Genomic DNA, 57,671 nt, shown 5'->3' with positions numbered 1-57,671 from the left:
TAAAACGGGAATTCAAGCTATTTATCGGCAATTCTACCCTGAGGACCGTATTTTTTCTGGCCCCGGTATTCTATGCCACACTGCTGGGTTTCGTCTATAAAAGCGGAAAAGTTGAAAATACACCGGTACTGGTGATCGACAGGGATAATACGCCTTTGTCCAGCCAGCTGACCGATATGCTGGATGATAACAAAAGTATCAGTATCATTAAATATGTTCAGGAACCTCTCAGCATAAAAGATGAAGTGATCCGGCATGAAGCCGCAGCTGTAGTTATCATTCCGCCCAGGTTTGAGGCGGAAATGCTTCAGAAAAAGTATCCCGAACTCAATGTATACGTCAATACCGGAAATGTCCTTACTGCCAATTTTGCTTCCAAAGCACTTCAGCTTACCATAGGAACCTTCTCTGCCGGAGCATCAATCAAAGCTTTGCAGAAAGCCGGAATGCCCGCTACAAAAGCTGCTACACAATATGAGCCATTCAAGGCGAACTATATCACACTTTTCAATACTACCGGAAATTACCTGATCTTCATGTGGCCGGCTATGCTGGCTGTGGTTTTGCAGCAGGTCATTCTTTTGGCAATGGCGGTAAGTTTTGCCGCTGAGTTTGAAAGAGGCTCATTTGTAAAAGAATACCTGAAGATGAAAAAATGGGCCTTCCCCACGATGCTGATCAAGGTGATTCCGATCTGGGTTTTCTCCATTCTTATTGTCGGGGTCTATTACTTTATGCATATGATTTTCAGGGTTCCGATGCCGGAAGGAATACTCAATTTTATTCTTCTTACGGCGGTATTTGTAGGCTCTGCTTCATTTTTAGGCGTATTCATCAGTATATTGATTCCTGATGCATTGAAGGCAACTCAAATCCTGATGGTCATCGCGTCCCCTGCCTTCATCATCAGTGGGTTTACATGGCCTTTGAGTGCGATGCCGGCTTTTGTTCAGTTCATTGCCAACATTATTCCCCTGACTCCTTTTCTCCAGGCTTTTAAAATTTTACTGATTCAGAAAGGTTCCGTGGAGCTCACATTTCCATACTTAAAACATTTAAGTATTTTACTTTTAGTATATGCTGTCCTGGGCTGGATTGCCTTAAAAATTAAGCTTTGGTTTATATTTAAAAATGCCGCACCGAAAGAAGTTGAAAACGCCTGAGAATATTAATGTAAGAATTGAAGCAAACCTTTATCTTGTACTGACAATTCGCAACCGGAATACTATATAAAAGCTTAAATATTAAATCAGTCTACACTCATATTTATCTCGAAACCAGCATCCCTGAACCCATACCACGAAACCCATACCCCGTATTCAGAAAACACGTCACCGTTTTTTTAATCACCCTGTAAAAATCAAAAGAAAAAACTGATATATTTGCTTTCAGATAATTAGACATATTATGGAAAATGTATTTGATGCAAAAGATGCTCAAAACTATATTGACAGGATAAATAAGCTGGTAGAAGATACCCATGGTTTATGGGGTAAAATGACGGTTGATCAGATGCTTGCCCACTGCAGCGTATCCTACGAAATGGTGTATGAACCCGAAAAGCATAAAAAACCGGGCTCTATTGCGAAATTTATCTTAAAGACTTTTGTAAAACCTAAAGTGGTCGGGGAAAAGGCTTATCCGAGAGATTCCCCTACAGCTCCACAGTTTTTAATTACCGGGAGGAAAAACTTTGAAGAAGAAAAGAGAAGGCTGATTGGCTTTATACAAAAAACACAGCAGTTGGGCCCGGAGGCTTTTGATGGAAAAGAATCATTTTCTTTTGGTAAACTGACTTCACAGGAATGGAATAACATGTTTGCCAAGCATCTGAACCATCACCTTTCCCAATTTGGCGTTTAAACATTACACATTATGAAAAAACTTTTATGGATCCTCATTCTTGCCTGCAATTTTGCATGGGGGCAAATGCCGGATATTTCAACGGTCTGGCTCAACAACAGTAAACCTTATACCGGAACAATAGGAGACCGCGGACAGGAGCTGAAACTCAAGGTCAATATTTCCGAGCAGAATAAGAAAAATGACCAGGAATACTTTATTTCCGGCTATTCTCTTGTGGATAACAACTATGCTAAATATGAAGGTAAAATTACCATCACGAAGTATAGGGATGCCAAAAGAAAAGGAGTAGTATTTGGAGATTATGAACTGGCAGAAGAACCCAAAGGAAAGCATTCCGGTATTTTTAAAGGTAAATTTATTTATACCTTCAAATGGAATAAAAAAACTGAAAAAGTAGAAGGGCAGTATATAGAATTTATTGGAGATTGGAAAAGTTATGACGGGAAACTGGACTTCAAAACCCGTTTAAAAAATCAATAGCCATGTTAAGAAGAATACTGGCTGTTCCGGCCGGACTCATTGCAGGCATTATCTGCATTACTGTCATTGAAAAAATAGGCCATCAGCTGTATCCGCCTCCTGCCGGAGCTGCAGGCGGTGATATGACAGCCATGAAAGACTATGTTGCCCATGCTCCCTTTATGGCGCTTTTCTTTGTGATCATTGGATATGCGCTGGCTGCTTTCGTTTCGGGATTTGCAGCTTCAAAAACTGCTGACAATGGAAAGCATACCTCTGCAGCAGTTTGTGGAGTTATTTTCCTGCTTATAACCATCTATATGATGTTTTCTCTGCCTACTCCGGTTTGGTTTTGGATCTTGGGAATTCTTGTATGGGGATTAGTGTTTGCAGGAAGTGCATTAGCTTTAAAAAAAATAAAACACATATGAAATTAGGAGCATTCTCTATCAGCTTAAGCGTAAAAGATCTTCAGAAGTCTAAGGATTTTTACGAAAAACTAGGTTTTACCGCTATGGGCGGAAGTATGGAACAGAATTATCTGATCATGAAAAGCGGAAGTACTTTGGTTGGTCTGTTCCAGGCAATGTTTGACGGAAATATGCTTACCTTCAATCCGGGGTGGGATGAAAATGCCCAAAATCTGGAATCTTTTGATGACGTACGTGATATTCAGAAACATTTAAAAGAAAATGGGGTAGAGCTTGAAAAAGCAGCAGATGAAACCACTTCAGGACCGGAACATATTTTCCTGAAAGATCCTGACGGCAATATGATATTAATCGACCAGCACCGATAATCAAAGTCTATGAAAATATTAAAAAGAATTATCCTTGTCTTAGCTTCTATCCTTATTTTATGGATGGTTATAGCTGTTTTTATCTCAGGAGACTGTGTTTATGAAAAATCAGTAACGATCAATGCGCCTGTTGAAAAAGTATGGCAGCAGACTAACACGCTGAAAGCAATGGACCAGTGGAGTCCCTGGAATGATCTGGATCCTGGAATGAAAAAAGACTGGACCGGAACTACCGGACAGCCCGGTGAAAAAGTATGCTGGGACAGTGAAAAAGATGCAGCTGGAAAAGGATGTCAGGAAGTAAAAAAAATTGATGCAGCCGGTAAAAGAATTGATACAAATATTAAGTTCTTAACACCCTATGAAAGTGAAGCCAATGCCTACGTGAAAGTTGTTCCGGAAGGCAGTGGAAGTAAGGCGACCTGGGGGTTGACCTCAAAAATACCTTATCCCTTCACGGTAATGAAATTGTTTATGAATATGGAAGATGCTATTGGAAAAGATTACCAGAAAGGACTTTCGAGGTTAAAAGAATTATCTGAGAGACCTTAAAACAGAAACTCATTAAAACTTAACTCATAAAAAAAACAATCAATGGCATCAGTAAACGTTTATTTAACATTTAATGGAAACTGCAAAGAAGCATTCGACTTTTACAAATCAGTTTTCGGAGGAGAATATCCTTACATCGGAACTTTCGGGGAAATGCCTCCAATGGAAGGCAAAGAAACTCCTGAAGAAGATAAAAACAAAATCATGCACGTTTCTCTTCCAATTTCAAAAGAAACCATTTTAATGGGAAGTGATACGGGTGGAGAATGGGCTTCTCACTACAAGCCTGGAAACAATTTTTCTATTTCCATCAATGCAGAATCTAAAGAAGAGGCAGATAAATTATTTGGCGGACTTTCTGCCGGAGGACAGATAACAATGCCTATGGCAGATACTTTCTGGGGAGCTTATTTTGGAATGTTTACCGATAAATTCGGAATCAACTGGATGGTAAATTATGACGATCCTGCGAAAATGCAGCAGCATCCTTAAGATTATTTTATACGAAATATAGTTAATGACCGGTGGAAATATCTGCCGGTTTTACTTTATATTTTTATTCCAAAAAACATAATTTAGAGTGCCGGAAAAGACCGGAATGTAAACAATTAAAACAAATAAAAAACAGTGATGAAATTTACAATTGAACAGATTAAAGCAGAACACCAGAAAGTAAAAAGCGGAGCAGATTTCCCTGCATATATCCAGGCTTTAAAGAATTTAGGCGTTTCGAACTATACAGCGTATGTTACGGATGGCAATACTCAGTATTTTGATACGGATAACGAAACAGCACAGACCGGAAGGAAGTATAACGACCTTACCGTTTCAGAACATCTGGATATTGACCGGTTTAAAACAAGATTAAAGCTTCACCAGCAGGGAGGAACAGATTATCTTACTTTCTGTAATGACTGTGCGGAAAACGGAGTGGAAGGCTGGAAAATGGATCTTAATGCAATGACCTGTACTTATTTTGATACAGAAGGCAATGATATTCTTGTAGAGCAGATTCCGGGTTAATTAAGAACTATACCTACATTAATTTGAAATATGTTTAATTCAATTCTCCATTCATTATTGTTTGTTATTATTGATTTAAATTATTAATTTTGTTATGTACGATAGATAATAGTAATTGAATAACATGGTAAAGATCTTTACGAAGCTGGTATTTACAGTATTGAGTCTGGGGTCAATAGCGACATTTGCACAGAAAAGTGATTTGGGAGCATGGTACACGTATGTTGGAAATAATAAGATCAGCAAGAAGCTGAACTGGCACAACGAAATCCAGTACCGGAACTTTGATGCAGCAGGAGACCTCGAACAGCTGTTGATCCGTACAGGAATTGGATATGATCTGACGGAAAATAACAATAACGTTTTGCTGGGTTACGGTTTTATTTTAAGCCAGCCGTATGTGAACGGTGAAAAAAAAGAAAATATTGAGCATAGAATTTTCCAGCAGTTTATTACAAAACAGAAATTCGGACGTTTTAATTTGCAGCACAGATACCGTTTGGAAGAACGTTTTCTGCAGGATGATTTCAGGATGAGATTCCGTTATATGATTGGTCTGAATATACCGATCACTCAAAAAGAAATGCTCCCGAAATCCCTGTATGCTTCCGTATATAATGAGATTTTCCTGAATTTTGACAGTCCGGTTTTCGACAGGAACAGGGTATATGGAGCTTTAGGCTATGTTATCAATAAAAATATGCGGATAGAAGCAGGCTATATGAACCAGATCCAGGAAAACAGAAACCGCGGGCAGATCCAGATCGGTTTTTATAATAATATTCCTTTTAATAAAAATTAACAGTAACAGTTCATGCCGAATGCCTTGATGAAGAAAAAAACGGTTAGTTTAGAAGAATATAATCAACAGACTAAAAAATAAACACATATGCATTCAGGGAAAAGATTTGGGGCGCTGGAGTTCGCCACCTGGACAAGACGCAGTATCTATGTTCTGACGATATTGTCGGCGATACCGACAGTACTATACTTTCTGGGCTGGAAATTTGTTTCCGTTCCCTGGCAGCCGATCGCCATTCTGGGGACCGCAGTAGCTTTTATTGTAGGTTTTAAAAACAATGCCAGCTACAGCAGACTTTGGGAAGCCAGGCAGATTTATGGTGCTATCATCAATGACAGCCGCAGTTTCGGATATATTCTGAGAGATTCTCTTTCTGCGAAAGATCCTCAAAAAGTAAAAGAAATGTTTCTCCGTCATTATGCATGGCTTACGGCACTCCGTTTTCAGCTGAGAGAGCCCAGAGCCTGGGAAAATATGGGAACCGCGCAGTATGATGAATATTCCAAAAAATATGATATCCCGGAAAGACTCAGTCAGCTGGATGATGAGCTGAAAAAGTATCTTTCTGAAAGCGAGCTTCAATATATTTTAAGTAAAAAAAACAGGGCCACCCAGTTAATGGCTACCCAAAGCAAAGAATTATCCGAAGCTTATACCAGAGGAGATATCAATGATTTCCAATGGACACAGATCAACCAGCAGCTGGTGAAATTTACCGATGATCAGGGAAAAGCAGAAAGGATCAAGAACTTTCCCTACCCAAGAAACTTCTCATCCATTACAACATATCTTTTGCTTCTGTTTATTCTTTTTGTCCCTTTTGGATTACTGAAAGAACTGGATAAACTAGGGGAAGGAACCACTTTGGAGGGTTGGACGATATGGTTCAATATTCCATTTTCACTGATGGTAACATGGTGTTTCCATACGCTGGACAGCGTTGGGGAAGCTTCCGTAAACCCTTTTGAAGGAAGCCCGAATGATGTGCCGATCACACAAATCAGCCGTACCATAGAGATTGATATGAGAGATATGCTGGATGAAGCTGATATTCCGCCGGCTATTACTCCAAAAAATAATATTGTTCTTTAAAATAGAATCAGGCTCAAAGGTGATTAATTTGTTTACATAAAATAATCAAACTAAAAAAAGCCTTCTTTTTTGACCAACTTCAAATCGAAAACAATTAAAAAAACAAATCAAAATGATTCACAGTTATGTTATCATATCCATTGCGGTTCTTTTATCTGTAATGATATTGGTGATGATAGGGCAAAAGCTGAAAGTAGCTTATCCCATTTTCCTGGTTATTGCTGGTCTTCTGATCAGCCTGGTCCCGGGAATGCCGCATATTGAAATAGAGCCGGATCTTGTATTCCTGATCTTCCTTCCCCCGATTCTTTTTGAAGCGGCCTGGTTTACCTCATGGCAGGATTTTCACAAATGGAGAAAGCAGATCTTTTCAATGGCCTTCGGACTTGTATTTTTAACTTCAGTTGTCGTGGCTTATCTTTCGTCTTCCATTATCCCGGGACTTACCGTCGCCATGGGCTTCCTGCTCGGAGGGGTGAATTCCCCGCCTGATGCAGTAGCAGCCACTTCTGTCCTTAAACATATGAAAATCCCTAAAAAGATCACCAGTATTCTGGAAGGCGAAAGTCTCATCAATGATGCTTCCAGTTTAATTGTATTTAAATTTGCTCTAGCAGCTGTGATTTCAGGGCAGTTTATATGGAGAGATGCTGTTCAGGATTTCTTTCTGATGGCGGTAGGCGGAGTGGCAGTGGGAATAGCCGCAGGACTTCTGTTTGGAGCACTATTAAGGATCATCCCTTCCAACTCCAATATTGATACGGTGATTACGCTGATTGTTCCGTACATCATGTATGTAGGAGCAGAGCACTTCCATTTTTCAGGAGTATTGGCGGTGGTTGCAGGAGGTCTTTTGATGTCGTATAATTCACATTGCTATTTAAGTCATACCTCAAGAATACAATCAGGAAATGTCTGGAGTGTACTCATATTCCTGATGAATACCATTATTTTTATCCTTATCGGTCTCGAGCTTCCGGTGGTGGTTGCTGCTATGAAAGATTATACAATTTCAGAGGGAATTTTTTACAGCCTTGTGATTGGTGGAGCTATTATTTTTACGAGAATACTGTACAGCTATGCCGTCATGTATTTCCCGAGGCTCTGTTCAAAAGAATTAAGATTGAAAGTTCCAAAACCGGACTGGCGGGAACCTTTTATCATCAGTTTTGCTGCCATGAGAGGAGTGGTTTCGCTGGCTGCAGCACTTTCAATTCCTGCTTTTTTACCAAACGGAGAAGCTTTTCCGCACCGTAATATTATTTTATTCGTAACTTTCGTCATTATATTGATCACGCTGGTAGGACAGGGACTTCTTCTGACTCCGATTCTGAAATGGTTAAAGATAGATGATGCAGGCAGTGAGCTGCCCGAAGAAAAACAGGAGGTGATCCTTATGCGTAAACTTAAAGAAACAGCATTGCATAAAATGGAAAATGATTTTTCCGACCTGGCAGAAAAAAATACTTTGGTTCGTCACCAGAAACATAAGCTGGAAACTGAAATGATGCTGATGGCGGATAAAGCCCAATGTATGGCATCTACAGGTGATTACGTCAATGCGATTAATGAAAATAAAGATGTGCTCCGCCAGATCATTCAGGCTCAGAGAAACGAGCTGCACAGAATGAAAAAGGAGAAAATTTTTGATGACCATGTCATGAGAACCATTGAAATGCAGCTGGATTTTGATGAAGCAAAGATCACCGGATTCTCCCACAGTTAAACAAATTAAACCTTAATGCGATGAATACACCAATCACTGTTCAGTACAAAATAAATGTTCCGGCAGAAAAAGTCTGGAAAGCATTGACTGATAAAAAAGAAATGAAATTCTGGTATTTTGATATCCAGGATTTTACTTTGGAAGCAGGCAAAGAGTTTAATTTCTATGAGCCCGGTGAAGAAAAAAAATACCATCATCAATGTCGTATTCTGGAAATTATTCCCAATAAAAAATTGAAACATACCTGGTCATATCCTGAATTGTCAGATGTTGTAACTACCGTAACCTGGGAGCTTCAGAAAGAAGATATCGGAACGTTGGTAACATTGACCCATGATCATATTGAGGGCTTCGATAGCTTGAGCGAAAACTTTTCAAGGAAAAGTTTTACCGAAGGCTGGAACGGAATTATTGGAAAGAGTATGAAAGACTATCTGGAAAAATAAAGATATGGTTGAACTTCAGATTTTTAAAGCAAAAGATGCTCCTGAACTCATCTCTAAAATAAAAGACAAAAGAGCACTTCTTCAATTTGCCGGTCCTGCCTATCATTTTCCGCTGACAAAAGAACAGCTGGAAAATGATCTTGAAAATGAAAGCAGATTCATGTTCAGGGTTTTTGATCAATCAGAACAAAATGTGATCGGCCATGCCCAGATCTTCCTGAAAGAAAAGACCTTTCTGCTTGGAAGAATCCTGATCTGGGATGAAAACAATAGGGGAAAAGGCTATGGGAAAAAAATAGTACAGGAACTGTTGAAATATGGCTTTAAACACTTTGACAGAGAAAAAGCTGAACTGAATGTGTATGACTGGAATATCGGAGCGATTGAATGCTACAAAAGAGTAGGATTTGAGATTGATCCGGACGTTATGAGTGAAGTAAGTATTGATAACGAGCTATGGCTTTCCATTAATATGAAAATTAATAAGGATACTTTTGAATCCCTGAAATAATGACAACATTTACAGCGCTGCGCCCCGTACTCTGGACTGAAAATTTAGACGACACAGTAAGCTTTTACATCCATATCCTTGGCTTTACTTTAATGGGGAGAAATGACGACTGGCAGTGGGCCTCACTCCGTAGAGATAATGTGCAGATCATGCTTTCCCGGCCCAATATTCATGAAAAAACAATTGGAATAGGTTTTACAGGTTCATTTTATTTCAATGTCGATAACGTTGATGATCTCTGGGAAGATCTTAAAACAAAAGCAAAAATCTGCTACGAGATTGAAACTTTTGAATGGGATATGAGGGAGTTTGCGGTATATGACAACAACGGTTATATATTACAATTTGGACAACCTGTGGATTATATTGGCAATACGGAATAAAATTTGCTATTTTTGGGGAAATATTTAGAAATTCAATGAAAAAGAATATAATAGTAGGTTTAGCAGTGGTTCTGATGTTGGCATCTTGTAATAAAGATGAGAAAATCCTGAACACTCTGAATGAATATAATAATTCAATGGTAGAAAAAGGATATCATTTCGGTGATAAACTTGAGCTTCCAAAAGAGGTGACGGAGAATGCAGAAAGCATCAGTATCAGTTTTGGAGACAAAGAAACTTCAAGCCTGACTGTTGATCCTAAATTCTTTACATTAGGTGATAATGCCGTTACTTTTAACATTAAAACAAAAGGAGGAAAAACCCTTAATCAGGATGCCACCATCAATGTATTTGCAAAAAATCCTGAAAAAAACATTGCCTATCAGATTATAGCTGAATATCCGCATGATCCGAAGAATTTTGTACAGGGTTTTCAGATCGAAGGAAATACAATCTATGAAAGTGACGGGCAGAACGGTTCTTCACAGATTCTTAAATATACATTAGGAACTACAACGCCACTTGCTTCTACAAAACAAGCTCAGGAAGACTTCTCCGAAGGAAGCACGATTGTAGGTGATAAAGTATATCAGCTGACTTGGCAGAGTAAAAAAGGCTATATCTATGATAAAAGTTCTTTAAAACTCCTTTCGGAATTTGCTTACCCGAATGTGTTGGGTGAAGGCTGGGGGCTTACCTATGACGGTAAAAACCTGATTGCATCAGATGGAAGCAAGCTTTTATATTTCCTGGATGCAAACAATCCTTCAAAACTGATCAAATATGTTGCGGTGGCAGGAAGTTCCCAGATCTATGATCAGCTGAACGAGCTGGAATACCACAATGGATTTATCTATGCCAATGTATGGCAGAAACCTGTTGTGTTAAAGATCAATCCTGCAACAGGAGAAGTAGTCGGGACATTTGATTTTACAGATATTGCAAAACAGAATACCAAAGGAAGTGATGACGTATTGAACGGGATTACTTTCAAAGGAGATAATATGCTTGTAACCGGTAAAAACTGGCCGAAGATCTATGAAGTTCAGATCAAATAATCTGACTGAAAATTTTTTATAAAAAAATATAGCGTTCCTAAGGAGCGCTATTTTTATGTTTGGACTAAAAAATTACTATTTTTGACGGATGATTAAGAACTCACTGAAAAGAAATATCATCGCCGGTTTAGCAGTCATTTTCCTGCTGTCTTCGTGCAATAACAATGAGAAAATGCTGGATGCTCTGGCTGATTACAACAACTCAAAAGAAGCGAAAGGTTATCATTTCGGAGATAAGCTTAATTTTCCGAAAGAAATAATGGACAATGCGGAAACTATTACCATCAGTTTTGGTGACAATGAGACTTCCAGTCTGACGGTAGATCCTAAATTTTTTACATTAGGAGATAATGAAGTGACCTTGATCATTAAAACCAAAGGTGGAGAAATCTTAAACCAGGATGCAACCATCAATGTTTTCGCGGAAAATCCGGAACAGAATATTTCCTATAGCATCATCGCAGACTATCCTCACGATCCGAATAATTTTGTCGAAGGATTTCTTATGGAAGGCAACACCGTCTACGAAAGCGACGGACTGGACGGTTCTTCCCAGCTTATAAAATATACTTTAGGTTCAGCGACTCCCATGATTACTGAAAAACAGCCGGCAGATGTTTTTTCCGAAGGCTGTGCGGTTGTAGGGGATAAAATTTATCAGCTGACCTATAAAAATAAAATTGGGTTTATTTACGATAAAAATTCATTGAAAAAAATCTCACAGTTCCCATTACCGAATGTTATCGGAGAAGGATGGGGACTGACTTATGACGGTAAAAATCTTGTGGCTACAGATGGTTCAAAAAATCTTTATTTTCTGGATGTCAACGATCCTTCAAAAGTAGTCAGAACAGTAGCCGTTGCCGGACACACCGAAACCTACGACAAACTGAATGAACTGGAATACCACAACGGTTTTATATATTCCAATGTGTGGTATAAACCCATTATTTTAAAGATTAATCCTGCGACGGGAGAAGCGGTTGGCAAGTTTGATTTCACAAAACTGACCGGTGAAAATGATGAGGGGAACAGTGAACATGTTTTGAACGGAATCGCTTTTAAAGGTGATAATATGCTTGTAACAGGGAAAAATTGGGCAAAAATTTTTGAAATTTCAGTTAAATAATTCATTGTTTAAAATTCAAATAAAAGGATGTAAATTGCTGATGTTCCGCATAGGAAAGTTATCTTTACCAAAATAGATTTTGAGACTACTTTATATCATATTCATATTCCTTTTCTGTACAGTAAATGCACAGAAAGCCCTTCCTTTAGACACTCTGAAACTGAAGGAAGCTAAAGACATGCTTGCAGACGATTACGGGAACCTTTACATTTATAAAAATAAAGATTTCAGTTTTACCAAATATGATTCCTTAGGAAAACAGCTTGGTAAAATGATGCTTACGGTTCCGTATAAGGTGCAGTCCGTGCAGAATCCGCTGAGTCTGGCATTATTCTCAGAAAATGCTCAGGAAATGAAATTTGTGGATCAGAATATGAACGAGATCCAGAAGATAGATTTCAGGCAAAAATTCGGGTTTATCAAAATGGCCTATGCCGAAGATCTTCAGCAGCTGTGGCTTCTTGATGACAGTACGAAACGACTGATCCAGTATAACTTCAGGAACGACACAACAATCAATTCTTATCCTTTTGATATCAGTTTTGATGATCTGATGGATCTGCTGGTATTTGAAAATAAAGTCTATATCTTAACCCGGAAACATATCAGGGTATACTCGCTGAAATTTGAAAAAATCTTTGAAGCTCCGCTTGAAAACGGGAAAAGATTCAGACGGGAGAATGATGTTATTTTGGTGGTCGCAGACAATTCTATCCTGAAGTATGATCCCGAAAAAGGGATGATTAAAATTTTTGAAGATAAAGACGCACAAATTGTGGATAAAAACATCCTTTCTTATTTTGAAATCAAAGCGAACAAACTCTATCTTTACAGCCTCGAAAAAACAAAGGAAACTAAACAGCAGACAGAGCCCGAAATCAAGCCGGTTACTCCAGCAGCTCAAGAGCCACCATCTGAACAGCCAGTTGGAACAGACGTGGAAAAAACTGATGCAGAAAAGAAGGAATCTGATGAAAAGGCTCCGGATAATACTCTACAAAAGCTGATAGAAGATACATCCGAGGTTCACGCTGCAGGTGTTTAGTCAGGATTAAAATAAAAAATACTAAGGAGAATGCATATTGCAGTTACAGGAAATATTGGTGCCGGTAAAACGACTTTGACCACAATGCTTGCCAAGCATTACGGATGGGATGCACAGTTTGAAGATGTAGACCACAACCCTTACCTTGAAGATTTTTATGCGGATATGAGTAAGTGGAGTTTTGCACTTCAGATCTATTTTTTGGGAAGCAGATTTCGCCAGGTAAAGGAAATCAGGGAAAGTGGCAAGAATATTATCCAGGATCGTACGATCTATGAAGATGCACACATTTTTGCTGAAAACCTGAATGATATGAAACTTCTTTCAGACAGGGATTTCAATAACTATGTATCTGTTTTCGGTCTGATGAAATCTTTCGTCTCTGCTCCGGATCTGTTAATTTACCTTAAGTCTGATGTTCCGAATCTTGTTAAAAAGATCTACAAAAGAGGAAGGGAATATGAAGCATCGATCAGTATAGAATACCTGTCAAAACTTAATCAGAAATACGAAAAATGGATCTCCGATTATACTGAAGGAAAACTTCTGGTGATCGAAGTAGATGATTTGGATTTTGTAGAAAAGCCCGAAGATTTCGGATTTATTCTTGAAAAGATAGAAGCAGAACTGAACGGCTTATTTTAACAAATTTTTATCAGAATTTAAGAGAAGCTCTCCATTTATTCTTCCTAACTTTAAGGAGAAAGTTCAATTATTAAATATTAACATTATGACGGTTAAGGTTTTACACAACGGAAACTGCTCTAAATCAAATGCTGTACTTGAGTATCTTGATGAAAACGGTGTGTCTTTTGAGATCATCAACATCATGGAAGATCCGTTGAGCATCTTGGAAATCAAAACAGTACTGAAAAAGCTGAATCAGAGCGTGTTTCATATGATCCGTAAAGCAGACAAGCTGTACATGGAAAAATATGCTGATAAAAATTATTCTGAAGAAGAATGGATCAAGATCCTGTCCGAAAATCCTTCCCTGATACAAAGGCCTATCCTGATCAAAGGATCCGTTGCTATGCTGGGAAGACCTATTGAGAATGTAAAATTCTTTATTGAAAAATAATAAAAAAAAGTCAGCTTTTCGCTGACTTTTTCTTTTCTACAATAAAATGACACCTTCTATTTTGGCAACATCTTTATAAATATTCACCACCTGATCTGCATCCAGAACGAATGCATTGATATTACAGGCAGTGTATTTTCCGTTTTTGCTTTCGCGGTTTCCCAATGTAAACTTGATGCCGTCAAAAACTTTATAAATTTCAGTAAGTTTTGCCTGATCTGTGGGAATGATAAATTTAAATAAATAATCTTCAGGAAAGTCATGGTGACCTTCCAGTTTTTCCTTCAGAGAATTATAAAAATCCTCCGGGTTAGCGTGTTGGTTTCCTTGTAATATGTCCATCTGCAATTGTTAAGTTATATATAAATATAGCAAAATTTTTTCTATTTTCCAAGCGGTCCAAGCAGGGCTTTGGAGTTCTGATGCTCGTAATCTTCGATAATATTGAACAGTCCGTTTACCAGCTGTTCAGAAGCCAGTCTGCTCAAGCCGCCGGTGTTTATATTGTTGCTGCTTCCACCAAGAAGACTTCCGAGAAGATTATTTCCTGAAAGAGCGGTATTGATTGTTTTTGCAATTCCATATTCATTCAGTTTCTCATCCACTTTGGGCGTAATGGCTGCCACTAGCTGCTGAGAGGTCTTCTCTTTTAAAATCTGCGTTGCTGTAGTACCCTGGATAATTCTCGTAACATCTTGCGCATTTAAACTGTTTACAGCCCCTTGTAGAATAGGCTTTGATGTATTAACAGTATAGGCTGCTGCCTGTGCAATAAAATCTCTTTCCTTAGCTACCAGGGAAGGAGCAATTTTTTCAAGGGTAGAGTTGATGTCTCTAAGTTCCTTTGGAAGAGCTTTGTCTACCATATTATTTTGAAGGAAAGCTTCCTTGTTGCTGTAAATCCCCATTCCTTTATCTATACCGTTCAGTAAAACTCTTTTAATAATAGATAACCCAAGGTCGGAAGTAGCCACTGTTGTGCAGGATTGAACACTGGTAAAAATTAATGTTCCGGTTCCAATTAATAACGCTGCTGCTACAATATATTTTTTCATTGATCTTTTTTATTATTTTTCCAAATATTGCGCCAAAGGTAAACACTATAGCCGTATTAACAAAATATTAAATTCTTGTTACCTATTTGGGGGATTTCTTGTTAAAAGTAAAAGATTTTTAATTAGGCATTTTCTTGTAAATCGATATTTATAATGTAATTTAGTTATCTTAATATAAATTATTTAGCTTTCTTTATAAGATTTATTGGAGTTTTTTAAATTTTTACAATATGTTAACATTGTTCGATTTTTTTTCTATTTTTGAGTAATGTCTTTTTTTGAGAATTTAAATAACTCCACTAAGAAGGACATGTTTTTAAAATTAGATTGTACGAATAAAATTGAACTATATGAAACAACGTGATTTAAAGTATTCATGTCTCATTGCGGTTTTGTACTTCGGTATGAACGTCAATGCGCAGACTGCTCCAAAAGATACTGCTGTGAAAGAGCAGAAGATCGAGGAGGTAGTCTTGATCGGATATGGATCTCAGAAAAAAGAGAATGTGACCGGAAGCATTGCTACAATTAGTGCTAAGGACATATCAGACAGGCCAAACTCAAACCCCATCAGTTCTATCCAAGGTAAAGTATCTGGTGTTCAGATTCTTAACTCCGGTGCGCCTGGAGCATCACCAAGAGTAGATATTCGAGGTATTGGATCCATAACCGGGAAAACAGTATTTATTGTAGATGGGATGATTACAGATGATATTTCATTCCTAAATCCACAGGATATAGAATCCATGAGCATCCTGAAAGATCCATCCAGTTTAGCTATCTTCGGGGCTAAGGCATCTAATGGAGCGGTTATTATTAAAACGAAAACCGGTAAAGGAAAAAAAACAACCTTTAATTTCAACTCATATCTTGGAGTTAAAAAGGTAACGAACGTTCCGAAAATGGTTAATGGTGACCAATACGTTGAGTTATATAATGAAAAGTATATGAATGATATACGTGTAGGTGGACAGGCATTCGATCCTACAAAAATTATATCAAGATCTCAATTTCCGGCAGATACAAACTGGTTTGATGAAGTGTTATCACAAGGAATTATCAGTTCATCTGATATTTCTGCTTCAGGTAATCTAGGCAAATTGAATTATTTCTTAAGTTTAGGCTACTTAAAAGATGAGGGAACTTTAGAAGCAGGACGTGGTATAAACTCAGGAAATGATTTTGGAAGATTAAATACAAGAATTAACCTAACTTATAAGATTAATGATAATTTAACGATCGGGGATAATTTTACCTGGGCAGATATTCATAATAATAATGCAAACAACCCTTTGTTGACAGCGTATAACGCTCCACCAGTATTCTATCCAATTGATCCTACCACCAATAATTATGATTACATTACTTTAGTTAGTGTAACCAATCCAAGAGCTATGCTCGATTTATTTCGTTCAAAAACTAAACAGCAGCGTATGCTGAATAATATTTGGGCTGAATATAAATTTCTTCAAGATTTTACATTAAGAGTAAGTTATACTTCTGATAATACGAATACCAGTAAGTATGAGTTTACTCCTACTGCGACTTATATTCCTCTACCAAACAGGTCTCTTTTAGTAACAAGAGATTCTAGAAATAGGGATTATGTGTGGGATAATACATTGTCTTGGAAGAAAAAGCTAGGACAGCATAATATTGAATTGTTGGCAGGTTTTTCACGTACTCAAAATTATTATCGTGAAAATTATCTGGAAGCAAGGGATATTGTATTTAATGGTAACGATAGTAGTCTTGATATTTCCTCAGGAAATGAAATTGTTGGAATGACCATAAGTGCACAAGACGATCCTCGTGCTGTTACTCCTTATAAAAAAAGAATTGAATCGACATTTGGAAGACTTAACTATGATTACGCCGGTAAATATCTTTTAAATGCTTCAGTTCGTAGAGATGGGGCAACAGGGTTCTCTTCTGATGATAGATATAAAGTATTTCCAGCAGTAAGTATAGGCTGGGTGATCTCGAAAGAAGGATTTATGAGTAATCAGAATGTATTTAATTTATTGAAGTTAAGAGCAAGCTGGGGTAAACTTGGTAATCCGGAAGTTTCGAGAGATTATGATAATCTTACTAGTATTCTTACAGGTGGAGCTTATTTTGGTGGTGTTGGTAATCCTGCACAAACAGTTACTAAAATTGTAGATCCAACAATTACATGGGAAACAACTACGGGAAGGGACTTAGGTCTTGAAATGGCTTTGCTTAATAACAAGTTAAAAATTGAGGCCACTTATTTTGATAAAGATTCTAAAGATGTAGTTTATGGTATTAACCAGCCATCGACATCTGGGGCTAGTAATGCTAATAATTTTGTAACAAATGCCTATTCTTTTAATAATAGAGGGTTTGAAGGATCTGTAAGTTATGATGCCAGAGTAAATGACCATATTAAATTCAGTGTTTTTGGTAACATCACTACTTTGGATAACAAAATTACAAGTGTATATGCAGATTCATACAATCAGCCTGGAGTAAGCTTATTTGGAAATCCTATTATAAGACTTGAAAAAGGGCAGGCTGTAGGCTCATACTATGGATATAATGTAATCGGAGTATTCCAAAACGATGCGCAGGTAGCTGCAGCTCCTACTTATTCGTCTGTGAAAAAAACTGTTGGAGGGTTTATGTTTGAAGACAGAGATGGGAACGGTGTGATAGATGCTAATGATAAAACATTTTTAGGAAGTCCGATTCCGAAATTCACTTATGGGTTTGGATTTAATGTGAATATCTATGATTTTGATCTGGCAATGGATTTCCAGGGAGTATCCGGAAACAAAATTTATAACTATAACAGAGAACAGAGATTTGGTAATGAAAGCTGGGATCTAGATTTCTACAATAACAGATGGCATGGAGAAGGCACTTCAAATACATATGCTATGACCACCAATGACCAGGGAGTTATTGTTCCAAGTAGTTTTTATGTAGAAAACGGAAGCTTTTTCAGAATCAGAAATATTCAGATAGGGTATAATATTCCAAAAGATGTTTTAGGGACAGCAATCCAAAAGTTACGTTTTTATGCAAGTGCTCAAAACCCTTGGACAAGCTTTAAATATCATGGTTTCTCACCGGAAATTTTGAATACGGATAGAGTACAGATGGGTATAGACAATAATATTTATCCTATATCTGCAATATATACGGTTGGGGTTAACGTAACTTTTTAATTTAATTTTATCATGAAAAAAATCATATTTTCCATATTCATGCTTTCTGCAGTTTTAAGCTGTAAGAGTGATTATCTAGATATACCTGTTGAAGGAAGAACTGATGCTTCAGAATTCTTTAAAACAGAAAGTGATGCTATACAGGCTACCAATGCAATTTATAATTTTTTAAGAAGCTGGGATAATTCAGCATTTCCATACCAATATCTTTTTGGAGTGCCTGCAGATGATGTGCTAAAAGGCTCAAATCCTGGAGACGCCTCTTTTATCAATGCATATGATCAGTTTACTTTTACGTCAAGTGATGACGGTGTTAAAGGATATTGGGCAGGTCAGTGGCAGGCTATAGCCCGTTGTAATCAGGTGATTTCAAAAGTTCCGGCTATTGAAATGAACACTGCTTTAAAAGATAGACTTTTAGCCGAAGCGAAATTTTTACGTGCCTATTTTTACTTCAACTTAGTAAGAATATATGGAGGCGTTCCAATTTTCGATGGTCTTCAGGAAAATTATAATATTCCCAGAAATACGACAGATGAAGTCTATAACTTTATTATTTCTGATTTAACTGCGGCTTCACAGGCTTTGCCACAATCATACGGAGCATCAGATTTAGGGAGAGCAACTAAAGGTGCAGCATTGGGAATGTTATCAAAAGTGTATTTATACAAAAAAGACTGGCAGAAAGCTTATGATGCTTCCAGCCAGGTTATTGCAATGGGGTATTCATTAGATCCGGATTTCAACCATTTATTCAGAGTGGCAGGAGAATTCGGTTCCGAATCAGTTTTTGAAGTTGACTGTGCTTGTACAGGGCAATACAAAGGAAGCCAGTATTCACAGGTGCAGGGAGCAAAGGATCAGTTTGGCTGGGGCTTTTTTACTCCTTCTCAATCACTGGAAAATGCTTTTGAGCCTGGTGATATTCGTAAAGAATTAACAATTCTGAGAAACGGAGAAATTACACCGGAAGGTGACCTTATTAATGCCAATCCAACCTCTGTTAATACGTATAATCAGAAAGCTTATGTTCCTAAAAGTCAGCAAAATACAGCTTGTGATGATGGTTCGGTTCAAAATATCAGAGTTTTACGCTTTGCAGAAATTTTATTAATCAATGCAGAAGCTGCAAATGAACTGGGAAATACTGCAACAGCAATTACAAATCTTAATAAAGTAAGAACAAGAGCTCAGTTGCCAAATACTACAGCATCTTCTCAATCTGCTTTAAGAACTGCTATCTGGCATGAACGAAGAGTTGAACTCGCTATGGAGGGCGACCGTTTTGTAGATCTTGTAAGAACAGGGCAGGCTGCTACAGTGTTGGCTCCTTATGGGTTCAAGGCTGGAAAAAATGAGCTTTTCCCAATTCCTTTTATAGAAATAGGGCAAAGCAATGGGATTTTAACACAAAACCCCGGCTATTAAAATAAACCATAAACTTTAGAGGAGAATGAAAGTTCTCCTCTTCTTTTAGTAGAAACAGGTAAAAAAGATTTCATGAAAAGGACCGTATTATCAATTGCTGTAACTTCTTTATTCTTTATATACTCTTGTAAAAACACTCAAACATCAAAACAGGAAACTGCTCAAATTGAAGGTGTGAAAAGCAACATTACTGATGAACAGCTTATGGACAGAGTTCAGAAAGATGCATTAAAATATTTTTGGGACTATGCGGAACCCAAATCCATGCTCGGAAGAGAGCGCTACCACGAAGACGATATCTATCCTGACAATGACAAGCATGTGGTGACCACAGGTGGTTCGGGATTTGGATTGGCAACGCTTCTGGTAGGAGTGGAAAGAGGATTTATTCCAAGACAGGAAGCAGTAAAAAGGTTAACTCATATGATGGATTTTCTCGCTAAAGCTGATCGTCATAAAGGTGCCTGGTCTCATTGGATCAACGGAGAAACGGGGAAAACTGTTCCTTTCGGGAAAAAAGATAACGGGGGAGATCTGGTTGAAACCGCATTTCTTACCTCGGGAATTCTGATGGTACGTGAGTACTTTAAAAACGGAAATGCAGAAGAAAAAGCCCTGGCCTTAAAATGTGATGAGCTTTGGAAAGGGATTCAATGGAACTGGTATACAAAAGGAGGCGAAAAAGTCCTTTACTGGCATTGGTCTCCGGAATATCAGTGGGAAATGAATTTTCCGCTGGAAGGATATAACGAATGCCTGATCACCTATATCTTAGCCGCATCATCACCAACCCATCCTATCGATGCAGAAACGTATTATAAAGGCTGGACAAGAAACGGAAAATATCTTACAGATAAAACAAAATACGGACTCCCTCTGTATGTAAAACATAATTATGCCGAAGAATACGGCGGACCGCTTTTCTGGTCGCAATATTCATATATCGGTCTGGATCCTACCGGACTTTCTGATAAACTGGTGAAAAATTATTTTGACTTAAACAAAAATCAAGTCCTTATCGACTATAAATACTGTGTTGAAAATCCAAAACAATGGAAAGGTTACGGCCCGAATTACTGGGGACTGACAGCCGGATACACAAGAAACAAAGACGGAAGTACAGGGTATACCGCTCATATGCCTAGCAATGACAACGGAGTGATCACACCTACAGCGGCACTCAGCAGCTTTCCATACACTCCAAAAGAATCTATGAACTTTCTGAGATTCCTATATACTGAGAAACCGGAATTTATCGGGTCAGCAGGACCATATGATGCTACTTCAGTGAATTACAACAATTGGTTTACCCCAAGATATTTAGCAATAGATCAGGGTACAATAGCCCCTATGATTGAAAACTACAGAACCGGATTCCTTTGGAAATTATTTATGAACGCACCTGAAATTCAGCAGGGACTCAGAAAATTAAGCTTCCGGTCTGCAAAATACGGAATCAGGTAATTTGGATTTTTAGTGTTATTTTTATCAATAGTAACATCTATTCAATAGAAACGGGCTTTAGCCCGTTTAAATAAAAACAAATACCAAACGGCTTCAGCCAAAACCTAAACAATAATATGAAAGTAAAATTAAAACACCTCCCGCTTTTACTCTTGCCGTTCTCATTACAGGTTAATGCCCAGGAAATAAAGGCAGAACTGAATAAAGAAATTAAAAGAACAGAGAAAATATCTTACATTCTCGATTACCCTCAAAAGGTAAAAGGAAACGTTCCGTTGGTCGTGTTTCTTCACGGGTCGGGAGAAAGAGGTAATAATCTTGAAGCAGTTAAAGTACACAGTCCGTTCACATATAAAAATCTGATTAAGGAGCCTGTAGCTATTTTGGCACCACAGTGTCCTGCAGATTCATGGTGGGATACAGTGACGATTTATAATCTGATCAAAGAAATTCAGAAAAAATATAAAATTGATGCCTCACGAATTTACCTTACAGGACTTTCTCTGGGAGGATGGGGAACTTTGAAACTCGCTATGGAACACCCTGAAATGTTTGCCGCAGTAGTGCCTGTATGTGCACCTACAGATATGATCATGTATGCAAATATTAATCAATATAAAGATCTGAATATGAAAATTTTTCATGGCGGAATGGACGATATCGTTTTGCCTGAAAATGCATTCAATTTTTACCAGAGATTACATCCGGTAAACCCTTCCGCAGAATTGGTGATCTTCCCGAACGACAATCACAATTCATGGGATTCTACCTATTCAGACCCTAAACTGTACGAATGGATGTTGTCTAAGAAAAAAGGAGAATAGAGAAAGAAAGGCAGGAAATGACAGTATAATCAATTTTATCGCAGATAAAATCCTTGCGCCTTAAAAACATAAAGTTTAAAAAAATAGCGCCTTTGCGTTATCTAACAAAAAAGCCCTATGGTTAAACAATAAAATAAAATTAGAACTATAATTTAAGAAGATAGATTTATGAAAAAGTTAATTGTACTCGCAGCTTTAGCACTTTCTCCTGTGTTTTCCGCGCAGGAAATGGTAACTAAACCGGTGCAGTCTTATCAGACAGCTCAGTATCAGGCGAAAAGAAAAGCTTTCGTAGAAAATCTTTTATCTAAAATGACTTTAGATGAAAAGATTGGTCAGCTCAACCTGCCAACCTCCGGGGATTTTACTACAGGACAGGCTCAAAGTTCAGATATCGGAAAAAAAGTAGAGCAGGGATTAGTAGGAGGATTATTCAATATAAAAGGAGCTGACAAGATCAAGGCAGTTCAGAAAGTGGCTATAGAAAAAAGCCGTTTGAAAATTCCTTTGATCTTCGGGATGGATGTCATCCATGGTTACGAAACCACTTTCCCGATCCCGTTGGGACTTGCTGCTTCCTGGGATATGAATCTTGTCCAACAGTCTGCAAGAATAGCGGCAAAAGAAGCTTCCTCCGATGGAATCAACTGGACTTTCTCTCCAATGGTAGATATTTCCCGCGAACCGAGATGGGGAAGAGTTTCCGAAGGTTCTGGTGAAGACCCTTATTTAGGAAGTGAAGTCTCCAAAAATATGGTTTATGGCTATCAGGGAAAAGACCTTTCCGCCGGTAATACCATTTTAGCCTGTGTAAAGCATTTCGCACTATACGGAGCAGGAGAAGCCGGACGTGATTACAATACAGTAGACATGAGCCATGTGAGAATGTTCAACGAATATTTCCCGCCATATAAGGCAGCAGTAGATGCCGGAGTAGCTTCTGTAATGGCTTCCTTCAATGAAGTGGATGGAATTCCGGCAACCGGAAATAGATGGCTGCAGACTGATGTTCTGAGAAAAATGTGGAACTTCAAAGGTTTCGTAGTTACCGATTATACCGGGATCAATGAAATGACAGAGCACGGAATGGGAGATCTTCAGCAGGTATCTGCTTTGGCTCTGAAAGCCGGAATAGATATGGACATGGTAGGAGAAGGGTTTTTAACGACCCTCAAGAAATCCCTTGGAGAAGGAAAAGTTACACAGGCCGAAATTGATATGGCTGCAAGAAGAATTCTTGAAGCAAAATATGATCTCGGGTTATTCGACGATCCTTACCGTTACGGAGATGCAAAACTGGCCGCAAAAGAGGTTTACAATATGGAGAACCGTAATGTGGCAAGAAATGCTGCAGCTCAGTCTATGGTTTTATTAAAAAATGATAATCAGGTATTGCCGTTGAAAAAATCCGGCACAGTGGCTGTGATCGGACCATTGGTGAATAACTCTCTCAATATGGCCGGAACATGGAGCGTTGCTACAAAACATGCAGCTTCAGTTTCATTAATGCAGGGTCTTCAGACTAATTATGGAAAAGAAGTGAAATTCCTTTCAGCAAAAGGTGCCAACATTGATTACGATGCAAAATTAGAAGATATTTATGCAGCTCATGGTAAAAAAACAGACAGAGACAGCCGCTCCAAAGAACAATTGTTAAAAGAAGCTGTTGAGGTAGCCAACAAAGCAGATATTATCGTTCTGGCAATTGGAGAATCTGCCGAAATGAGCGGGGAGTCCTCATCAAGAACAGAAATCACCATTCCTCAGTCACAGGTTGACTTGTTAAATGAACTGAAAAAGACCGGAAAGCCGATCGCGATGGTACTTTACACAGGGCGACCTTTAGCTTTAACCAATGTAAAAGATACTCCTGATGCTATCCTGAACGCATGGTTTGCCGGATCAGAAGCTGGAAATGCTATTTCAGACGTTTTATTCGGGAAAGTAAATCCTTCAGGAAAACTTCCGATGACCTTCCCGAGAAGCTTAGGACAGGTTCCTATTTATTATAATGCAAAAAATACCGGACGCCCTTTAAGTCAGGATAAAGTCGATAAATGTGTATATGAAAGATTCCGTTCCAATTATATGGATGAATGTAATACACCGCTATATCCGTTCGGTTACGGTTTGAGTTATTCTAAATTCAGCTATTCCGATATGTCAGTTTCAAACCCTAATCCAAAAGGAAATCAAACGATTCAGGCTTCAGTAACGGTTACCAATTCCGGAAACTATGACGGGGCTGAAGTAGTACAGCTTTATATCAGGGACCTGGTAGGAAGTATTACCAGACCGGTAAAAGAACTGAAAGGATTCCAGAAAATTTTCCTTAAAAAAGGCGAATCTAAAAAAGTAACTTTCGATATTACACCAGAAAGCTTGAAATTCTACAATGGAGAATTGAAATTCGACTGGGAGCCGGGAGAATTTGATATCATGATCGGAACCAATTCTGATGATGTAAAACATTCAAAGATCAACTGGACCAAATAATATAACCAAAGCCATTCTTTTGAGTGGCTTTTCTCCCTTTTTTGGCATGATTTTTAATAGCACAGTTATAACTTTAAGATAATAATTATGAAAAAAACGATTTTACTTAGCGCAATCTTCCTGGGGTCTTTTGCTTTTGCACAAACAGTAGGTGGTGACAGGGATGCCCATGGATGTATTGGTTCGGCAGGATATACCTATTCCCAGATCAAAAAAGATTGTGTAAGGGTATTTGAGCAGAAGATTAAATTAACAGAAGTTGCTCCCAAAGGAAGTTCTACGTCAATGGCTGCCGTGATTTTCAGTAAAGATTTGAAGAAAGCCGAAGTTTTTGTTCCTGATACAGATGGAGAAAGCTTAATTCTTACAAGAACAGGAAAAGGTAAAATCTGGAAAAAAGATGGATATGCACTGGTTCCTTTCAAAAAGAATGGATATCAGCTTAAAAAAGACAATGTTGTGATTTATCAGTAAATCCAATTTAATACACAAAAAGCCGCCCTGGAAAGGGCGGCTTTTTTTTTATCATGTACTTCAAAGTAATATTTACTTAATTCAAACTATTTAGAAAATAATTAATATTAAATTGCAATTTCAGGTTAAAAAATGTATATTAGTAAGACCAAATTATAGCGAAATCCGAAAAGCTTATAGAGTAGGAAGTGTAAAAAATACTATATGAAAAATCTAAAAAAACTTACAAAAAAAGAATTGAAAACAGTTCAGGGAGGTATTCCTATGTGTTTACCAGGTTATTTCTGGTGTTCATTTGTGAAAAAATGCATTCCCGTAGGAACAGAGTGCGGACTTGCGTAGTGTACAATCCTAAATAATATAAAGGTTAATGCATGATTCTTTATATTATGACAAAAAAATAAGCCGTTCGGAAGAACGGCTTTTTCTATAATATGCTTTAATAACATTTCTCAGGATCGTAAGTTCTGCATGGTCCGTTTTCTGTATATTGGCAAGTTCCTGCAGGGCAGTATCCACCCGGTGGAGGAACCCAGTCTCTTGAAATCACTTCTTGTTGAAAAATTAAAAACATTTCTGTAAAATAAATTGTAAAAACAGATTGCGGCTTGTATAAAATACAGAATGATGACCAGCTTTAAGTAAAATTTAAAACAGCTTCCACAATTTTCATCTCTCACTGAAAATCCTTATTTTTGTACATCTAAAAAGTAAAAGAAAGAATGAATTCCTACAAAAATCCATTGGAAGAGCGCTATTCCAGTGAAGAAATGTTGTTTAATTTCTCACATAACAATAAATTCCGTACCTGGAGAAAGCTTTGGATCGCTTTGGCTGAAATTGAAAAAGACTTAGGTCTTGATATTACAGACGGGCAGATTGCTGAGCTGAAAGCTAATGCTGAAAATATAGATTATGATAAAGCAGCTGAGTATGAAAAAAAATTCCGTCATGATGTAATGGCCCACGTTCACACCTATGGTGATGTGGCACCTTCAGCGAAAGGAATTATCCATTTGGGGGCTACTTCGGCTTTTGTAGGAGATAACACAGACCTTATTCAGATTCGTGACGGGCTTTTAATCTTAAAGAAAAAGCTGGTTAACGTCATGAAAAACTTAGCTGATTTCTCTATTCAGTATAAAGATCTTCCTACCTTAGGATTCACTCATTTCCAACCGGCTCAGCTGACTACAGTTGGGAAAAGAGCAACTCTTTGGTTGCAGAGCCTGGTTCTTGATATCGAAGAATTGGATTTCTTTCTGGAAACACTCCGTTTCAGAGGAGTAAAAGGAACTACGGGTACTGCTGCAAGTTTCCTGGAGCTTTTCAATGGCGACTATTCCAAAGTGAAACATTTGGATAAGGAGCTTTCAAAAAGATTCGGTTTCGAAAAAGTATTTGGTGTTTCAGGTCAGACGTATGACAGAAAAATTGATGCTAAAGTAGTAGCTTTATTAGGAAATATTGCCCAGTCTGCCCATAAATTCACCAACGATTTGCGTCTTCTTCAAAACCTTAAAGAAATTGAAGAGCCGTTTGAGAAAAACCAGATCGGTTCCTCAGCAATGGCTTACAAACGTAATCCGATGAGAAGTGAAAGAATCGGGGCATTGGCAAAATACGTAATGTCGCTGACGACAAGTTCTGCGATGGTAGCTTCTACACAATGGTTCGAAAGAACACTGGATGATTCTGCCAACAAGAGGCTGACTATTCCTCAGGCATTTCTTGCGATTGATGCCATCCTTTTGATCTGGAACAACATCATGAATGGAATTGTTGTTTACCCGAACAGAATCAACAAGCACATTATGGAGGAACTTCCTTTTATGGCCACGGAATATATCATCATGGAAGAAGTGAAAGCCGGTGGTGACCGCCAGGAAATTCACGAAGTGATCAGAGTTCATTCTATGGAAGCTTCCAAGAAAGTGAAAGAGGAAGGAAAAGAAAATGACCTTATTGAAAGAATCTTAAATGATGATTCTTTAAAATTAGATAAATCAAAATTAAAAGAAGTTTTAGATCCTAAAAACTTTATCGGTTTTGCACCAATTCAGACAGAGGAGTTCATCAGCAATGAAGTTCAGCCAATTCTGGATAAAAATAAAGACTTGATAGGACTGGAGGCTGATCTTAAAGTATAAAATATATGCAGTCCTTTTGGGCTGCATTTTTTATTTTCCACATGAGAAGAATTCTTTTATTAATTTCCATGATACCCATACTTTCTTTTTCCCAGAAGAAGGAGGTTTTAAAGTATTTTATTTCAAAAGATTCTTTGGTGGGAGTAAAAAATCAGGAGGGTAAAATTATTGTTCCGGCACAGTTTAAAATTTTCTCAAACCTGGAGAATGGAGAATTAGTTGAAGGGGAGACCATTTATTTTGACGGCTTTAAAAAAGGAGAAGAAAAAGAAAAAAACGCATGGGGATATGTTTATGATAAAACGGGAAATTTCCTTTACAGACCTTTCTTGTACGACAATGGAGCAGATTATTTTTCCGAAGGGGTAAGAAGGTTTGTTAAAAACGGAAAAGTTGGTTTTGTGGACAGAAATGGAAAAGTTATTATTGAACCGATTCATGATTTTGCATCCCCTTTCCATTACGGTTACACTGCTTTTTGTGACGGTTGCGACTGGGAAAAGACAGAAGATGAGCATAAAGCAATTGTTGGTGGGACCTGGGGAGTAATGAATTTCAAAGGAGAAATTGAAAAACCCGTTTCAAAATCAGATAATGCGGTAGAAGTTGGAGGAAAATATTATCCAAATCCATTCAATTATAATGAAAAAGAAAAGGCAATTCTTCAGTTTTTCAATAAGCAAAATAAAAAGCTTTCAGGAATTTATTATGTCAATCACTATACAAAACTCTCTGATAACGAGAAGAAATTATTTTTTGAAATTGTAGAAAGACCCAAAGAAAATTTCCCGTTTAATCAGATAAATACCTATGATTATAGAAAAACGGAAGCGGGAATATCAGATTATAAATTTCTAGTATCAGAAGACGGTAAAAATATTTTTGCACTTGAATTTGAAAATGAAAAAATTCCTTTTCAGAAATGGCTGAAAAATGAGACCAAACAGGCTTGGCAATTTCAAAAAGAACATCCTGATAATCCGAATAAATTAAGTAAATAAGTCTAATAATATTTAAATATCTGACATCTAATGTCTAATAACAAAAGAATTTTCGTAGAAAAAAGAGGAATTTTCGATGTAGAAAGTCCAAAAATTTTTGATGAAGTAAAAGCGGTTGTGCCGTCAATCAAAAATGTGAAAGTATACAATGTGTACGATATTTTCAATTTGAATGACGGTGAATTCGAAAAGGTTGTCAACAGCACTTTCGTGGATCCGGTTACTGATATTTTACATACAGAAAACCCTGCCGAAGGAATCCATTTTGCCATGGAATTTTTGCCGGGCCAGTATGATCAGCGTGCAGATTCTGCACAGCAGTGTATCGCTTTACTGACGGAGAATGAAAAATCAAAAGTAAGAAGCGGAAAGCTGATCCAGTTTGAGGGCGTTTCTGAAGCAGATCTAGTAAAAATCAAAGATCTTCTGATCAATAAAGTGGAATCTCAGGAAAAAGATCTTACCATCTTAGATATTCCTGCAGATGAAATTCCGACGAAAGTTTTGATTCACGAAAACTTCATTGCTTTCGATGATGCTCAACTTGAAAATTTTTACAATAATCACGGTTTTGCCTTAGGGTTGGATGATCTGAAATTTATTCAGGAATATTTTAAAACAGAAAAAAGAAATCCTACCGAAACGGAACTGAAAGTTTTAGACACCTATTGGAGCGACCACTGTCGTCACACTACTTTTGAGACAGAATTGTCAGATATCCGGTTTGAAGGAGATTTCAAACATACATTGGAAACTATTTTCAATGATTATATCGAAAAAAGAAAATTCTTAGGCCGTGAGCTGAAACCTATCTCTTTAATGGATCTGGCAACAGTATGCGGAAGATATTTCCATAAAACAGGTAATCTGGAAAACCTTGTTGTTTCAGACGAAATCAACGCCTGTACTATCCAGATCGAAGCTGAATACGACGGTAAAAAAGAGCCGTGGTATTTATTATTTAAAAACGAAACCCATAATCATCCTACGGAAATTGAACCTTTTGGGGGAGCTTCAACATGTTTGGGAGGGGCTATCAGAGACCCTTTGTCCGGTAGATCATATGTATTTCAGGCCATGAGATTAACCGGTGCTGCCGATGTTTTAGAACCTGTTGATAAAACTTTACCGGGGAAACTTCCTCAGAAAACCATTACAAAACAGGCTGCCAACGGGTATTCATCTTACGGAAACCAGATCGGTCTTGCTACAACAATGGTTTCTGAGATCTACGATGAAGGTTACAAGGCCAAAAGAATGGAAGTGGGATTCGTTACCGGAGCAGTGCCTATTGATTGGGTAAGACGTGAAAAACCTGCAAATGGTGATTCTATTATCATCTTAGGTGGGGCAACAGGCCGTGACGGTGTTGGTGGGGCAAGCGGAAGCTCAAAAGAGCAGGACGAAACCTCTATTCATACGATGAGCTCTGAAGTTCAGAAAGGAAATGCCGTTGAAGAACGTAAAATCCAGAGGCTGTTCAGAAATCCTGCAGTAACGAAGCTTATCAAAAAATCTAATGACTTCGGAGCAGGAGGTGTTTCCGTAGCCATCGGCGAAATTGCAGACTCTTTAGAAGTAAATCTTGATGTTTTACCTTTGAAATATGAAGGATTAAACGGAACCGAACTTGCTATTTCCGAATCTCAGGAAAGAATGGCGGTTGTAGTTGATCCGAAAGATAAAGAACAGTTCATCAAATTCTGTGAGGATGAAAACATTGTTGCTGTAGAAGTTGCCAAAGTAACGGATTCAGGAAGAATGCAGATGTTCTGGAAAGGAGACAAAATTGTTGACCTTTCAAGAGAATTCTTGGATACCAACGGATGTTCCAAAACCCAGGAGGTAAAAATTACCCACCTTGAAGAAGTAAAAGAAGAAACACAGGCTTTTACAAAAGAGAACTTCATTAAAATATTAAGTGACAAAAACGTAGCTTCCCAAAAAGGATTGCTGGAAATGTTCGATTCATCTATCGGTGCAACTACTGTTGCGATGCCTTTAGGTGGAAAATATCAGCAGACCCTGATGGAAGGAAGTGCTCAGACACTGCCGATCTTAGGGGCAAAAGATATTGAAACCGTTTCCTTTGCAAGCTGGGGATTCGATACCGGAATTTCAAAACAGAATTCACTGCTGGGAGCTTCTTATGCTGTTGTGGAAAGTGTTGCTAAGATTGCTGCCATGGGAGGTGATTACAAAAATATCAGATTAAGCTTCCAGGAGTATTTTGAAAAGCTGGGTCAGAATCCGGAGAAATGGGGCAAACCTTTAGCTTCTCTTTTAGGAGCTTATGATGCCCAGATCAATCTTGGCCTTGCAGCGATCGGAGGAAAAGATTCTATGAGCGGGACGTATCAGGATCTGAATGTCCCGCCGACCTTAATTTCATTTGCCTGTGCCAACGGTGAAAAGAAAAATGTAATTTCTCCGGAATTCAAGCAGGCTGGAAACAGAATATATTTCTTCAATCATATCCCTCAGGAAAACGGACTTCCTGATTATGAAAGCTTAAAAGGTATTTTCGAATTTATTTTTGAAAACATCAAAGCCGGAAAGATTGTTTCCGTAAAAATCATTAAAGAAGGAGGTGCCGCAGTAGCTTTAGCCAAAATGAGCTTTGGAAACAGACTGGGAGCAGAGATCAGTATTGACGGAAATGCTTTATTGGCTAAAAATATCGGAAGCTTAATCATCGAATCAAGCGAAGAGCTGAGCAATGCTTCTCTTCAGCAGATCGGTGAAGTAAAAAACTCAGGTGTTTTAGTGATAAATGGCCTGGAATCTACGATCTTGGATCTTCTGGCAGCGTATACCGGAACATTTGAAAACCTTTTCCCAACCAAAGAAAAAGAAAAGCTGACGGTTGAAATTGATGAGAAATCAAACTCAATCCATCCAAGAAATATTATCATTAAAAAACACGGAATCGCCCGGCCGAAAGTATTTGCTCCTGTATTTCCGGGAACAAACTGTGAATATGATACGCTGAATGCATTCCAGAAAGAAGGCGCTGTGATCAGCAGTCTGCCTTTGAAAAATATCAGCCACCAATTGCTGGATGAAAGCATTGATGCGTGGGTAGAGGAGATCAGAACATCCCAGATCCTTGCATTCTCAGGAGGCTTCTCAGCAGGTGATGAGCCGGATGGTTCCGCAAAGTTCATCGTAAACGTTCTGAAAAACGAGAAGATGAAGAACGCTGTTCACGAATTATTGGACAGAGACGGGATGATCATCGGTATCTGTAATGGTTTCCAGGCATTGGTTAAATCCGGTCTGTTACCTTACGGAAGAATCAAAGATCTGGACGAAAATTCTCCGACATTGGCTCACAATGCCATCAGAAGACATATTTCCCAGATGGTAAACGTGAAGGTGATCAACGACGAAAGCCCTTGGTTAAAAGGAATGAAAGACCAGGTATTTACCATTCCTATCTCTCACGGGGAAGGACGTTTCATGGCTTCTGAAGAAGAGATCAAAAAGCTGTATGAAAACGGACAGATTGCTACCCAATACATCGATCTTGATGGAAATATTGCCCACGGAATGCCATTTAACCCTAATAATTCATTATTCGGAATTGAAGGGGTTACCAGTCCGTGTGGAAAGATTTACGGAAGAATGGGGCATCCTGAGCGCTTTGCAGAAGGCCTCATGAAAAACATACCGACCGCGAATTACCACAATATATTCAGAAACGGAGTAGAATACTTCAAATAAAATAAAAATGACCGCCACCGAATGGCGGTCATTTTTTATATTTATCAGGATTAAGCTTATAAAAATTAAACAGGATTGGGGTCAGATAAAAATAAAATAATCATAATAGATGGCAGCCACTTCTCAGATCTGCCTGGATTTTACAATGAGGTTTCCTTAGTGTTGATGAAAGATACGGACTGGAAAGTAGGAACACTGGATGGCTTCGATGATATCCTGTACGGCGGTTTCGGAGCATTTGAAAACGGAGAAAGAATTGAAATCATATGGAAAGAATCCCAAAAATCAAAAGAAGAGCTGGGTCAAGAATTAACCCGGAATTTTTACCAAAACAAGATCAGACAGGGAAAACCATTTAATGCAGAATTAATACAGCAAAAACTGGATGATTTGCTTTCAGGAAAAGGCCAGACCCTGTTTGAAATTTTAATTGAAATTATAGAATCACACAAAAATATTACACTAATTTTGGAGTGAAAAAAACTAAATTCTAACATCTAACATCTAACATCTAACTTCTAAAATGAAGAAAATGATTTATGGGCTGTTCTTTGGAGACAGTATTACGTATGGAGAATATGACGGAGTATTCGGCGGTTGGGTTGATATCCTTAAAAGATATGCCCTGCAGCAGTTTCATGAAGGAAGCAATGAGTTGATTCTTTTTAATCTGGGAATAGGAGGGGAAACTACAGAAGGCCTGTTAAAAAGGATGCCTTTTGAGCTGGCGGCCAGAAATTCAGCCGAGGGAAATATTATTTTTATCGGCTATGGCGCCAATGACCTGGCCATTAAGGACGGAATACCTATGGTAAATCCTGTCCGATTCAGAAATAATATAATTGAGGCCATTCATCATGCAAAACAATATGCGAATGATATTTATCTGGTAAGCATTCTTCCGGTTTCCCAGAAAATAGACGGCGTGAAGAGTGCAGCCGGAAAATTAAGAACAAACGAGGAAATTTTGGTTTATAATCAGATCCTTAAAGATATCGCAGTTGAAAATACTTTATATTACATAGATTTTTACACCGCATTTTTAAGGGATAAAGAAATTTTGCTTTCCGGAGATGGTGTTCATCCTAATGAAAAAGGCTATGGTGTAATGGCTGAAACCGCCATCCCAATTATAGAAAAATATTTAAAAGATTAATTTATCTTATCTTGGTGAAATATTAATTTTATTTATAGTTTTAGGCTTACAAATAAAAAAGTATGAAAAATCTGAAAAAACTTAACAGACAGGAACTGAAAAATGTAAATGGAAAAGGGATAAACCCACCTTTGATTACTGTCCCTGTTGATGAAAACGGATATTGTAATTATCCTTATGGCTGGTATTGCCCAAAATTTAATGGCTGTATGACCTCCGAATCATGGGATTTTTACTGCTCTTAAAACTACAAAGCACTTCTTTTCAGAGGTGCTTTTTTATTGAAATATGTACTTCCAGTACACAATAATTCCTACTATAACAGATCCGGCGGCCATCAAAAGAACCGCTCCGGCAGATGCATCTTTAATAAAACCGATTCTTCTGTCAAAATCAGGTTGAATGATATCACATACTTTTTCTACGGCTGTATTGAAAATTTCAGCACTTAAAACAGCTATTGAAACCATAAGAATCAGAATTGTATCAATGGATGAAAGTCCGAGATAGAATATTAGAATCAGGTTTATAAAAAAAGCAGTAAGTTCGATCCGGAAATTTCTTTCCGTTTTTATCATCATGAAAATACCCCGGAAAGCATTTAAAAAGCTTCTGTGAACAGGCGGTTTTTGCATAGCTTATTTTTAACAAAGATAAGATTTGTATTTCGACGAAAGTGAAATATTAAATACCTGTTTTTCAATAATTGTATTCACTCAACAATGAGAAAATAAAGATCCAATTTTGCTCAGAATTAATGATCAGAAGTAAATCCGGGCATTAAAATCATGTCTTAAAACAGCTTAATGATATTTGTTCAAAACTCCTTAAGATTATTTTTTTCATTATAGTTTCTATTTATTATATTTGTAGAAACTTATTTTTAAATCTATGAAATTTATTATTTCAAGTGGTGAACTGCAGAAAGCATTGCAAACTGTAAGTGGCGTAATATCAAGCTCTCAATCGAGACCGATTTTAGAAAACTATCTTTTTGAACTAGACGGAAATAACGTTACCATTACAGCATCTGATGGCGAGACTACTCTTGTTACCTCTCTGGACGTAAAGTCTGATGATTCGGGTAAATTTGCCGTTCCTGCTAAAATTTTTCAAGATTTTATCAAGACGTATGGAGAACAGCCTTTGACATTTGTTGTAAAAGATAATGCGGAAGGAACCGGAAGCCAGCTTGAGATTTTAGATGAAAAAGACAATTTCGCTGTAGCGCTGGATAATGCCGATGATTATCCGGAACTTCCCGAATTTGATGCGTCTCAAAGCGTAGCCATGCCGGCAGGAGTTTTATCTGAAGCATTGACAAACACTCTTTTTGCAACAAGTAATGACTCTCTTCGTCCCGTAATGACAGGAGTACTGTTCCAGTTTGGAGAAAATGAAACCAATTTTGTTTCTACAGATTCCCACAGACTGGTAGTTTATAAAAGAACAGACCTGATGAATGCCGAGCCTATGGAATTCATCATGCCTAAAAAACCTTTGAACATTTTCAAAAATATTCTGGCCAGTTCTAATGAAGACGTTACGATCGACTTCAATGAGAATATGGCTAAATTTACTTTTGGAAAACACATCTGGATCTGTAGACTGATAGACGGTAAATACCCGAATTATACAGCCGTAATCCCGAAGGAAAATCCAAATGTACTGACGATCAACAGAAATCTTCTTCTGGGAGCGATCAAAAGAGCATCGATCATGTCCAACAAATCTACCAACCAGGTAAGATTTAAGCTGTCTGCCAACATACTTCACCTTCATGCAGAAGATACAGAATATGCAAACAAAGCGGATATGCAGATTCCTTGCGATTATAACGGGGAAGATATCAATATTGGTTTCAGCTCTAAATTTTTAACGGAAATGCTTACTATTTTAGGTTCTGACGATATCACTATGAAGATGTCTCAACCGAACAGACCGGGAATCATAGAACCTCTTGACGGTCTTGAAGAAAGTGAAAATATCCTGATGTTATCAATGCCGGTAATCGGATTGTAATATTTTAAATAATAAAAATTATAAGAGACTGAAAAAATTCAGTCTCTTTTTTATTTTAAATGAGCTCGGTTTTTTAACGATTTATTTTAGTGAATAATTGAAAATCTTAAAGATAATATAAATATTTTATCTTTTTTTATAGGAAAATTTGCTCATTCAACAAGAAAGAATTGATAAAAACTATTTGTTTTAAAGTGATTCCTAAATTTCTCTATTTCTTAAAAAAACACGACCTTTGTACGGGAAAATCGTACACTACATATTGTGCGAAAATTCAATAATTTTTCAAAATATAGCAAATGAAAATATCAAACAACTGGCTGAAAGACTTTATCAAAACGGAACTGAAAACGGAAAGGATTGGAGAATTCCTGACAGATATAGGTCTTGAAGTGGAGGGGATAGAAAAATTTGAAAGTGTAAAGGGCAGTCTGGAAGGTATTGTAGTAGGAAAAGTATTGACCTGCGAAAAGCATCCGAATGCAGATAAACTAAAGAAAACAACAGTTGATGTAGGGAATGGGAAAATATTAAATATTGTTTGCGGTGCTCCCAATGTTGAAGCAGGACAGACTGTTCCTGTAGCTGTTGTAGGAACTAAGATCTATGACAAAACCGGGAACTTTTTCGAGATTAAGGAAGCTAAGATCAGAAGTGAGGTCTCTCAGGGGATGATCTGTGCAGAAGATGAGCTTGGCCTTAGTGATGATCACGGCGGAATTATGGTTTTGGATGAAACCCAATATGAAGTAGGAAAGAATTTTGCTGACTATTTTGAATTGGCCACTGATGAAGTGATAGAAATAGGTTTAACACCTAACAGGACAGATGCGATGTCACATTATGGTGTGGCAAGAGATCTTCATGCTTTCCTTTCAACCAACCAGCAGAAATCAACGTTTGAAAAAGTGAATTCTGAAGTCCTGAATGGGGAAGGCACTCATAACTTCACTTTGGAAGTGGAAAATGCTGAACTGTGTCCGAGATATATAGGAGCTGTCATTGAAGATGTGAAAATAGCAGAATCTCCGGCTTGGTTAAAAAACAGGCTGAAAGCAATCGGGTTGAACCCGATCAACAATATTGTAGATATTACGAACTATATTCTTCACGGTTACGGACAGCCTCTTCATGCATTTGATGCAGACAAGATCACGGACAGCAAAGTGAAAGTGGGAACTGTAAAAGAAGGGACAAAATTCACTACCCTGGATGGTGTTGAAAGAACTTTGAATGGCTCTGAAGTGATGATCAAGGACGGAAAAGATAACCCGATGTGTATTGCAGGGGTTTTCGGTGGTGCCAATTCCGGGGTTTCTGATGAAACGAAAACCATATTCCTGGAAAGTGCTTATTTCAACCCGGTTGCCGTAAGAAAAGGAGCTAAGTTTCATGGCTTAAATACAGATGCCTCCTTCAGGTTTGAAAGAGGAGTAGACCCTAATATTACCCGAACAGCAATAACCCATGCCATCAAAATGATCCAGGAGATTGCAGGCGGAAAGCTGGTGGGCGATCTGTTGGAAGAATATCCGAAGAAAATCGAAGATAATTATGTGATCATCAGGTTCTCAAAGATCGAACAGATCTTAGGCACAAAGATTCACAGAGAAAAAGTAAAGGAAATCTTGAAATCTCTGGAAATTCAGGTTCTTAATGAGATCCAGAACGGACTTGAAATCTCTGTACCGGCTTACAGAGCTGATGTAACAAGAGAAATTGATGTGATCGAGGAAATCCTGAGAATTTACGGATACAATAAGATCGATGCTCCGCAGAAAATTTCCTTTACTCCGGTAAAACTGAGCGCTAACGATCAGGATGAACTTGAAAATAACTGGGCAAGAACCCTGCAGGGACTTGGTTTCAACGAAGCTATGAATAACTCACTGACTTCTGTAAAAGATGAAACCGATGCTGTAAAATTGCTGAATCCATTGAGCGGAGACCTTGCTTTCATGAGAAAATCTTTACTAGAAGGGCTTCTTCAGAATGCAGTGTACAATATCAACAGAAGGAATCAGGATATTAAATTCTTTGAATTCGGAAAAATTTACCATAAAAAAGATAAATACGAAGAAAGAAAACAGTTAGCCCTTCTTGTTACAGGAAGAGATGTTGCTGAAAATTGGCTGCAGCCTAAATCTGCGGTAAGCTTCTACAATCTTAAAGCCTACGTAAAAGTTTTATTAGAGAGACTGGGTGTTGATTATAAAGAAACTGCTTTAACAGACGACAGATTTTCCGATGCATTAGCTTATGAAGCCGGAGGAAAGACTTTAGTGAGAATTGGAAAAGTATCTCCCGCTTTACTGAAAGACTTTGATATTGATCAGGAATGTTTCTATGCAGAAATAGAACTTGAGTTAGCTCAGGAATTACGTTCTAAAAATGTTCTTAAATTTAAGGATATTCCTAAGTTCAATAAGATAAGAAGAGACCTTGCGCTATTGATCGACAAGAATATAAGCTATGAGGATCTTTATCAGACTGCCAAAAAGAATAAATCTCCTTTCATCAAGAGCATCAATTTATTCGATGTGTATGAAGGAAAGAATCTTCCGGAAGGAAAGAAATCTTATGCGATGAGCTTTGAACTTCTTAATGAAGAAAAAACATTGGAAGAGAAGGAAATCTCTGAAGTAATGGATTCTCTGATCAAGGCATTCCAAAAAGAATACAACGCAGAATTAAGATCTTAATTCAGATAAAAATATATCATTAAAACGGGCTTTAGCCCGTTTTTTTGTTTGTAATCATTTCAAATTAAATTCTACATAATCGTAGTATGTATGTTTAAGTATCAATCTGCTCAATCAATCAGATCTGCAAGGGAGAAAAAATTATCCAGAAATCGATAATCATTTAATAGAAACGGGCTAAGCCCGTTTTTTTATTTGTGAATTATTATAAATTCTAATGTATAAATATAGAAACCTGTAGAATCAGCAGATCTGCTGCGAAAGAAAAGAAATTTTAATCTCTCGCATCCGGATAGCTATTCAATGGAAACGGGCTTTAGCCCGTTCTAAATTGCCCAAAATCAATGGGCTTTAGCCCAAAAATAAAAGCATCACGTAAGAATTAAACAAAATCAACGCAAAGATATAAAACCATTCATCTTTAAAAATTAATCCTAAAATAGAGCTTCAGAAGTAATAAAATCCTTTGCCAGCCGTTTAAATAATATAATTTCCTTAAATTTGACTAAATCAAAAAGAAAAAAATGAAAAATCTTTTTTTAAGTATAGGTGCGGCTGCTATTCTGGCATCGTGCGGTACAATGTCCAGTGCTTCTGCATCTAAAGTAGGAAAAGCACAGCCTTCACTGGCCAATACAAAATGGATATTGGCTGATAACGTAAAAGGTAAGGTTCCGACCCTTAATATCGAAGGGGAAAAGATCAATGGAAATGGGGGATGCAACAACTATTTCGGGACAGCTAAGATAGATCCTTCCACAGGTGATTTTTCTGCCGGGCAGATGGGATCTACTAAAATGATGTGCAATAATATGAGCGTTGAGCAGAATTTTATGGATATGGTAGGGAAAGCTAACAAATATGTGATTTCCGGGACTACTTTAGAACTTTACAAAGACAATTTACTGCTGTTGAAATTCAATAAAGCGGAATAAAATAAAAAGGAACTCAATTTGAGTTCCTTTTTTATGTTTAGGTAGTTATTATTCTTCCTCTTCTTCGTCGTACTTAGCCAACTCCTCATCACACCATTTAAATGCAGCCTCTACAACTTTTGTAGCTTCGTCTGCCATAGTTTCTTCATCGTCACCTTCCAAATCATCTAGCCACTCAACTTCCTCTTCCTCAACGTTTAAGATAAATCTTGGATATTCTGTGTGAACTACGAATAAATCTTCAGGAAATTCCGAATTGTCTGCTAATAAAAACTTTGGTAATTTCATTTTTTTATATTTTAACTTTAATCAAAGATAATAAAATTATTGATATTTGTTCTTGTTGATTTTAATTTTTTGTAAAACTTTATACCTTGTAAGAGTCGTTCTGCGGAGTGTATCTTCAGGCTTGAAAGTAAGGGTAAGATTTGAATTTACTGTACTTAAAAGTTCAGCAACCTGTATTCTTTCCAGACTTTCTTCATTTAAAAGAAAAAACTGTATGGGAACTTTATCCAGCTTCTCGCTTTTTAGAAAATCTGAGGCTGCTTTTCTGTTTTCAAGATAATTTCCTCTGGAGAGCCAGGTGAAAGCCAGTCCGGACAGTAAGCTCAGTCCGGTGATTGCATAGGTTTTAGTATTGAAGATCCGGAAAAGTCTGTTAAAGTAAATAAGCCAGACAGGAATTATAAAAGGTCCTATGATCCTGTAGTCGATAGGGATGACTGAATAAAAATACTGAACAAAATAAGAGCATACAATGCCGGAAATACTGATAACGGTAAAGAAATATTCTGTTTCGGACAGCTTATTTTTTACCAGAAGATAAATCATCAAAAAGATATTCAGGGCACCAATACCATAAATACCATAATTGATGAAACTTCCCCCGGGATCTGCAATGTGGATGAATGGATTGAATGAAGTTGCCAGCCCCTGTACCAATTCTTTCAGTAACTTGGAATTGGGGTGAATTCCCATGACCAGAGCCTGGTTGATATAATTTTCATTAAAATAATCAATAAATAAAAGTTTATAGGCCCCCACAAACAGAATTCCTATAATACCGGAGGCAATAAATACCCATGAATATTTTTTTCTCAAAAATAGTAAGCCGTAAAGTCCGGTTCCCCCAATGAAGAATAAGGCACTATATCTGATATTATAAAGAGCAATTAATGAGATGGAAAGATAAAAAATAGCTTTTCCTTTTTCAAGTTTTCCCGTAATGATCTGAGAGGCGGTATATAAAAATAAAAATACAAAAGGAATAATAAGAGCTTCACTCATTGTATAAGCAAACAATGATACAAAGCTGAACAATCCGCATACTGCTATAGCTTCACGTTTATAGAACTTTTTTTTCCAGCAGAAATACACAATAAAAAGATAAGCAGCAATCCCAAGAACCTTGCTTCCCCAAAACTCATCGAAGCCAAGAAACGTAAACAATCTGATACCAACAGGATAACCTATAGGAGTGGTAGTATTGTCAATAGCAGGAAGACCATGCGCGAATCTCATAAAGCGGATAGAATCGGGGTTTACTCTTCCTTTCTCATTTAATATAAAACGAAGAATGGTCATCATTACTGTGATGATGACCATTGCTATTTGGATATTTTTTTCCTTTAATTTCATTCAGTTATTTCAAAAACATTTTTGAAACTTTTTCAGCTTTTTTGCTTTCCGAATAATCATAGAAACCTTCTCCTGACTTTACGCCCAGTTTTCCGGCCATTACCATGTTTACCAGCAGCGGATTCGGAGCATATTTAGGATTTTTGAAACCGTCGTACATGACATTAAGAATGGCAAGACAGATATCAAGACCGATGAAATCTGCCAGCTGAAGAGGGCCCATCGGATGTGCCATACCCAGCTTCATTACCGTATCAATTTCTTCCACACCGGCCACACCGTTGTAAAGCGTTTCAATAGACTCATTGATCATGGGCATCAGAATTCTGTTTGCTACAAAACCAGGGTAGTCATTCACCTCTACAGGGACTTTACCCAGCGTTTTGCTCATTTCATAAATAGCATCAAAAGTTTCCTTGGAAGTAGAATATCCTTTGATGATCTCTACCAGCTTCATAATAGGAACCGGGTTCATAAAATGCATTCCGATTACTTTATCAGCTCTTTTGGTAGCCGCGGCAATTTTTGTAATAGAAATAGAAGATGTATTGGTAGCAAGGATGCAGTTCGCAGGTGCAAATTCATCCATCTGTCCGAAGATTTTCAGTTTCAGATCCTGGTTTTCAGTAGCTGCTTCTACGATAAGATCTGCGCTTCCTGCAGCTTCTTTAAGCTCTGTAAAAGTGCTTATATTTCCCAGTGTTTCAGCTTTCTGCTCTTCCGTAAGGTTTCCCTTTGCAATTATTCTGTCAAGGTTAGTTGTAATTGTTTTCAGTCCTCTGTCCAGAGCATCCTGCGATACATCTACCAGATTTACTTTGAATCCGCTTTGTGCAAAAGTATGCGCAATCCCATTTCCCATGGTTCCAGCTCCAATAACTACAATGTTTTTGATCATTTTTTTCTTTTATTTTTTATAGATAGTTAAATTTTTAATACCTGTCAGATCAGATTTATAAGCAGTCACTGCCGGATCAAAATCCACTGTACCGTCACGGTCCTGTTTTCTGTTTTTGTTTTGTAAGGTAATAACAGACTGAAGACCCTTTCTGAAAGCCGTTTTCTGTTTTTTACCCAGTTTGTCTGTTCCGATGTATAAAGTAAATTCACCTTCTCTCCCCAGGCCACTTTGTTCCAGGATTTCAAAAGCTTTCAGTTGATTGCTTTTCTCAAATTTTTTCAGATAATCCATCACGGGTTTTGTGGAGGGTGTTCCACAGCAGATGCTGCCATAACTTATGCGTACATAGCTCATGCTTTTTTGTGAAAAAAAGAAGGCAGAACACAAAAGGAAGGTTGCTAATATTATTTTTTTCATATTCATAGTTTTTCCGGGTTAAGAACAAAAATTTCGGCGGTTTTTCAGCTTTAAAAATAAGCTTAATATTTTATTTATTAAAATCATCCCAGACTGCCTTCGAAATATCAGAAACCAATCTGCAGTTCACCGCATTGCTTTCCATGGAATTGCTTACAAATATGGCAATTGCATAATGTTTTCCGTTGGGAAGCGTGATGATTCCTATATCGTTTTCTGCAATGGTGAGCCCATCGTTATTTTTTCCGGAAGCACCTGTTTTATGAGCTACAGGAGTATTTTTAGGAAGCTGCTCTACAATTTTATTGGTACCGGTTTTCGTGCCGATCATAATCTGCATTAAATAGTCTGTAGATTTTTTGGAAAGCAGTTTTTCATCATAGAACTTTTTAAGAAGCTGTACAGCAGAATTCGGTGTACTGTAATTCTCGTAAAGTGCTTTCCAGTCGTTTTTATGCATTTCATTTTCATTGTACTTAATCTGGAAACCTTTTATCCCTTTGGAATCCATAAAATCTTGAACCGTTTTTGTTCCACCAATGAGTCTTAGCAGGACATCACAAAGGTTATTGTCACTTAATGCAACGGTATAATCGATTATTTCATTCAAGGAAGCTTCAATATTTCCATCCGGATGTTTTTCCCGGAACGGAGACCATGTATTTTCCAGCAGATCAGATTTACTGATGAATATTTTCTGATCCAAAGACAGTTTTCCTTTATCCACAAGATCTAGCACTGCGCAGGCAATATGAAATTTGAAAACACTTAGAGTAGGAAGTGGCTTATCCCCGTTTTTGCTGTATTTGAAATTATTTTCAAAGCCCAGCACAGAAACTCCAACGGTTGCTTTTTTATCTTTAACAATAGAGTTTATTTTCTGCTCTAAAACAGATTTTTGAGCTATAGCCAGCGATGAGATCAGAAGAAAGAAAAGTCCTATTTTTTTCATTGTATAATGATTAAAAGAAAATCCCTTTCAGATACTAAAAGGGATTTGCAATTTAAGATAATTATTGCTCTATTTCAAAATAATTCAGATTAGAACCGCCGCTTTCAAAATGCAGCCTGATTTTATTTGTTCCTTTCTTCAGAGGAACGTTTTTCACCGAAACTGTTTTCCAGTTTTCATCTTCTCCTGTGGAAGGCAGTGAAACTTTAGCCAGCAGTTTTCCCGAGGCATCTTCCAGTCTGATATCAGCATCATTCTTACCTGCATACCTGATGCTGAAGGTGTAGTTTTTATCAGATTTTGCATCAATAGTATATTGGAGCCATTCTCCTGTTTCCGTTTTTCCTACATAATATTTATTGGTTACTTTGTCGTGGCACAGATAGATATCCACGCCGTCATTTCTCATCTGCTGTCCGGAATTCCATTCAGATCTTTTCTTGGGATCACTTACCCACAGATTGATAAAATCCTTATCCAGATAGGCTGAATCCATTCTTCCCAAATCATAATCCGAAGCAAATATCCTTCCCGGAGCCTGATGGTTTTTAAACGGTTTTGCAGAATCGTCGGTAACCTGTCTGAACATGGCATCTATAACGTCATTTTTGATTTCGACATTATTGAATTTATAATTCTCGGCGATCTGCATCAGCGCTTTTGTTGCATAGTCTTTAGAAGGTTTTTCGCCGCCGTTTTTCCAGTAATTCAGGAGCTTTTCATATTCAGGAGTGATTTTTACATTGGTGATTCCTGCAATATTGTCAATTTTTTTCATTGGCCAGAATGCATACCCGATGTTGTGTCTGTCCAGAAGCTGGATCAGCTCTGTAAACCATACATTAGAGTTTTCTCCGGTTTCCCCAAGCCAGATAGGAATATTATGTTTCTTCCTGAGATCAAGAATGGACTGGATGGTTTCGTCATTGTTGTAATTCCAGTATTTATGAAAGCTGAATGCCATATTGCTGTCCCAGATCGGAATCAGCCCGTTATAGTTATTGCCCCATCCGTTACCTTCAATAAATATGATATGCTTTTTATCGGTTTCACGGATGGCGGCGGTAATGTCTTTCTGTAGTTTCCAGAGCGGAGCATTCGACATTTCGTCGGTACCGTTCGGATTTTTTCCGGTGAAATTAATATTCGGTTCATTGATCAGGTCATAACCACCGATCCAGGGTTCATCTTTGTACCGTTCGGCCAGCTTTTTCCATAAAGCAATTGTTTTTTTCTGGTTTTCAGTGCTTTCCCAAAGAGACGGTTTTGTTTTATCGTTATCTGAAATATTAACGTCATTTCCCTGTCCTCCCGGTGCTGCATGCAGATCAAGGATCAGGTATATTTTATTGTCAGCACACCATTTCAGAAGGTCATCTGTCATTTTAAAGCCTTCTTCCAGCCATGTATTCTGTCCTTTTACAGGTTCTTTTTCAATGGGAAGAGTATACAGATCATAATGCATCGGAAGCCTTACAGAATTGAACCCCGCTTTAGCAAGAAAATCGATATCCTGTCTGGTGATGCCGTTCTTAAGATAGGCTTTATAGAAATCCTTCATTCCGTCTTCACCAATTAATTCAGTGATCTTCTCTTTGATCTTATGCTGAGGCCCTGCAAAATCAGCTGTTTTCAGCATATATCCTTCCTGAAGCATCCATCCGCCAAGGCCAAGACCTCGTAACTGAATGTTTTCTCCTTTGTCATTAATTATTTTCTGTCCGTCAGTTTTTAATAATTGTGATGTCCCAAATTGAGACAATAATAAAGCGGATAATAGGATGACTCTTTTCATATTGAATTTATTTATTTTAAATTATAGGAGAGAATTGTAGAACAATAGTTTTAAGAAGGACAAATATATTTAAAAAATCCAGAACAAAAATTAAAATTGTGTAATGAAAAAAGATTATTTCAGAGAAAAAGGAAAATTGAAGATTTGTTTCTTTTGATTTTTAGATGCAAAAAGGCTGTCATTTCAAATGACAGCCTTATCAATATTATAGGATCAACTTATTTTGAAATCAGTTTTACAATTTCAAGAGCAACCTTTAAAGCTTCCGTTCCGTCTTCCAGGGAAACTTCCACATTTTTGCCGTCAGTGATGGCGTCTGCAAAAGAATTTAACTCATCAAGGATGGCATTATTAGGCTCTATATTAGGATATTCAAACAAGATCTGGTTCTTTTCTCCATCAGCATTTTCAATGATCATGTCAAAAGGAGTAGGGTTTTCAGGGGCATCTTTCATCCGGATCACCTCTGCTTTTTTCTCGAGAAAATCCACGGAAATATACGCGTCCTTCTGAAAAAAACGGCTTTTTCTCATCGCTTTCATAGAGATTCTGGAGGTTGTAAGATTTGCTACACAACCGTTTTCAAATTCTATTCTGGCATTGGCGATATCCGGGGTTTTACTTACCACACATACACCGCTCGCATGAATGTTTTTAACCTTAGATTTAGCCATACTCAACAAAATATCCAAATCATGGATCATAAGGTCCAGTACTACAGAAACATCCGTTCCTCTGGGATTGAATTCTGCCAGCCTGTGGATCTCAATAAACATTGGATTTTTAATGTATTCTTTAGTGGCAATAAAAGCGGGATTGTATCTTTCAACATGTCCAACCTGTGCCTTAATGCCATTCTCCTGACACTTATGAAGGATTTCTTCTGCCTGTTCAAGCGTTTGGGTTACCGGTTTTTCAATGAAAAAATGAAGCCCTTTTTCAATTGCTTTTAGAGCATAATCATAATGATAGACTGTGGGAGTCACGATATCCAGCATATCGATCTGCTCAAGGAGTTCATCAAAATTTTCAAAATATTTATATCCAAATTCTGCTTCTATTTTTTTTCCGTTTTCAGTATCTTTATCGTGGAAACCTACCAGCTCGTACTTATCTGACTGGTTAAGAAGTCGTAAATGGATCTTCCCCAGATGTCCGGCACCTACCAAACCTGCTTTTAACATAGATTTTTTTAATTTTTGTAAAGATAAGAATTTTAGGTATTAAGAAGTACCCTGTCGTTTTTAGGTTGATAAGTATGGAGAGTTTTTTTACTTTTGCAGGAACTACTACTGTAACCTAATAACTATTATCTTTACTAATGATGCATGATTCGTTTGTACATAAGGGAAAAAGAAAGATTCTGGTCGAATATTTAAGACATAAGATAGGAATCTCGGATGAAAATGTACTTTCGGCAATGAGTGACGTTCCGAGACATCTTTTTATCGAAAGTATTTTTGAGGATTTTGCTTATGAAGACCGGGCATTCCCTATTTTATCACACCAGACCATTTCCCACCCCTCAACCGTAGCGGAACAATCCGAACTGCTGCAGGTAAAACCTGGCGAAAAAGTTCTGGAAATCGGGACCGGATGCGGATACCAGACTGCCGTTCTGATAGCCATGAAAGCCTTGGTCTATACGGTGGAAAGGCAGAAAGATCTTTTTGATTTCTCAAAGAAGAAATTCCGTGAGCTGCATATAAATCCGAAATTTCAGAGTTTTGGGGACGGTTTTGCGGGACTTCCTACTTTTGCTCCTTTTGACAAGATTATTGTCACCTGTGGAGCTTCTGTTTTACCTACAGAACTGTTAAAGCAATTGAATGTAGGCGGAAAAATGGTTATTCCGTTAGGCCCCACTGATGAACAGATTTTATACAGATTTACCAAAACAGCTCCTACACAGTTCGAAAAAGAAGAATTCGGGGCTTATAAATTTGTGCCGATGCTGGGAGATACAAATCATTAACGGGATTTTTATAACCACAAAAGGCACAAAAGTTTTAAATTCACATAAACACTTTAGAGTACTTTAGTTTTAAAAGTTTACCATCTTGATTAGTAAGACTATATCAGTAGAAAATCAAAGGTTTTCATAAAAATTTAAGTGTACTTCATATGCACAAAATATTTAACTTTAAAATAACTAAAGTGTTTAAAAAACTTTTGTGACTAAAAAGAAACTTCGGTTTTTTAATAAACTTTAAGACTGCTTCGGAATAGTAATTGAATTCAATTTAATACCCAATCACTTAAATTTTATTATTATGGATACGAATAGATTTAAATCCTCACACGATTTCAGTAATATTCAGAAAAACCTGCATAATAATCCCGGATATCACGCGGAAAGTTATACCCAGCAGGTGAAGGATTATATGAATGATATGAAAACCAAAAACCAGGAAGCAACCAAACAGGGATTTATGGCTCATGTACAGAAATCGGCAAAGGATGTATGGGAAGAAATTCAGGAAATGGCTTCTCAAGCCTGGGACAAAGACCAGTACCAATCGGATAAAGACCAATAATTTTTAATATTAAAGTTAAAGAACCTCACTTTTTAACAGGAGTGAGGTTTTTTATTGGAAATCTAAAACACGAACTCAATCAGAAATAGAATGAAAGTATTTGTAAATAAAAGAATTCCGGAAGCAGGACTCGATATGCTGAAAGAAGCGGGAATGGAAGTTTTTATTCCCGAACATGAAAACCTTTCTCACGAAGAATGGCTGATCTACTGTCAGAATAATGACGCTATTTTAAGCATAGGAGCAGAATTTAAATACGACAGGGATTTTTTCGATCAATGTCCCAATATAAAAACAATTGCCTTATATTCTGTAGGCTTTGATCATGTAGATATTAAAGAAGCTAACCGGAGAAAAATTCCGGTAGGAAATACACCTGATGTTCTCAGTAAAGCGACTTCTGATATAGCTTTTTTACTGATGCAGTCTGTAGCAAGACGGGCGAGCTATAATTTTCAGAAGGTGAAAGACGGGAATTGGGGAGATTTTGATCCGTTGCATGCTTTGGGGCAGGAATTGTATGGGAAAACTTTAGGAATTTTTGGGTTGGGAAGAATAGGATTTGAAATGGCCGAAAAGTCTCATAAGGCTTTTGATATGAAGATCATTTATCACAACCGGAACAGGAACGAAGAAGCGGAAGAAAAGCTGAATGCCACTTATGTTTCTTTTGAAGAACTCATTGCTCAGTCAGATGTACTGAGTGTTCATGCCAATTTTACCCCCGAACAGAAAGACCTCTTCAACGGACCTGTTTTTGAAAAAATGAAATCCAGTGCTATTTTTATCAATACAGCAAGAGGAGGTTTCCAGAATGAAAAGGATCTGTATGAAGCCCTGATTTCAAAACAGATATGGGGAGCAGGTCTGGATGTGACCAATCCTGAGCCCATGTCCAAGGAAAGCCTGCTCTTGGAACTTTCTAGCGTTTGTGTACTGCCACACATAGGCTCTGCAACCATAGAAGCGAGAACAGGAATGGCAAAGATGGCAGCGGAAAATATTATCGCTTTTTCCAAAGGTGAAAAAATTCCTTATTGTGCCAATCCTGAAGTATATTCTGAGAATTCCTGACAGCTTGGACTTATTTTTGATTTGTATATACAAACCCTAAATATAAAATATTATGATACCAGAGAACAATACCAATGAACAGAACAGAAAGTTAGAGGAAATGGATTACAGCCCAAGTGAAGATATATTTAACAAAGAAAAACATATCCCGCTCGACGGTGACGGAAATCCAATCCTGAATGAAGAAGATGATGATAAAATAGACAAAGGACTTGATATTCCCGGAACTGAAGATGATGACGATATGGAAGAAATAGGATCTGAGGATGAAGAAAATAATTACTGGAGCCGCAGCGATAATGAAGATGACCATGAGGAAGAAAACGATGACGTTTTAACTTAAATCCTGAACAGATAAAATAAAATAACCTTACTGACTTCCAGTGAGGTTTTGTTATTTTTGGAGATCACCTGTTTTATTGTGAATATCATTCCCCTCCATCGGAGGGGTGGATTCGACTGAAAGGAGAAGACGGGGTGGTTAAAAAGTAAAAACATAATTTCAACATAAGTGTTTAACTATTCAGCATTTTGAAACCACCCCGTTTTCCAAAATTCCCTGAATTTTGTCATCCACCCCTCCAAAGGAAGGGAATTTTCAGCTGGTATTTTTATTATAGCCGATATCTGCAAATCAACACATCATCAAATTCCCTTGCCTATATTTTCTAATTTGAATATCTTTAAAACTTCAAACATTGATTCTAAACATTGAACTTTAAATAGCAATATGACATTTCAAGAACAGATACAGCAGGGGATTCCGAATCAGCTGCCACAGCCTAAACCGTACGAGACCAATATCAACCATGCACCGAAGCGTAAAGAAATTTTAGGAGAGGAAGAGAAAAAGCTTGCCCTGAAGAATGCCTTGCGTTATTTCGAGCCTAAATTTCATGCGGAGCTGTTGCCTGAATTTAAAGAAGAGCTGGAAAAATACGGCAGGATTTATATGTACCGTTTCCGTCCGGATTATGAAATGAAGGCAAGGGCAATTGAAGAATATCCCGGAAAATCTGAGCAGGCAAAAGCCATCATGCTGATGATCCAGAATAATCTTGATTATGCCGTGGCACAGCATCCTCATGAGCTTATTACTTACGGAGGAAACGGAGCTGTTTTTTCCAACTGGGCACAGTATCTTCTGACGATGAAGTATCTGTCGGAAATGACGGATGAGCAGACTTTAACCATGTATTCAGGGCATCCGATGGGACTTTTCCCGTCACACAAAGATGCACCGAGAGTGGTGGTAACCAATGGAATGATGATTCCCAATTATTCAAAACCGGATGACTGGGAGAAATTCAATGCTTTAGGCGTTACCCAATATGGACAGATGACAGCGGGAAGCTATATGTATATTGGTCCGCAGGGAATTGTTCACGGGACAACCATCACCGTTCTGAATGCTTTCAGAAAAATTAAAAAAGAACCGAAAGGTGGACTTTTTGTAACCTCAGGATTGGGAGGAATGAGCGGCGCACAACCAAAAGCAGGAAATATTGCGGGTTGCATCACAGTATGCGCCGAAGTAAATCCAAAGATTACTAAAATCCGTCACGACCAGAAATGGGTGAATGAGATTTATGAGAACATAGATGAACTGATAGAAAGAGTAAGGAAAGCCCAGGAAAATAAAGAAACGGTTTCTCTCGCTTACCTTGGAAATATTGTTGAGGTTTGGGAGAAATTTGATGAGAAAAACTTAAAAATCGACATAGGATCAGACCAGACATCCCTTCACAACCCTTGGGCTGGCGGCTATTATCCGGCCGGACAGAGCTTTGAGGAGTCAAACAGGATGATGGCCGAAGAACCCGAGCTGTTCAAGGAAAAAGTTCAGGAAACATTAAGAAGACATGCGGCAGCCATCAATAAGCATACACAGAAAGGAACCTATTTCTTTGATTACGGGAATGCCTTTTTACTGGAAGCTTCAAGAGCAGGAGCGGATGTAATGGCAGAAAATCCTAGCCTTGGAAGGGAGTTCAAATATCCGAGCTATGTTCAGGATATCATGGGACCCATGTGCTTCGATTATGGTTTCGGGCCGTTCCGTTGGGTATGTACAAGCGGAAGGCCGGAGGATCTGCAGAAAACGGATGATATTGCATGCGCTGTTTTGGAAGAAATGGTGAAAAATTCTCCCGAAGAGATCCAGCAGCAGATGAAAGACAATATCCAGTGGATCAAAGGCGCCCAGGAAAATAAATTGGTTGTCGGTTCACAGGCGAGAATTCTGTATGCCGATGCAGAAGGAAGAATGAAGATTGCGGAAGCTTTTAACAATGCGATTAAGAACGGAGAGATCGGTCCAGTAGTTTTAGGAAGGGACCACCATGATGTTTCCGGTACCGATTCGCCTTACAGGGAGACTTCCAATATCTATGACGGTTCAAGATTTACCGCAGATATGGCCATTCACAACGTGATTGGTGACAGTTTCCGTGGCGCTACATGGGTGTCTATCCATAACGGCGGCGGAGTAGGCTGGGGCGAAGTCATTAACGGTGGTTTCGGAATGCTGCTTGATGGGAGTGCAGATGCCGACAGAAGGCTGAAATCTATGCTTTTCTGGGACGTCAACAACGGAATCTCCAGAAGAAGCTGGGCCAGAAATGAAGGCGCTGTTTTCGCCATTAAAAGAGCCATGGAAGCAGAGCCAAACCTTAAAGTGACGCTTCCGAATTTTGTGGATGAGAGTTTGTTTTAGAACTTTTAGATATGGAAAAACCTGCCCCACGGCAGGTTTTTCCATATCTAAAAGCTTTTATTATTGCTTATTTACTAACGCTATGTGCAATTTTTATCAAAGTGAAAGTTTATTAAGTTGATCAGCTAATTTTTTTAATTTGGCTTTAGTGTTTTCACTTGGATTATCAATCTCATCTAATAGTTTAAATAATTTTTTATATACCATTATAGTATTAGAATGTTGTAAAATAATTATTCCATGAGGGAAATCTGAAACCTGCTCACAAATGGCATCTATATCAAGATTAAACTCTTTGTTGTTAATTAATTGATTTAGCTTATCTTTTGAAAACTTTTCTTTAAAACTTAGCAGCTTTTTATTTGCATATTCTTTTAATTCTTTTGAATCCGATATTTCTATAAGTAGCATATTATGTTTCGTTGCAATATCATTGATACTTTCACATTCTTTTATTCTTTTAATACTTATATTTGGTTTTAAACGATAAAGATTAGCAGTAGTTACTATTATTGGGATATTATGGAAAATAAGTATATCTTCTTGTTCGCTTTCAGCTTGGTGAATTTGATCTTCTAAAGAATGAATAACCTTATCAATCATAGCATAACTTAATTGAGATATTGCTCTATCAATACTATTAGGATTTTGTCCTGATTTAGTAATTTCTATTCCTTTTGAGCATAATTCAGAAATTTTTAAAAGATGAAAGAATTTAAAAACATTAAAATATTTTTTTGGGTAAAAGAAATCTATTGTATGCAAAAATCCTGAGGTGCCAATTCCTCTAGGACTCTTATTGTAGTTTTCTGGTAAAAAAAGCCAATTAGTATTTTCATCTCTATATTTACATTCAATTAGCAAATTAAAATCATGATTATTTACCCAATAAGTTGCATCAATATCATATGAAAATTCTTTATTAATATTATTTTCGTTTTTGCGTAAATAAGATGTTTCGGGTTTACAATAGACATTAAATTGTTCTATTCGTTTTTTTACTTCATATTCTAATGGTAACCCTGATTTTAATAAGTAATCTTTCCATTTTGTATCTGACATTGACTATTTTTTATTTAGTGTGATTTGTTAATAAAAGTTATATTATTTTAATTCCTTTGTGAATAATTTCGTTTTTATATACACTTATTTTAATTTTCTCATCAAATGTATTTTTATCAAGTATCAAAACCTGTATAAATTCTTTATTTCCTAACATATACTTTGTAATTGAGTTATAAATCTCATCTTTATATATATTATCTTTAATCACGATACAAATATCATAATCCGAGTCCTCTCTGTTTGTTCCTTTTGCTCTACTGCCAAATAAATAAGCTTCTAGAATATTTGGATTAACTTTTATTAGATCTAATACTTCTTTTTTCATTTTGCTAAGTTCATTAATTCTATTGCATTAAGTTTGATGCTGTCAATTACAAGTTCTCTAGTATTTGATAATTCAACTTTTTCATTAGATAAATATCTTTCGAACGTTAATGCATAATTTTTTCTACTTTCTTTCCACATCCTATCATTAGAGCCTTTATCTTCAAATTCTTTTGTTTCAGAAAGATTTTGAGTCATTTCTTCAAATTTTTGTAATATATCATCAGCAAAATTTCGGCGATAAGATGTTTCAATTAACCTACTAGAATAGGTTCTAAAATAAGTAGCTATATTATCAATCAGTTCTTCTGAAGAACTCATAGTATAGTTACCAGCAGCAAAACTTAATGTTTTAAAAAGATCAGATAAAAGGTCAATAGTAAACATATTTTTTTCTATATTCTCTAATTCCTTCCTGGTTTTTTTTAGTTTTTCTACTAACCTTTCAGCTTCATTTTCATTTAGAAAGTTATCAGTATAGTTTCCATTCAATAAAATATTCAATATAGAATTGAAATATTTATCATTCTTTAGAAATAAATCTTTTAATATTTTTGGTTTAAGTTTTTTTAGAATTTTTATTATCCAATCGGAAGGTATAGAATAGATTGCAATAATAAATAAAATTACACCAATAAAAAGAGATTTTAAAATACTGAATATTAAATCAGGTATATTTATGTTCATAGTTTTTATATAATTTTCTAAAATTTATCGTCAATTCAAGCTATAATTTTCAAATATATAAAAAAGAATTTACTCACACTTATGGGAAACCATAAACTCAAACATTCTGTTTACAACCTCCCCCAAGCTCTCCGCACCACTAAAACACTATCAAAACAAACCTCTGACTTCTCCGATGGTTACAAACCATATTGTTTGTGACTTCCGGAGATCTCCGGAAGTCTCCTGCAAGTTGCGGTAAAACTTATGCAGAGCTTCGGAGATTTATTTCGAGGGTGTCAAAAAAAATGGGGGTGGAGCTTTTTATTAGCCTTGGATAATGCTGTTTTTTGTTTCATGATAGACGGTGGGAATGAGATGGTGTTTTTTTAACGCAAAGTTTTTATAATGGCAGCTTATTATTTTAAGGGATGCAAAGGGAGGCTTCGCCGCTGATGAAGGTATGGAGATAAACGTGCGCTTCATCAATCAATCGTAGATTGATTCTTTCTTTGCAACCTTAAAATCTACAGTTTAGAAATTGAAACTTTGCGTTAAAAAAATATGGAAGTTTCCAACCTTTTTCCTAAACAAAGCATCTTTACTATTAAAGAGATCACTATGAAAATTACCATACCAAAACCATGTCACGAAAACTGGGAAACCATGACTCCTGATGAAAAAGGAAGATTTTGTTCCGCTTGTTCCAAGACAGTCCACGATTTTACCAATTCCTCAGACGAAGAGCTTATCGGCGGCCTTACTTCCGGTGACAATATTTGTGGAAGATTCAGAGATGATCAGCTGGGGAGGAACCTGGGGTTTTCAATTGCCGGCAAAATTGCATTAGGCCTGCTGGGAGCCAGTGGAATTTTAGCAACTGCAAACGCCCAGGAAGTTAAAAATGAAAGCAAGAACATGGTCGATAAGCTGAGAGGCCTTAATATAAATCAGCAGGCTAATGATTCTATCTACAGAAATAAAACCATCCGTTTGGGAGTACCGCTTTCCAAACCGGCAGCAAAGCCTATCATCCTGTTTAATAAAAAGAGGATTTCTCAGGATGAAATGCAGAAGCTTAAGCCGGATAAAATTAAAAGGATCAATATTCTTTCAGGAGAAGGTGCCATAAAGCTTTATGGAAAGGAAGGCGAAAACGGAGTCATTGTTATTGAAGGTAAAAAATAAGAAGTATTCATTTTAAAATATTTCCTGAAAATTTTTACAGTTTTGCTGAATAGCAACAGCTCCGGCAATCGAAGATTGCCGGAGCTGTGGTATAAGTTTAGAAGCAAAGTTTTATTTTTTCACCGCTGCAATTGCTGCCTCATAGTTGGGCTCCTGTGAAATATCAGCAACCTGTTCTTCATAGACAATTTTCCCCGAAGGATCAATAACTACAACAGCTCTGCTCAGAAGACCTTTCATCACAGAATCTGTAATTTCAACGCCATACGTTTTTCCAAAATCAGAACGGAAATCCGAAAGCATTACCACATTTTTAATCCCTTCTGCACCACAAAATCTTTTTTGGGCAAAAGGCAGATCTTTGGAAATACAAAGAACCACCGTGTTTGGAATATTGGCTGCATCTTCATTGAAATGATGTACAGAAGCGGAACACACTCCTGTATCTACACTCGGAAAAATATTAAGGATAATGTACTTTCCTTTATAAGAATCCAGCGTCTGGTCTTTCATGGTAACATCCGTAAGTGTAAACTTTGGTGCCACTTTATTCACTGGGGGCAGTTTGGCGTACGTATGTACCGGTTTTCCTCCCATTAAAACAGTGTTGGCTGTCTTCGTATTCTGGGCAAAAATAAATGCCGAAAAGAATAATAAGGTGCTGTAAGCTAATTTTGAAAACATGTATTTATTTTTAAGCAAAATTATTCTTTTTTTAGAAGCGGTTTATTAATTTTAATTCAAATACCCGTCAAATAGAGCAAATCTATCAGCTGCCTATTTTTTTTACCAATTGTAACATCTACCTTTATTCTGTAAAAGGCAATTTTTACATTCAAATTATCAAAAAAATAAAATTTATGGATTCAGTAAACAACCTGTCATTGCAGGATATTTTTAAAAGTGAAAATGAAATTCCCGAAGAATATAAAGTTCCCGAGATCCACCAGACGGTCTATCTTCTTAACGGAGAACTGGTAGAGTGGAAGGGTGAAGTTCAGAATATCTACTCGCCCGTCTGTATTCCTACAGCCAATGGCCTCGAAAGAAAACTTTTGGGAAGCATTCCTAATATCGGCCCCAAAGAGGCAATGGATGTCCTTGAAGCTTCCGTTAAAGCCTACGACAATGGCCTGGGAGAGTGGCCCAATATGTCTGTTGAAGAAAGAATTAAATGTATGCAGAAATTTGTCTACCTGATGATCGAACAGCGTGATCTGGTGATTAAATTGCTCATGTGGGAGATTGGGAAAACCTTGGCGGATTCAACCAAAGAATTTGACCGTACTGTAGATTATATCAACCAGACCATTGATGCGCTGAAAGATCTAGACAGGGAATCTTCCCGTTTCCAGGAGGCAGAGGGAACTATAGCACAGATAAGAAGAGCCCCGCTGGGGGTGGTTTTGAGCATGGGACCTTTCAATTATCCTTTAAATGAAATCTTCACTACGCTGATTCCGGCTCTTATCATGGGAAATACTATTCTCTTTAAACTTCCCAAGCATGGCGTTTTAGCGCATTATCCGTTGCTGAATGCTTTTAAAGAAGCCTTTCCGAAAGGAACAGTCAATACCCTGTACGGTAAAGGTTCAGAAATCATCACTCCGATCATGGAAAGTGGAAAAGTAAATGTCCTGGCCTTTATCGGGTCCAGCAAAGTGGCCAACGGACTGAAGAAGCTGCATCCCAAAGTGAACCGCCTTCGTGCCATTCTCAGCCTTGATGCTAAAAATGCTGCCATTGTCACTAAAAATGCCGATCTGAATGTCGCAGTGAGCGAATGTATTCTGGGAGCTCTGTCGTTCAACGGACAACGATGTACAGCACTGAAACTTATATTTGTTCAAAAAGAAGTGGCTGAAGAGTTTACCCGGAAACTGAGTGCTGCTGTTTCTGCCCTGAAACCTGGCCTTCCGTGGGAAAAAGACGTAAAAGTGACTCCGCTTCCGGAAGTGAATAAACCGCCTTACCTTAAAGAATGCATTGATGATGCACTGGCAAAAGGTGCAAAAGTTTTAAATGAAAACGGAGGTTATACCGAAGAATCTTTTGTTTTTCCTGCAGTGGTTTATCCTGTTAACAGTGATATGAAGCTGTATCATGAAGAACAGTTCGGTCCGGTGATTCCCGTGGTGCCATTTGAAGACATAGAAGAGCCCATAGATTATCAGGTAAATGCATCCCATGGAATGCAGGTGAGTATTTTCAGTGAAGATCCTCAGGAAGTTTCCAGACTGATTGATCCGTTTGTGAATCTGGTAAGCCGTGTCAACATCAACTGCCAGGCACAGCGTGGTCCGGATGTTTTTCCGTTCACAGGAAGAAAAGACAGTGCAGAAGGAACTCTTTCTGTTTTTGATGCTCTCCGTTCATTCTCAATCAGATCTCTGGTAGCTGCAAAGCTGACCGATTCTAATAAAAAATTATTAAATACAATTGTAAGAGAACATGATTCTAACTTTTTAAGCACTGATTACATTTTTTAGTCAGTTTTTTTAATTTAAAATACAATAATAATCCTCAGAAAATTCTTTGTTTTTTGAGGATTTATATTAGTAGCAAAGCTGATTTGGTAAAAAACTTTGAGTCAGAAATATAATTGCATCAAAAAATATGTAACATTTTTTGACATTTCAAACTAACTCTACAGAGCACGGAATCATGAACTCATTAGAGCAGGAATTTTTAGACAAAATTGAAAAACATAAAGGAATCATCTTTAAGATTTCCAAAATGTATATGTCCGAAAAAGAAGACCGCGACGATCTTTTTCAGGAAATAACCTACCAGATCTGGAAAGCATATCCGCACTTCAGAGGACAAAGTGAGTTTTCTACCTGGCTGTATAGGATTGCACTTAATACAGCAATTATTTTTCTGAAAGCAGAGAAAAAGAGAGGTTTTATCTCTAACGAAAATTTTCCGGGATATAAAATCATTCAGGATGATTATGACTATGAAAAGGACGAGAGATTAGCCCGGATGTACGAGGCGATCCGGCAGCTGAACTCCATCGATAAGGCATTTATTTTTTATTATCTGGAAGATTTCACAGGAAAGCAGATTGCAGAACAGATGGGAATTTCTGAAGGCAATGTAAGGGTGAGAATGAATCGCGCTAAAAATAAACTGAAGGATATTCTAAACTCAAATAAATCATAAATTTTAAATCAATACCAATGAATATAGATGAATTAAAAAATGTATGGAACGAAGATGTTTCGGAAGATACACCGAAAATAAGTATTGAACAGAGAAATAAGATCAGCCTGCCCCTGGAAAAAGTGCGTAAAAATATGCGCATGGAATTTTGGTTTGTAATTGGGGTTTTTATTTTTGCATTTATTGTATGCGCTTTCTGCAGGCCGTTTAAACTCCAGTTTTACATTACGGTCCTTATAGCTTCAATGCTTCTTGTCACCATCTTCTTTTTCAGTAAATTTTTCAGGCTTTACAAGGATATCAGCGATCCTATGCTCAAAACTTATGACTCTTTAAAAGATCTGGTCATGCAGTTCAACCTCAATAAGCAGTATTATCTGTCCTATTATCTGAGCTTTGTCCCTTTTATTGTCTGCGAAATGATCATCGTCATAGAATTTATCCCGTGGCCTGAGCCAATGAGTGAGATGAAAATTGCTGTGATCCTGATAAGCTCTGTCACAGTAGGGCTTTTTGCTCTTTTTATCAGTGGAAAATTCTGGTTTTACCGTTATTATGGAAGATACATTGTACATATAGAAGACCTTTTGAAAGAATTAAAAAAATAAAAAGAGTTTCGGCGGGCTGAAAG

The 57,671-nt window shown here is 37.4% G+C and carries 59 protein-coding genes (1 of these 59 running past the window's edge); 44 read left to right on the top strand and 15 right to left on the bottom strand.

Annotated elements, in window-relative coordinates:
* The 19 genes from AC4IFE_RS19745 to AC4IFE_RS19655 all read left to right on the top strand — a co-directional run.
* Window positions 1-1,163, top strand: the 3' portion of a protein-coding gene (locus AC4IFE_RS19745; protein ID WP_490758828.1) for an ABC transporter permease. The gene continues 22 nt to the left of window position 1, outside the view; 1,163 of the gene's 1,185 nt are visible here — the last part of the coding sequence; its start codon lies off the left edge, out of view; the stop codon is at window positions 1,161-1,163.
* 244 nt (window positions 1,164-1,407) lie between these two features.
* Window positions 1,408-1,863 carry a DUF1569 domain-containing protein gene (locus tag AC4IFE_RS19740; RefSeq protein ID WP_490758827.1) on the top strand — a complete coding sequence of 152 codons (456 nt, stop codon included), beginning with the start codon at window positions 1,408-1,410 and terminating at the stop codon, window positions 1,861-1,863.
* Window positions 1,864-1,875: 12 nt separating this feature from the next.
* Window positions 1,876-2,346, top strand: coding sequence for a hypothetical protein (locus AC4IFE_RS19735; RefSeq protein ID WP_490758826.1), 471 nt, complete (start codon window positions 1,876-1,878; stop codon window positions 2,344-2,346).
* Window positions 2,347-2,348: 2 nt separating this feature from the next.
* Entirely contained in the window at window positions 2,349-2,756 is a 408-nt protein-coding gene (locus AC4IFE_RS19730; protein WP_490758825.1) for a hypothetical protein, read from the top strand.
* Window positions 2,753-3,124 (top strand): VOC family protein, encoded by a 372-nt coding sequence (locus tag AC4IFE_RS19725; protein WP_490758824.1) that lies wholly within the window; start codon window positions 2,753-2,755, stop codon window positions 3,122-3,124. The genes AC4IFE_RS19730 and AC4IFE_RS19725 overlap by 4 nt, the downstream gene beginning before the upstream one ends.
* Window positions 3,125-3,133: 9 nt before the next feature.
* Window positions 3,134-3,676 (top strand): SRPBCC family protein, encoded by a 543-nt coding sequence (locus AC4IFE_RS19720; RefSeq protein WP_490758823.1) that lies wholly within the window; start codon window positions 3,134-3,136, stop codon window positions 3,674-3,676.
* A gap of 42 nt (window positions 3,677-3,718) precedes the next feature.
* Window positions 3,719-4,168 carry a VOC family protein gene (locus tag AC4IFE_RS19715; protein ID WP_490758822.1) on the top strand — a complete coding sequence of 150 codons (450 nt, stop codon included), beginning with the start codon at window positions 3,719-3,721 and terminating at the stop codon, window positions 4,166-4,168.
* Window positions 4,169-4,306: 138 nt separating this feature from the next.
* Entirely contained in the window at window positions 4,307-4,699 is a 393-nt protein-coding gene (locus tag AC4IFE_RS19710; protein WP_490758821.1) for a DUF1398 domain-containing protein, read from the top strand.
* 124 nt (window positions 4,700-4,823) lie between these two features.
* Window positions 4,824-5,501 (top strand): DUF2490 domain-containing protein, encoded by a 678-nt coding sequence (locus AC4IFE_RS19705; RefSeq protein ID WP_490758820.1) that lies wholly within the window; start codon window positions 4,824-4,826, stop codon window positions 5,499-5,501.
* 87 nt (window positions 5,502-5,588) lie between these two features.
* Window positions 5,589-6,593, top strand: coding sequence for a bestrophin family protein (locus AC4IFE_RS19700; protein WP_490758819.1), 1,005 nt, complete (start codon window positions 5,589-5,591; stop codon window positions 6,591-6,593).
* 112 nt (window positions 6,594-6,705) lie between these two features.
* Window positions 6,706-8,319: a Na+/H+ antiporter gene (locus AC4IFE_RS19695; RefSeq protein WP_490758818.1), complete on the top strand. Its 1,614-nt coding sequence runs from the start codon at window positions 6,706-6,708 to the stop codon at window positions 8,317-8,319.
* 20 nt (window positions 8,320-8,339) lie between these two features.
* Window positions 8,340-8,765, top strand: coding sequence for an SRPBCC family protein (locus tag AC4IFE_RS19690; RefSeq protein ID WP_490758817.1), 426 nt, complete (start codon window positions 8,340-8,342; stop codon window positions 8,763-8,765).
* Between the two features lie 4 nt (window positions 8,766-8,769).
* A complete protein-coding gene (locus tag AC4IFE_RS19685; protein ID WP_490758816.1) occupies window positions 8,770-9,276 on the top strand; it encodes a GNAT family N-acetyltransferase in 507 nt (168 codons plus the stop codon).
* Window positions 9,276-9,659 (top strand): VOC family protein, encoded by a 384-nt coding sequence (locus tag AC4IFE_RS19680; RefSeq protein WP_490758815.1) that lies wholly within the window; start codon window positions 9,276-9,278, stop codon window positions 9,657-9,659. Before AC4IFE_RS19685 ends, AC4IFE_RS19680 begins: the two co-directional genes overlap by 1 nt.
* A 35-nt stretch (window positions 9,660-9,694) precedes the next feature.
* Complete coding sequence (locus AC4IFE_RS19675; protein WP_490758814.1) at window positions 9,695-10,717, top strand: glutaminyl-peptide cyclotransferase; 1,023 nt, start codon at window positions 9,695-9,697, stop codon at window positions 10,715-10,717.
* Between the two features lie 103 nt (window positions 10,718-10,820).
* A complete protein-coding gene (locus AC4IFE_RS19670) occupies window positions 10,821-11,846 on the top strand; it encodes a glutaminyl-peptide cyclotransferase (protein WP_490758833.1) in 1,026 nt (341 codons plus the stop codon).
* A gap of 79 nt (window positions 11,847-11,925) precedes the next feature.
* Window positions 11,926-12,891 (top strand): hypothetical protein, encoded by a 966-nt coding sequence (locus AC4IFE_RS19665; RefSeq protein WP_490758813.1) that lies wholly within the window; start codon window positions 11,926-11,928, stop codon window positions 12,889-12,891.
* A gap of 30 nt (window positions 12,892-12,921) precedes the next feature.
* Window positions 12,922-13,536: a deoxynucleoside kinase gene (locus AC4IFE_RS19660; protein WP_034705905.1), complete on the top strand. Its 615-nt coding sequence runs from the start codon at window positions 12,922-12,924 to the stop codon at window positions 13,534-13,536.
* An 85-nt stretch (window positions 13,537-13,621) separates the two neighbouring features.
* Complete coding sequence (locus AC4IFE_RS19655) at window positions 13,622-13,972, top strand: ArsC/Spx/MgsR family protein (RefSeq protein WP_490758812.1); 351 nt, start codon at window positions 13,622-13,624, stop codon at window positions 13,970-13,972.
* Between the two features lie 36 nt (window positions 13,973-14,008).
* On the opposite strand, the gene AC4IFE_RS19650 is transcribed toward AC4IFE_RS19655, so the two are convergent.
* Window positions 14,009-14,314 (bottom strand): DUF493 family protein, encoded by a 306-nt coding sequence (locus tag AC4IFE_RS19650; protein WP_111954775.1) that lies wholly within the window; start codon window positions 14,312-14,314, stop codon window positions 14,009-14,011.
* 41 nt (window positions 14,315-14,355) lie between these two features.
* A complete protein-coding gene (locus AC4IFE_RS19645) occupies window positions 14,356-15,027 on the bottom strand; it encodes a DUF4197 family protein (protein ID WP_490758811.1) in 672 nt (223 codons plus the stop codon).
* 350 nt (window positions 15,028-15,377) lie between these two features.
* On the opposite strand from AC4IFE_RS19645, the gene AC4IFE_RS19640 reads away from it, so the two are divergent.
* From AC4IFE_RS19640 to AC4IFE_RS19610, 7 genes are all read left to right on the top strand, one after another.
* Window positions 15,378-18,221 (top strand): SusC/RagA family TonB-linked outer membrane protein, encoded by a 2,844-nt coding sequence (locus AC4IFE_RS19640; protein WP_490758810.1) that lies wholly within the window; start codon window positions 15,378-15,380, stop codon window positions 18,219-18,221.
* Window positions 18,222-18,233: 12 nt separating this feature from the next.
* Window positions 18,234-19,649: a RagB/SusD family nutrient uptake outer membrane protein gene (locus AC4IFE_RS19635; protein WP_490758809.1), complete on the top strand. Its 1,416-nt coding sequence runs from the start codon at window positions 18,234-18,236 to the stop codon at window positions 19,647-19,649.
* 72 nt (window positions 19,650-19,721) lie between these two features.
* A complete protein-coding gene (locus AC4IFE_RS19630; RefSeq protein WP_490758808.1) occupies window positions 19,722-21,113 on the top strand; it encodes a glucoamylase family protein in 1,392 nt (463 codons plus the stop codon).
* A 116-nt stretch (window positions 21,114-21,229) separates the two neighbouring features.
* On the top strand, window positions 21,230-21,937 hold the full coding sequence (locus tag AC4IFE_RS19625; RefSeq protein WP_490758807.1) for a carboxylesterase family protein: 708 nt from the start codon (window positions 21,230-21,232) through the stop codon (window positions 21,935-21,937).
* Between the two features lie 168 nt (window positions 21,938-22,105).
* Entirely contained in the window at window positions 22,106-24,433 is a 2,328-nt protein-coding gene (gene bglX, locus AC4IFE_RS19620; RefSeq protein WP_490758806.1) for a beta-glucosidase BglX, read from the top strand.
* Between the two features lie 87 nt (window positions 24,434-24,520).
* Window positions 24,521-24,907: a hypothetical protein gene (locus AC4IFE_RS19615; RefSeq protein WP_490758805.1), complete on the top strand. Its 387-nt coding sequence runs from the start codon at window positions 24,521-24,523 to the stop codon at window positions 24,905-24,907.
* Window positions 24,908-25,111: 204 nt separating this feature from the next.
* Window positions 25,112-25,249 (top strand): bacteriocin-like protein, encoded by a 138-nt coding sequence (locus tag AC4IFE_RS19610; RefSeq protein WP_490758804.1) that lies wholly within the window; start codon window positions 25,112-25,114, stop codon window positions 25,247-25,249.
* Between the two features lie 97 nt (window positions 25,250-25,346).
* Here AC4IFE_RS19610 and AC4IFE_RS19605 read toward each other — a convergent pair whose 3' ends face one another.
* On the bottom strand, window positions 25,347-25,481 hold the full coding sequence (locus tag AC4IFE_RS19605) for a hypothetical protein (RefSeq protein ID WP_490758803.1): 135 nt from the start codon (window positions 25,479-25,481) through the stop codon (window positions 25,347-25,349).
* Between the two features lie 148 nt (window positions 25,482-25,629).
* Here AC4IFE_RS19605 and purB point away from each other — a divergent pair, with 148 nt between their 5' ends.
* From purB to AC4IFE_RS19575, 6 genes are all read left to right on the top strand, one after another.
* A complete protein-coding gene (purB, locus tag AC4IFE_RS19600; protein ID WP_490758802.1) occupies window positions 25,630-27,057 on the top strand; it encodes an adenylosuccinate lyase in 1,428 nt (475 codons plus the stop codon).
* A 68-nt stretch (window positions 27,058-27,125) separates the two neighbouring features.
* Complete coding sequence (locus AC4IFE_RS19595; protein WP_490758801.1) at window positions 27,126-28,058, top strand: WG repeat-containing protein; 933 nt, start codon at window positions 27,126-27,128, stop codon at window positions 28,056-28,058.
* Window positions 28,059-28,088: 30 nt separating this feature from the next.
* Window positions 28,089-31,784 carry a phosphoribosylformylglycinamidine synthase gene (locus AC4IFE_RS19590; protein ID WP_490758800.1) on the top strand — a complete coding sequence of 1,232 codons (3,696 nt, stop codon included), beginning with the start codon at window positions 28,089-28,091 and terminating at the stop codon, window positions 31,782-31,784.
* Between the two features lie 75 nt (window positions 31,785-31,859).
* On the top strand, window positions 31,860-32,261 hold the full coding sequence (locus AC4IFE_RS19585; protein WP_490758799.1) for a barstar family protein: 402 nt from the start codon (window positions 31,860-31,862) through the stop codon (window positions 32,259-32,261).
* A gap of 46 nt (window positions 32,262-32,307) precedes the next feature.
* The gene (locus AC4IFE_RS19580; RefSeq protein ID WP_490758798.1) at window positions 32,308-32,940 is read left to right on the top strand and encodes an SGNH/GDSL hydrolase family protein; all 633 of its coding nucleotides are present in this window, start codon (window positions 32,308-32,310) and stop codon (window positions 32,938-32,940) included.
* A gap of 62 nt (window positions 32,941-33,002) precedes the next feature.
* Window positions 33,003-33,185, top strand: coding sequence for a bacteriocin-like protein (locus AC4IFE_RS19575; RefSeq protein WP_490758797.1), 183 nt, complete (start codon window positions 33,003-33,005; stop codon window positions 33,183-33,185).
* 33 nt (window positions 33,186-33,218) lie between these two features.
* Here AC4IFE_RS19575 and AC4IFE_RS19570 read toward each other — a convergent pair whose 3' ends face one another.
* Window positions 33,219-33,575, bottom strand: a complete 357-nt coding sequence (locus AC4IFE_RS19570; protein ID WP_490758796.1) for a diacylglycerol kinase family protein — start codon at window positions 33,573-33,575, stop codon at window positions 33,219-33,221.
* Window positions 33,576-33,831: 256 nt separating this feature from the next.
* Here AC4IFE_RS19570 and dnaN point away from each other — a divergent pair, with 256 nt between their 5' ends.
* From dnaN to AC4IFE_RS19555, 3 genes are all read left to right on the top strand, one after another.
* Window positions 33,832-34,962 carry a DNA polymerase III subunit beta gene (gene dnaN, locus AC4IFE_RS19565; RefSeq protein ID WP_436806067.1) on the top strand — a complete coding sequence of 377 codons (1,131 nt, stop codon included), beginning with the start codon at window positions 33,832-33,834 and terminating at the stop codon, window positions 34,960-34,962.
* Between the two features lie 299 nt (window positions 34,963-35,261).
* Window positions 35,262-37,664 carry a phenylalanine--tRNA ligase subunit beta gene (gene pheT, locus AC4IFE_RS19560; protein WP_490758795.1) on the top strand — a complete coding sequence of 801 codons (2,403 nt, stop codon included), beginning with the start codon at window positions 35,262-35,264 and terminating at the stop codon, window positions 37,662-37,664.
* A 524-nt stretch (window positions 37,665-38,188) separates the two neighbouring features.
* A complete protein-coding gene (locus tag AC4IFE_RS19555) occupies window positions 38,189-38,599 on the top strand; it encodes an META domain-containing protein (protein WP_490758794.1) in 411 nt (136 codons plus the stop codon).
* 48 nt (window positions 38,600-38,647) lie between these two features.
* Here AC4IFE_RS19555 and AC4IFE_RS19550 read toward each other — a convergent pair whose 3' ends face one another.
* The 7 genes from AC4IFE_RS19550 to AC4IFE_RS19520 all read right to left on the bottom strand — a co-directional run bounded on the left by AC4IFE_RS19550 (window position 38,648) and on the right by AC4IFE_RS19520 (window position 45,489).
* Window positions 38,648-38,887 carry a DUF8828 family protein gene (locus tag AC4IFE_RS19550; protein WP_007845674.1) on the bottom strand — a complete coding sequence of 80 codons (240 nt, stop codon included), beginning with the start codon at window positions 38,885-38,887 and terminating at the stop codon, window positions 38,648-38,650.
* Between the two features lie 36 nt (window positions 38,888-38,923).
* The gene (locus AC4IFE_RS19545) at window positions 38,924-40,240 is read right to left on the bottom strand and encodes a hypothetical protein (protein ID WP_490758793.1); all 1,317 of its coding nucleotides are present in this window, start codon (window positions 40,238-40,240) and stop codon (window positions 38,924-38,926) included.
* 4 nt (window positions 40,241-40,244) lie between these two features.
* Window positions 40,245-41,135: a 3-hydroxybutyryl-CoA dehydrogenase gene (locus AC4IFE_RS19540; protein ID WP_174772308.1), complete on the bottom strand. Its 891-nt coding sequence runs from the start codon at window positions 41,133-41,135 to the stop codon at window positions 40,245-40,247.
* Between the two features lie 12 nt (window positions 41,136-41,147).
* On the bottom strand, window positions 41,148-41,558 hold the full coding sequence (locus tag AC4IFE_RS19535) for a hypothetical protein (RefSeq protein ID WP_490758792.1): 411 nt from the start codon (window positions 41,556-41,558) through the stop codon (window positions 41,148-41,150).
* A 70-nt stretch (window positions 41,559-41,628) separates the two neighbouring features.
* Window positions 41,629-42,510, bottom strand: a complete 882-nt coding sequence (bla-A, locus tag AC4IFE_RS19530) for a CGA/CIA family class A beta-lactamase (protein WP_490758791.1) — start codon at window positions 42,508-42,510, stop codon at window positions 41,629-41,631.
* Between the two features lie 61 nt (window positions 42,511-42,571).
* Window positions 42,572-44,305: a cellulase family glycosylhydrolase gene (locus AC4IFE_RS19525; RefSeq protein ID WP_490758790.1), complete on the bottom strand. Its 1,734-nt coding sequence runs from the start codon at window positions 44,303-44,305 to the stop codon at window positions 42,572-42,574.
* A gap of 218 nt (window positions 44,306-44,523) precedes the next feature.
* Window positions 44,524-45,489 (bottom strand): Gfo/Idh/MocA family protein, encoded by a 966-nt coding sequence (locus tag AC4IFE_RS19520; protein ID WP_490758789.1) that lies wholly within the window; start codon window positions 45,487-45,489, stop codon window positions 44,524-44,526.
* Window positions 45,490-45,629: 140 nt separating this feature from the next.
* Between AC4IFE_RS19520 and AC4IFE_RS19515 the strand changes: the two genes are divergently transcribed.
* From AC4IFE_RS19515 to hutU, 5 genes are all read left to right on the top strand, one after another.
* Window positions 45,630-46,280 (top strand): protein-L-isoaspartate(D-aspartate) O-methyltransferase, encoded by a 651-nt coding sequence (locus AC4IFE_RS19515; protein WP_490758832.1) that lies wholly within the window; start codon window positions 45,630-45,632, stop codon window positions 46,278-46,280.
* A gap of 298 nt (window positions 46,281-46,578) precedes the next feature.
* Window positions 46,579-46,842, top strand: a complete 264-nt coding sequence (locus AC4IFE_RS19510) for a prevent-host-death protein (protein ID WP_490758788.1) — start codon at window positions 46,579-46,581, stop codon at window positions 46,840-46,842.
* Window positions 46,843-46,932: 90 nt separating this feature from the next.
* Complete coding sequence (locus AC4IFE_RS19505; RefSeq protein WP_490758787.1) at window positions 46,933-47,916, top strand: 2-hydroxyacid dehydrogenase; 984 nt, start codon at window positions 46,933-46,935, stop codon at window positions 47,914-47,916.
* Between the two features lie 52 nt (window positions 47,917-47,968).
* Window positions 47,969-48,259, top strand: a complete 291-nt coding sequence (locus tag AC4IFE_RS19500) for a hypothetical protein (RefSeq protein ID WP_490758786.1) — start codon at window positions 47,969-47,971, stop codon at window positions 48,257-48,259.
* Between the two features lie 387 nt (window positions 48,260-48,646).
* The gene (gene hutU / locus AC4IFE_RS19495) at window positions 48,647-50,632 is read left to right on the top strand and encodes a urocanate hydratase (protein ID WP_490758785.1); all 1,986 of its coding nucleotides are present in this window, start codon (window positions 48,647-48,649) and stop codon (window positions 50,630-50,632) included.
* Window positions 50,633-50,728: 96 nt separating this feature from the next.
* On the opposite strand, the gene AC4IFE_RS19490 is transcribed toward hutU, so the two are convergent.
* The 3 genes from AC4IFE_RS19490 to AC4IFE_RS19480 are packed head-to-tail and all read right to left on the bottom strand — an operon-like array spanning window position 50,729 to window position 52,708.
* On the bottom strand, window positions 50,729-51,694 hold the full coding sequence (locus AC4IFE_RS19490) for a hypothetical protein (protein WP_490758784.1): 966 nt from the start codon (window positions 51,692-51,694) through the stop codon (window positions 50,729-50,731).
* Between the two features lie 37 nt (window positions 51,695-51,731).
* Window positions 51,732-52,022 carry a nucleotidyltransferase domain-containing protein gene (locus AC4IFE_RS19485; RefSeq protein ID WP_490758783.1) on the bottom strand — a complete coding sequence of 97 codons (291 nt, stop codon included), beginning with the start codon at window positions 52,020-52,022 and terminating at the stop codon, window positions 51,732-51,734.
* The gene (locus AC4IFE_RS19480; RefSeq protein WP_490758782.1) at window positions 52,019-52,708 is read right to left on the bottom strand and encodes a hypothetical protein; all 690 of its coding nucleotides are present in this window, start codon (window positions 52,706-52,708) and stop codon (window positions 52,019-52,021) included. Before AC4IFE_RS19480 ends, AC4IFE_RS19485 begins: the two co-directional genes overlap by 4 nt.
* A gap of 600 nt (window positions 52,709-53,308) precedes the next feature.
* On the opposite strand from AC4IFE_RS19480, the gene AC4IFE_RS19475 reads away from it, so the two are divergent.
* On the top strand, window positions 53,309-53,875 hold the full coding sequence (locus tag AC4IFE_RS19475) for a hypothetical protein (RefSeq protein ID WP_490758781.1): 567 nt from the start codon (window positions 53,309-53,311) through the stop codon (window positions 53,873-53,875).
* A gap of 111 nt (window positions 53,876-53,986) precedes the next feature.
* Here AC4IFE_RS19475 and tpx read toward each other — a convergent pair whose 3' ends face one another.
* Window positions 53,987-54,559 carry a thiol peroxidase gene (tpx, locus tag AC4IFE_RS19470; protein ID WP_490758780.1) on the bottom strand — a complete coding sequence of 191 codons (573 nt, stop codon included), beginning with the start codon at window positions 54,557-54,559 and terminating at the stop codon, window positions 53,987-53,989.
* Window positions 54,560-54,735: 176 nt separating this feature from the next.
* On the opposite strand from tpx, the gene AC4IFE_RS19465 reads away from it, so the two are divergent.
* From AC4IFE_RS19465 to AC4IFE_RS19455, 3 genes are all read left to right on the top strand, one after another.
* A complete protein-coding gene (locus AC4IFE_RS19465) occupies window positions 54,736-56,364 on the top strand; it encodes an NADP-dependent glyceraldehyde-3-phosphate dehydrogenase (protein WP_490758779.1) in 1,629 nt (542 codons plus the stop codon).
* A 175-nt stretch (window positions 56,365-56,539) separates the two neighbouring features.
* A complete protein-coding gene (locus AC4IFE_RS19460; protein ID WP_490758831.1) occupies window positions 56,540-57,040 on the top strand; it encodes an RNA polymerase sigma factor in 501 nt (166 codons plus the stop codon).
* 17 nt (window positions 57,041-57,057) lie between these two features.
* Window positions 57,058-57,648: a hypothetical protein gene (locus AC4IFE_RS19455; protein ID WP_490758778.1), complete on the top strand. Its 591-nt coding sequence runs from the start codon at window positions 57,058-57,060 to the stop codon at window positions 57,646-57,648.
* Window positions 57,649-57,671: the final 23 nt, after the last annotated feature.

The sequence above is a fragment of the Chryseobacterium sp. UF-81 genome (genome assembly GCF_058245105.1).
The sequence above is the reverse complement of the archived record's forward strand: the minus strand, read 5'-3'. Positions and strand labels throughout refer to the sequence as shown.

Coding starts and splice junctions, on each gene's coding strand:
- AC4IFE_RS19625 (WP_490758807.1), top strand. CDS start 21,230: ATGAAAGTAAAATTAAAACACCTCCCGCTTTTACTCTTGCCGTTCTCA.
- AC4IFE_RS19515 (WP_490758832.1), top strand. CDS start 45,630: ATGCATGATTCGTTTGTACATAAGGGAAAAAGAAAGATTCTGGTCGAA.
- AC4IFE_RS19460 (WP_490758831.1), top strand. CDS start 56,540: ATGAACTCATTAGAGCAGGAATTTTTAGACAAAATTGAAAAACATAAA.
- AC4IFE_RS19455 (WP_490758778.1), top strand. CDS start 57,058: ATGAATATAGATGAATTAAAAAATGTATGGAACGAAGATGTTTCGGAA.
- AC4IFE_RS19535 (WP_490758792.1), bottom strand. CDS start 41,558: ATGAAAAAAATAATATTAGCAACCTTCCTTTTGTGTTCTGCCTTCTTT.
- AC4IFE_RS19710 (WP_490758821.1), top strand. CDS start 4,307: ATGAAATTTACAATTGAACAGATTAAAGCAGAACACCAGAAAGTAAAA.
- AC4IFE_RS19660 (WP_034705905.1), top strand. CDS start 12,922: ATGCATATTGCAGTTACAGGAAATATTGGTGCCGGTAAAACGACTTTG.
- purB (WP_490758802.1), top strand. CDS start 25,630: ATGAATTCCTACAAAAATCCATTGGAAGAGCGCTATTCCAGTGAAGAA.
- AC4IFE_RS19630 (WP_490758808.1), top strand. CDS start 19,722: ATGAAAAGGACCGTATTATCAATTGCTGTAACTTCTTTATTCTTTATA.
- AC4IFE_RS19610 (WP_490758804.1), top strand. CDS start 25,112: ATGAAAAATCTAAAAAAACTTACAAAAAAAGAATTGAAAACAGTTCAG.
- bla-A (WP_490758791.1), bottom strand. CDS start 42,510: ATGAAAAAAATAGGACTTTTCTTTCTTCTGATCTCATCGCTGGCTATA.
- bglX (WP_490758806.1), top strand. CDS start 22,106: ATGAAAAAGTTAATTGTACTCGCAGCTTTAGCACTTTCTCCTGTGTTT.
- AC4IFE_RS19490 (WP_490758784.1), bottom strand. CDS start 51,694: ATGTCAGATACAAAATGGAAAGATTACTTATTAAAATCAGGGTTACCA.
- AC4IFE_RS19500 (WP_490758786.1), top strand. CDS start 47,969: ATGATACCAGAGAACAATACCAATGAACAGAACAGAAAGTTAGAGGAA.
- AC4IFE_RS19740 (WP_490758827.1), top strand. CDS start 1,408: ATGGAAAATGTATTTGATGCAAAAGATGCTCAAAACTATATTGACAGG.
- AC4IFE_RS19465 (WP_490758779.1), top strand. CDS start 54,736: ATGGATTCAGTAAACAACCTGTCATTGCAGGATATTTTTAAAAGTGAA.
- AC4IFE_RS19735 (WP_490758826.1), top strand. CDS start 1,876: ATGAAAAAACTTTTATGGATCCTCATTCTTGCCTGCAATTTTGCATGG.
- AC4IFE_RS19730 (WP_490758825.1), top strand. CDS start 2,349: ATGTTAAGAAGAATACTGGCTGTTCCGGCCGGACTCATTGCAGGCATT.
- AC4IFE_RS19505 (WP_490758787.1), top strand. CDS start 46,933: ATGAAAGTATTTGTAAATAAAAGAATTCCGGAAGCAGGACTCGATATG.
- AC4IFE_RS19510 (WP_490758788.1), top strand. CDS start 46,579: ATGGATACGAATAGATTTAAATCCTCACACGATTTCAGTAATATTCAG.
- AC4IFE_RS19575 (WP_490758797.1), top strand. CDS start 33,003: ATGAAAAATCTGAAAAAACTTAACAGACAGGAACTGAAAAATGTAAAT.
- AC4IFE_RS19640 (WP_490758810.1), top strand. CDS start 15,378: ATGAAACAACGTGATTTAAAGTATTCATGTCTCATTGCGGTTTTGTAC.
- AC4IFE_RS19550 (WP_007845674.1), bottom strand. CDS start 38,887: ATGAAATTACCAAAGTTTTTATTAGCAGACAATTCGGAATTTCCTGAA.
- AC4IFE_RS19480 (WP_490758782.1), bottom strand. CDS start 52,708: ATGAACATAAATATACCTGATTTAATATTCAGTATTTTAAAATCTCTT.
- AC4IFE_RS19705 (WP_490758820.1), top strand. CDS start 4,824: ATGGTAAAGATCTTTACGAAGCTGGTATTTACAGTATTGAGTCTGGGG.
- AC4IFE_RS19650 (WP_111954775.1), bottom strand. CDS start 14,314: ATGGACATATTACAAGGAAACCAACACGCTAACCCGGAGGATTTTTAT.
- AC4IFE_RS19680 (WP_490758815.1), top strand. CDS start 9,276: ATGACAACATTTACAGCGCTGCGCCCCGTACTCTGGACTGAAAATTTA.
- AC4IFE_RS19695 (WP_490758818.1), top strand. CDS start 6,706: ATGATTCACAGTTATGTTATCATATCCATTGCGGTTCTTTTATCTGTA.
- AC4IFE_RS19715 (WP_490758822.1), top strand. CDS start 3,719: ATGGCATCAGTAAACGTTTATTTAACATTTAATGGAAACTGCAAAGAA.
- AC4IFE_RS19555 (WP_490758794.1), top strand. CDS start 38,189: ATGAAAAATCTTTTTTTAAGTATAGGTGCGGCTGCTATTCTGGCATCG.
- AC4IFE_RS19595 (WP_490758801.1), top strand. CDS start 27,126: ATGATACCCATACTTTCTTTTTCCCAGAAGAAGGAGGTTTTAAAGTAT.
- AC4IFE_RS19580 (WP_490758798.1), top strand. CDS start 32,308: ATGAAGAAAATGATTTATGGGCTGTTCTTTGGAGACAGTATTACGTAT.
- tpx (WP_490758780.1), bottom strand. CDS start 54,559: ATGTTTTCAAAATTAGCTTACAGCACCTTATTATTCTTTTCGGCATTT.
- AC4IFE_RS19545 (WP_490758793.1), bottom strand. CDS start 40,240: ATGAAATTAAAGGAAAAAAATATCCAAATAGCAATGGTCATCATCACA.
- AC4IFE_RS19525 (WP_490758790.1), bottom strand. CDS start 44,305: ATGAAAAGAGTCATCCTATTATCCGCTTTATTATTGTCTCAATTTGGG.
- AC4IFE_RS19700 (WP_490758819.1), top strand. CDS start 5,589: ATGCATTCAGGGAAAAGATTTGGGGCGCTGGAGTTCGCCACCTGGACA.
- AC4IFE_RS19590 (WP_490758800.1), top strand. CDS start 28,089: ATGTCTAATAACAAAAGAATTTTCGTAGAAAAAAGAGGAATTTTCGAT.
- AC4IFE_RS19725 (WP_490758824.1), top strand. CDS start 2,753: ATGAAATTAGGAGCATTCTCTATCAGCTTAAGCGTAAAAGATCTTCAG.
- AC4IFE_RS19675 (WP_490758814.1), top strand. CDS start 9,695: ATGAAAAAGAATATAATAGTAGGTTTAGCAGTGGTTCTGATGTTGGCA.
- AC4IFE_RS19635 (WP_490758809.1), top strand. CDS start 18,234: ATGAAAAAAATCATATTTTCCATATTCATGCTTTCTGCAGTTTTAAGC.
- AC4IFE_RS19475 (WP_490758781.1), top strand. CDS start 53,309: ATGAAAATTACCATACCAAAACCATGTCACGAAAACTGGGAAACCATG.
- dnaN (WP_436806067.1), top strand. CDS start 33,832: ATGAAATTTATTATTTCAAGTGGTGAACTGCAGAAAGCATTGCAAACT.
- AC4IFE_RS19615 (WP_490758805.1), top strand. CDS start 24,521: ATGAAAAAAACGATTTTACTTAGCGCAATCTTCCTGGGGTCTTTTGCT.
- AC4IFE_RS19520 (WP_490758789.1), bottom strand. CDS start 45,489: ATGTTAAAAGCAGGTTTGGTAGGTGCCGGACATCTGGGGAAGATCCAT.
- AC4IFE_RS19485 (WP_490758783.1), bottom strand. CDS start 52,022: ATGAAAAAAGAAGTATTAGATCTAATAAAAGTTAATCCAAATATTCTA.
- AC4IFE_RS19690 (WP_490758817.1), top strand. CDS start 8,340: ATGAATACACCAATCACTGTTCAGTACAAAATAAATGTTCCGGCAGAA.
- AC4IFE_RS19655 (WP_490758812.1), top strand. CDS start 13,622: ATGACGGTTAAGGTTTTACACAACGGAAACTGCTCTAAATCAAATGCT.
- AC4IFE_RS19605 (WP_490758803.1), bottom strand. CDS start 25,481: ATGTTTTTAATTTTTCAACAAGAAGTGATTTCAAGAGACTGGGTTCCT.
- hutU (WP_490758785.1), top strand. CDS start 48,647: ATGACATTTCAAGAACAGATACAGCAGGGGATTCCGAATCAGCTGCCA.
- AC4IFE_RS19720 (WP_490758823.1), top strand. CDS start 3,134: ATGAAAATATTAAAAAGAATTATCCTTGTCTTAGCTTCTATCCTTATT.
- pheT (WP_490758795.1), top strand. CDS start 35,262: ATGAAAATATCAAACAACTGGCTGAAAGACTTTATCAAAACGGAACTG.
- AC4IFE_RS19645 (WP_490758811.1), bottom strand. CDS start 15,027: ATGAAAAAATATATTGTAGCAGCAGCGTTATTAATTGGAACCGGAACA.
- AC4IFE_RS19685 (WP_490758816.1), top strand. CDS start 8,770: ATGGTTGAACTTCAGATTTTTAAAGCAAAAGATGCTCCTGAACTCATC.
- AC4IFE_RS19570 (WP_490758796.1), bottom strand. CDS start 33,575: ATGCAAAAACCGCCTGTTCACAGAAGCTTTTTAAATGCTTTCCGGGGT.